The organism is Streptomyces sp. NPDC026062 (assembly GCF_055568375.1).
The window spans coordinates 1-57,671 of record NZ_JBVHOQ010000037.1; the positions used below are offsets into that span (position 1 = coordinate 1).

Genomic DNA, 57,671 nt, shown 5'->3' on the forward strand with positions numbered 1-57,671 from the left:
CCACCCCCACCCACCGGACAGAACGCACCCCGCGGAGCACCCGCACCGAGCCCGTCCGGCGATTGAGGACAAAGACCCCCGCCCCGGACCGGGGCAACAGACGGGGCCCCCGAGGCCAAGGAACACCGCTGCCGCCCGCCCAAGGGCCCCGCACCCCCCGTCCGGCGGATCAGCCGTTGCGCGGTCCCGGGAAGACGCCCGGGCGCAGCTCCTCGCCCAGCGGCGGGCGGTCCGCGGACGGTTGCGGCGGCATCGATCGTGCGGCCGGGACGGTGGGCAGAGCGCCCGAGGGGGACCCGGGAACCGCCGGCACCGGTGGCTGGGCCACGCCCTCGGCCGGCACGGGCTGGGGGACGGCGCGTCGTGCGCCGTAGCGGCGGTGGACCGCCTGTTTGGTGACTCCGAGCGCGGAGCCCACCGCGTCCCAGGAGAAGCCCAGTGAACGGTCGAAGTCCACTGCCGCCGTGACCAGGGTCTCGACGCTGTCCCGCAGTTCCTGGGCCAGCCTGACGGTGGGGGCCGGAGCCCTGCCGTAGACGACGAAGCCCGCGGAGGGGCCGGAGCGGCGCGGGCGGTAGACGTTGCCCAGCTGGGCGGTGAGTGTGCGCAGCGCGTCCACCTGCCGCCGGACCCGCTCGATGTCCCGCACCAGAAGATGCAGGCTGGCCCGCGCTTGGGCGTCGTGGGTTGCGTGGTCGGCCATGAAGAAGCCTCTCGAACCGGCGTTGAAAGGGATCGGGCCGCACAGGGCGGCTCGCTTCGGTCAATCTCTCTTGACCAACGCCTCACCGGGGGTCTGGTCACGCACCGGGGGCGCATACGCGCATGAAAGGGGCGTGCAGGTATGCGTACGCCCCCCAACGCTCTCCCGGCGTTCCGGCCCATAGACTTATGCGTTGCTCGTCACCGTAACGTTTCGGCCTGAGAGGCAGTCAGCCACCCATGAAGCTCGTCTTCGCAGGCACCCCCGAGGTAGCCGTACCCGCACTGGACGCCCTGATCGCCTCCGGTCGCCATGAGGTGGCCGCCGTCGTGACCAGGCCCGACGCACCCGCGGGGCGTGGCCGCCGACTGGTGGCCAGTCCCGTCGCCGAGCGGGCGGAGGAGGCCGGTATCGAGGTGCTCAAGCCTGCCAGGCCGAGGGACGAGGACTTCCTGGCGCGGCTCCGGGAGATCGCGCCGGACTGCTGCCCCGTCGTCGCCTACGGGGCGCTGCTGCCCAGGACCGCGCTCGACATCCCGGCCCGTGGGTGGGTCAACCTCCACTTCTCGCTGCTGCCCGCCTGGCGCGGCGCCGCGCCCGTCCAGCACGCCGTGATGGCCGGCGACGAGGTGACGGGGGCCTCCACCTTCCTCATCGAGGAAGGGCTCGACTCGGGACCGGTCTACGGCGTCCTCACCGAGGAGGTGCGGCCGACCGACACCAGCGGCGACCTGCTGACCCGGCTGGCCTTCGCCGGCGCCGGGCTGCTCGCCGCGACGATGGACGGCATCGAGGACGGCACGCTGCACGCCGTGCCGCAGCCTGCCGAGGGGATCACCCTGGCACCGAAGATCACCGTCGAGGACGCCCAGGTCGAGTGGTCGGCGCCCGCCCTGCGCGTCGACCGGGTGGTCCGCGGCTGCACCCCGGCCCCCGGAGCCTGGACCCTCTTCCGCGGGGAGCGGCTCAAGCTGATCCAGGCCGTGCCCGTCGTCGACCGGGCCGATCTGGCGCCGGGCGAGCTGTCGGCGGCCAAGAACAACGTCTACGTGGGCACCGGATCGCACGCCATCGAGCTGCTCTGGGTCCAGCCGCAGGGCAAGAAGCCGATGCGCGCCGCGGACTGGGCGCGCGGGGTGCGCATCGTCCCGGGCGAGCTCGTCGGCATCTGACGGCGGACCGGCGGGCCGGGGCGGGGACGTAGGCTGGGAGGGTTCGCCCTCTCACCATCAGCGGAGCACCTTTCACGTGAACGACCAGCCGCGTCGCCGTCCCGCCAAGCCGCACCGCCGTCCGCAGAAGGATCCGGTCCGGTTCCTCGCCTTCGAGGCCCTCAGGGCCGTCGACGAGCGGGACGCGTACGCCAACCTCGTGCTTCCCCCGCTGCTGAAGAAGGCCCGGGCCAAGGGCGACTTCGACAACCGGGACGCGGCCCTGGCCACCGAGCTGGTCTACGGGACACTGCGCCGTCAGGGGACGTACGACGCGATCGTCGCAGCCTGTATCGACCGGCCCCTGCGCGAGGTCGACCCGCCGGTCCTGGACGTACTGAACATGGGCGTGCACCAGCTCCTCGGCACCCGCATCCCGACCCACGCCGCCGTCTCCGCGAGCGTGGAGCTGGCCCGTGTGGTGCTCGGCGAGGGGCGCGCCAAATTCGTCAACGCCGTGCTCCGCAAGGTGTCCGCGGACGACCTCGACGGCTGGGTGGCGAAGGTCGCCCCCTCGTACGAGGACGACGCGGAGGACCACCTGGCGGTCGTGCACTCGCATCCCCGGTGGGTCGTCTCGGCTCTCTGGGACGCGCTCGGCGGCGGCCGTGCGGGGATCGAGGACCTCCTCGAAGCCGACAACGAGCGGCCCGAGGTCACCCTGGTCGCCCGCCCCGGCCGCTCCACCACCGATGAGCTGCTCGACGCCCTCGGTGAGGAGAACGGCCTGCCGGGCCGCTGGTCCCCGTATGCGGTACGGATGGCCGAAGGCGGCGAACCCGGCGCCCTGACCGTCGTGCAGGAAGGCCGGGCCGGTGTCCAGGACGAGGGCAGCCAGCTCGTCGCCGCCGCGCTCGCCAACGCCCCGCTGGAGGGCAGCGACATCCGCTGGCTCGACGGCTGCGCCGGCCCCGGCGGCAAGGCCGCCCTGCTCGCCGCCCTCGCCGCCGGACGGGGTGCCGCGCTGCTGGCCGCCGAGAAGCAGCCCCACCGGGCCCGGCTCGTCGAGCGCTCGCTGGCCGGGAACCCCGGCCCGTACCAGGTGATCACCGCCGACGGCACCCGCCCGCCGTGGCTGCCCGGCACCTTCGACCGGATCCTGATGGACGTCCCGTGCTCGGGCCTCGGCGCGCTGCGCCGTCGGCCCGAGGCGCGCTGGCGCCGTCGCAAGGAGGACCTGGAGGGCTTCGCGCCCCTCCAGCGCGGACTGCTGCGCGAGGCGCTGAAGGCCGTACGGGTCGGTGGCGTCGTCGGATACGCGACGTGCTCGCCGCACCTCGCGGAGACCCGGGTGGTCGTCGAGGACGTCCTGAAGGGCCGCGGCGGTGCACCGGTCGAGGCCGAGTGGGTCGACGCCCGTCCGCTGATGCCAGGAGTGCCCGCCCTGGGCGACGGGCCGGACGTCCAGCTCTGGCCGCATCTGCACGGCACGGACGCGATGTACCTCGCTCTGCTGCGGCGAACCGCCTGACCGCCCCCGGAGGGCCGGACCGAGGGCGAAAAGGGCCGGAATGCGCGAACTGTAATGATCCCGTGAGGCTTTGGGGCGCACCGAAGCGGGGAAGTGCCGCAGAACATGGCAGGCTTGGCCCATGGCCCAGATCAACCCCAGCATTCTCTCCGCCGACTTCGCACGTCTCGCCGAGGAGGCGCAGGCCGTCGAAGGTGCCGACTGGCTCCATGTCGATGTCATGGACAACCACTTCGTGCCCAATCTGACGCTCGGCGTCCCGATCGTGGAATCGCTCAGCAGGGCCACCAGCACCCCGCTGGACTGCCATCTGATGATCGAGGACGCCGACCGCTGGGCCCCGCAGTACGTCGAGGCGGGGGCGGGCTCCGTCACCTTCCACGTGGAGGCCGCCGCGGCTCCCGTCCGGCTCGCGCGGGAGATCCGGGCCAAGGGCGCCCGTGCCTCCATGGCGCTCAAGCCGGCGACGCCCATCGAGCCGTACGAGGACCTGCTGCCCGAGCTCGACATGCTGCTGATCATGACGGTGGAGCCGGGGTTCGGTGGCCAGTCGTTCCTGGACATCATGCTGCCGAAGATCCGCCGCACCCGTGAGCTGATCTCCAGGCACGGACTCGAACTGTGGCTCCAGGTCGACGGCGGGGTCTCGGAGTCCACGATCGAGCGTTGCGCCGAGGCGGGGGCCGACGTCTTCGTCGCCGGTTCCGCCGTGTACGGCGCCAAGGACCCGGCCGAAGCCGTCCGGGCCCTGCGCGCCAAGGCCGAGGGAGCGACCGCCTCGGCGGGGTGGGCGTGCGGCCACTGACGCCGCGGACAACCGGTCCGGCCCCCGATTACGGGTCGGCCGGACCAAGCGCAGATGAACGCGGTCCGACGGGACCGGTCAAGGATCGCCGTATCTGACAGGATGAACGGCGTATCAAGAGCGTGAACAGCAGTGAGGAGAACGCGGTGTCTGCAATGTCGGCGGGCCGGTCCGCCCTGCGGATGGGGCCCGCGGAGCTGGTGCAGGCGGCGGCCATGGCCCGCCGCTTCTACCTCGAGGGCAAATCCAAGATCCAGATCGCCGAGGAGTTCGGCGTCAGCCGCTTCAAGGTGGCCAGGGTCCTGGAGACGGCCCTGGAGCGTGACCTCGTACGGATCGAGATCCGGGTCCCCGCGGAGCTGGACGCCGAGCGCTCCGACGCGCTTCGCGCCCGCTACGGGCTGCGCCACGCCGTCGTGGTCGAATCCCCGGCGGAGGAGCAGGACGACGCCGCGGACCCGGAGAACCTGGGTGAGGTCGCGGCCGACCTGCTCGGCGAACTGGTGACCGAGGGCGATGTGCTCGGTCTCGCCTGGGGCCGCTCCACCATTCACATGGCGGCGGCCCTCGACCGGCTGCCACCGTGCACGGTCGTGCAGCTGACCGGGGTGTACGACGCGGGAACGGCTGAGCGCGGCTCGGTCGAGGCGGTGCGGCGGGCCGCCCAGGTGTCCGGCGGCGAGGCCCACCCGATCTACGCGCCGATGCTGCTCCCCGACCCGGCCACGGCCGCTGCCCTGCGCCACCAGACGGGCATCGCGCGTGCCTTCGAGTACTTCGACAAGGTGACCGTCGCGGCCGTCTCCATCGGCTCCTGGGAGCCCGGTATCTCCACGGTCCACGACATGCTCTCCGACGCGGAGCGCGAGCACTACGCCTCGCTCGGCGTCGCCGCCGAGATGTCGGCGCACCTCTTCGACGCGGACGGCCGCCGGGTCGGCCGCGATCTCGGCGAGCGCTGCATCACGGTCGAGGCGGACCGGCTGCGCCGGATCCCCGAGGTGGTGGCGATCGCCGGCGGTCAGCGCAAGGCGGCGGCGATCGGGGCGGTGCTGCGCTCCGGTCTCGTCACCAGCCTGGTGACGGACACCGCGGCGGCCGACTACCTGCTGACCGAATCGGCCGCTCCGCGCCGGCCCGCACTGGAGCGGGCCGACCCGGATGGGGAGTGAGAGCCGGAACGGCGGACGGAAGGGGGCGGCGGTGTCATCACCGCCGCCCCCTTCCGTCCGCCGTTCGGCCGGTGCACCGGTCAGTCCAGCCGGACGCCCAGGACCGTTGCCTCCAGATACTGCTCAGGCGCCTTGTACTGGCTGACGTCGGCCGGGTTGTAGCGCGGTGTCTGCCGGGACCAGTCGAGATTCCCGCGCATCCAGCTCCGCATCCCGTCCAGGTACGGTTCCAGCATCGGGGCGAGCTGGGGATGGGCGGTCAGCAGCTCTGCCTCCGCGGTCAGGAATCGCTCGGTTTCCCGGGCGATCTCCGCGCAGACGTGTTCCAGCGCCTGCCGCTTGCCGAGACCGCGGTGGTGGCGGACGAGGTGGACGAGGTTGTGGATCTCGCCGAGGACCTGTTCCTTCTCGTACGAGTAGACGTCGTTGGCCCAGCACACGACATTGCACGAGGTTTCGAGTGCGGTGATGAAGCGCGAGTCGTTGTGGATGGACTCGGGCGCCTCGATGCCGGCCACGATCTCTATCAGGTCCATGCAGACATGTATCGCGCCCGTGTGACGGCGGTTGCTGATGTACGCCGCCTCGGACGGGACCACGTCGTACGCGCGGTTCCCGGCCTCCCAGGTGGTGGCCGTCGTGAGGTAGGCGATCAGGTGCTGGGTGAAGCGCCGCCGCCAGTGCGCCGCGGCGGCCGGCGTCGTGCGTTCCCACAGGTCCGCGAGGGCGACGACCGCGGCGGGCAGTCGCTCGCCCGCCGGGGTGCGGCTTTCTGTGCCCTCGACCACGGAACGCATCAGTGTGACGACACCCTGTACGTGCTCCGGGCTGCGGCCCAGGTGCCCGTCGTCCAACTGGTCGTCGACGAGAAACAGCCAGACGAACCAGTCGGCGACGAGCTCCAGATTCTTGCCGTCGGCGGTCGGGTAGACCATGCCGACGAAGGCTCCGAAGTCTGCCTGCTCGAAGCGGTCCCTGGCTGAATCCCGGTGCACCAGGCCGGTGTCGCGGGTCCAGATGTCGAGATGCTCCCTTACGTGCCCGACGTACGGGTTCGTCCGCTGGGGGAAAGGGCAGTAGATGTCGGGCAGTTCGCTGTCCACGAGTCGGTCGTAATCCTCTCCGGTCGTACATATTGCGGGAGTTGTGACCGCTCCGCCTGATGCTCCGGGGTATTGGGTGGCCTGCGGGACCTGCGCGTTTGAAGCTACCTGAGCCCCAGTCACCAGGTCCAGGGGAGATGATCGCGAATGATTTGCGGGTCCCTCGGGTAGGGTCTGTGGGCAAGGCAGGTTCCACTTGCCCGGGACTCCCGATCTTGTTCCTTGGAGGAACATACGAAGGCGGGAGTCATTTGCTGTGTCTTCGTGGAAGCGACCTGCGTCATTTCGTATGAAAAAATGAGTGTTATGCGTTTTCTTGAGCCCGGCACCGGTCGATACACAGAGTCCCCCTCAGTTCCGTACGACCTCACGTACGACGATGTCTTCATGGTTCCGGGCAGGTCAGCGGTCGGATCCCGGCAGGGCGTCGACCTTTCCTCGCCCGATGGCACCGGCACCACCATTCCGCTGGTCGTCGCGAACATGACGGCTATCGCGGGCCGCCGGATGGCCGAAACCATCGCCCGGCGCGGTGGGCTCGTCGTCATCCCGCAGGACATCCCGATCGAGGTCGTCACCGAGGTCATCAGCTGGGTGAAAACGCGCCACCTCGTGCTCGACACCCCCATCGTGCTGGCCCCCGGCCAGACGGTCGCCGACGCGCTGTCGCTGCTGCCCAAGCGTGCCCATGGAGCCGGGGTCGTCGTCGACGGCGACCGGCGTCCCGTCGGCGTGGTCACCGATCACGACCTGACCGGCGTCGACCGCTTCACCCAGCTCTCCGAGGTCATGTCCAAGGACCTGGTGCTGCTGGACGCGGACATCGACCCCCGCGACGCCTTCAACAAGCTCGACGGCGCCAACCGCAAGCTCGCCCCCGCGGTGGACGCGGACGGCCGGCTCGTCGGCATCCTCACCCGTAAGGCCGCACTGCGCGCCACTCTCTACACGCCCGCCACCGACGCGGCGGGCAAGCTGCGCATCGCGGCCGCTGTCGGGATCAACGGCGACGTGGCCGGCAAGGCCAAGCAGCTCCTCGACGCCGGCGCCGACACCCTCGTCGTCGACACCGCGCACGGTCACCAGGAGTCCATGATCAGTGCGGTGCGCGCCGTCCGGGCGCTGGATCCGCAGGTGCCGATCGTGGCCGGCAACATCGTCGCGGCCGAGGGGGTGCGCGACCTCATCGAGGCCGGTGCCGACATCATCAAGGTCGGTGTCGGACCCGGCGCCATGTGCACCACCCGGATGATGACGGGTGTCGGCCGGCCGCAGTTCTCTGCCGTGCTGGAGTGCGCCGCCGAGGCCAGGAAGTACGGCAAGTACGTCTGGGCCGACGGCGGTGTCCGTCACCCGCGCGATGTGGCCATGGCGCTCGCCGCCGGTGCCTCCAATGTGATGATCGGCTCCTGGTTCGCCGGGACGCACGAGTCGCCCGGTGACCTCCAGCAGTCCGCCGACGGACGGTTCTACAAGGAGTCCTTCGGTATGGCGTCCGCCCGTGCCGTGCGGAACCGTACGTCCGACGAGTCGGCGTACGACCGGGCCCGCAAGGCGCTCTTCGAGGAGGGCATCTCCACCTCGCGGATGTTCCTGGACCCGACCCGTCCCGGTGTCGAGGATCTGGTCGACTCGATCATCGCGGGCGTCCGTTCCTCCTGCACCTACGCGGGTGCGGGTTCGCTCGCCGAGTTCGCCGAGAAGGCGGTCGTCGGTGTGCAGAGCGCCGCCGGTTACGCGGAGGGCAAGCCGCTGCACGCCAGCTGGGGCTGATCCCGCCCCCTCATTTCGACCGTGCCCCTTCCGGCTGTTCGCGCCGGGAGGGGCACCGGTGTTTTCCGGGCATCCGGGGGTGAGGCGGTGGCTGGAAATGATGTCTGGGGCGGGGCCTGATTCATATCAACTCTGTTGAAAAATAAGTAATATGAATCCCATTCAGCTGTCCGCCCCTCTGCGGTAAGGGATCTCATGTCCTTCTTCACTGACCTGGCCCATCAGTACATCGACGGAGAGTGGAGGCCGGGCAAGGGGTCCTGGGACATCATCGACTTCAACCCGTTCGACGGGAAGCAGCTCGCCTCCATCACGGTCGCCACGGCCGACGAGGTGGACCAGGCCTACCATGCGGCCGAGAACGCGCAGCAGGCGTGGGCGGACACCAGTCCGTACGCCCGGCGAGCGGTGCTGGAGAAGGCGCTTCGGATCGTCGAGGAGCGCGAGGACGAGATCGGTGACGCCATAGTCGCCGAACTCGGCGGCACCCGGCTGAAGGCGGCCTTCGAACTGCACCTGGCCAAGGAGTTCCTGCGCGAGGCGGGCCGCCTCGCGCTCCGGTCCACCGGACAGATCCTGCCCTCGCCGACCCCGGGCAAGGAGAACCGTGTCTACCGGGTGCCTGCCGGTGTGGTCGGGGTGATCAGCCCCTTCAACTTCCCGTTCCTGCTGTCCCTGAAGTCCGTCGCCCCGGCCCTGGCGCTGGGCAACGCCGTGGTGCTCAAGCCGCACCAGAACACCCCGGTCTGCGGTGGCACCCTGGTGGCCAAGGTGTTCGAGGACGCCGGGCTGCCGGCCGGTCTGCTGAACGTCGTCGTCACCGACATCGCGGAGATCGGTGACGCGCTGCTGGAGCACCCCGTACCGCAGATCATCTCCTTCACCGGCTCCGACCGGGTCGGTCGGCACGTCGCGACGGTGTGCGCCGCGAACCTCAAGCGCTCGGTGCTCGAACTCGGCGGCAACAGCGCGCTGATCGTGCTCGACGACGCCGATGTGGACTACGCGGTCGACGCGGCGGTGTTCAGCCGGTACGTACACCAGGGGCAGGTCTGCATGGCCGCCAACCGGATCCTCGTGGACCGTGCGGTGGAGGAGGAGTTCACCGAGAAGTTCGTCGCGAAGGTCGCCTCGCTGCGCGTCGGTGACCCGGCCGACCCGGCGACCCAGATAGGCCCGCTGATCAACTCGACCCAGGCCGAGGCCATCACCGCGCTCGTCGACCAGACCGTCGAGGCGGGCGCGACAGCGCTGCTGCACGGACGGGCCGAGGGGAACGTCGTCAGCCCCTCCGTCCTCACCGGGCTGGCGCCCGATTCCCCCGTGCTCTCCCAGGAGATCTTCGGCCCGGTCGCGCTCCTCGTGCCGTTCGACGGCGAGGACGAGGCGGTCCGGATCGCCAACGACACCCCGTACGGCCTGAGCGGCGCCGTGCACACCGGCAGCATCGAGCGCGGCGTGCGCATCGGGCAGCGGATCCGCACCGGCATGATCCACATCAACGACGGCACGGTCCACGACGAGCCGATCGTCCCCTTCGGCGGCGAGAAGAACTCCGGGCTCGGGCGGCTCAACGGCGACTCGATGCTGGAGGCCTTCACCACCCAGAAGTGGATCTCCGTGCAGCACGGGCGCTCGCGGTTCCCGTTCTGACTCCCCTCGGATCCCTCGTCCGCCGTCCCTTCCGGCCCGGCGCCACCTGCGCTGAGCGCGCCCCGCGGGGCGGGCCCATGGTCTACTGCCGGGGGCGGCACGGCCGCCCCCGGCAGCAGCCGTGCCCCGCCCCGACCAGGGCTCTCGCCATCGCAGAGAAGTGACCCGTACGACGTGCGACTGAACGACCTCGACGAACGCATCGTCCACGCCCTCGCCGAAGATGCCCGCCGCTCCTACGCCGACATCGGCTCGATCATCGGGCTCTCCGCCCCCGCCGTGAAACGCCGGGTGGACCGGCTCCGCGCCGAAGGGGCGATCACCGGCTTCACCGTCCGCGTGGATCCGGCCGCGCTCGGCTGGGAGACCGAGGGGTACATCGAGATCTACTGCAGCCGCAACACCTCACCGGACTCGATCAAGCAAGGGCTCGCCAGATATCCGGAGGTCGCGTCGGCATCCACCGTGACCGGCGACGCCGACGCGCTCGTCCAGGTGTTCGCGGCGGACATGCGCCACTTCGAGCAGGTGCTGGAGCGGATCGCGGGCGAGCCGTATGTCGAGCGTACGAAGTCCGTGCTGGTGCTTTCGCCGCTGCTGCGGCGGTACTCCTCGGGATCGCCGGGATAGGCCCCACGCCGTCGCGCAACGAATCGCCGCACCCCGCCGATCCCGCGCAACGGATCGACGGTCGGTGCGCAACACTCGCGCCTTGTCCGGGGGGAAGGGCGGAACGTACCGTCAATACGTCTCCGCCCACCCCATCGTCCGAGGTCAGCCATGCCGCTGTTGCGCACTGCCCTGCTCCAGAGCTCCGGAACTCCGGGCTCGGTGGCCGCCAACCTCGACGTCCTCGACGACGCCGCGCGGCGGGCCGCCGACGGTGGCGCACGGCTGCTGGTCTGCCCCGAGATGTTCCTGACCGGGTACGCGATCGGCGACGACGTGCCCCGGCTGGCCGAAGCCGCCGACGGACCCGCCGGCCGGGCCGTCACCGAGATCGCCGTACGCCACGGTATCGCCGTCCACTACGGCTACCCGGAGCGCGACGGCGACACCCTGTACAACGCCGCGCGGCTCATCGGGCCCGACGGAACGGCGCTCGCCGACTACCGCAAGACCCACCTCTTCGGCGACTTCGAGGAGCGGTGGTTCACCCCCGGCGACCGGCCGGTCGTCCAGGCCGAACTCGACGGCGTCCGCATCGGCTTCCTGATCTGCTACGACGTCGAGTTCCCGGAGAACGTACGCGCGCACGCCCTCGCCGGAACCGATCTGCTGCTGGTGCCGACCGCGCTCATGCACCCCTTCCCGTTCGTCGCGGAGTCCGTCGTCCCCGTCCGCGCCTTCGAGAACCAGCTGTACGTGGCCTACGCCAACCGGACCGGCACCGAAGGCCCCTTCGAATTCGTCGGGCTGAGCGCTCTCGCAGGCCCCGACGGCACGGTCCGCGCCCGCGCCGGACGCGGCGACGAACTCCTCATCGGCGACGTCGACCCCGGCCTTCTGGCCGCGTCCCGGGCCGGCAACCCCTACCTCCGCGACCGCCGCCCCGGTCTGTACGGCTCCCTCGTCTGAGTACGCCGCCCCGGTCCGTACGGCCACCCCCTCCCAGTACGCCGCCCCGGTCACCCCACCCCGCCCCGCAAGGAGTCCGTACCCCATGACGTCCACGGTGCCCCCTGCCGTCCCGCACACCGACGCGGCCCCGCCGATCACCATGTTCGGGCCGGACTTCCCCTACGCGTACGACGACTTCCTCGCCCACCCCGCCGGCATCGGGCAGATACCGGCGACCGAGCACGGCACCGAGGTGGCCGTCATCGGCGGCGGGCTCTCCGGCATCGTCACCGCCTACGAGCTGATGAAGATGGGACTGAAGCCCGTTGTCTACGAGGCGGACCGCATCGGCGGACGGCTGCGCACCGTCGAGTTCGACGGCTGCGACACCGACGGCGAACCGCTCACCGCCGAGATGGGCGCGATGCGCTTCCCGCCGTCGTCCACCGCCCTCCAGCACTACATCGACCTGGTGGGTCTTGAGACGAAGCCCTTCCCCAACCCGCTCTCCCCGGCCACCCCCTCGACCGTCGTCGACCTGAAGGGCGAGTCGCACTACGCCAGGACCGTCGACGACCTTCCGCAGGTCTACCGCGAGGTGATGGACGCCTGGAACGCCTGCCTGGAGGAGGGCGCCGACTTCTCCGGCATGAACCGGGCGATGCGCGAGCGCGACATACCGAGGATCCGGGAGATCTGGGCCCGGCTCGTGGAGAAGCTCGACAACCAGACCTTCTACGGCTTCCTCTGCGACTCCGACGCCTTCAAGTCCTTCCGCCACCGCGAGATCTTCGGACAGGTCGGCTTCGGCACCGGCGGCTGGGACACCGACTTCCCCAACTCCATCCTGGAGATCCTGCGGGTCGTCTACACCGAGGCGGACGACCACCACCGCTCCATCGTCGGCGGCAGCCAGCAGCTCCCGCTGCGCCTGTGGGAACGCGAACCGCACAAGATCGTCCACTGGCCGCTCGGCACCTCGCTGGCCTCGCTGCACGACGGCGAACCGCGCGGCGCGGTGACCCGGCTGAACCGCACCGCGGGCAACCGGATCACCGTCACCGACGCCACGGGCGACATCCGCACCTTCCGCGCCGCCGTCTTCACCGGACAGTCCTGGCTGCTGCTCTCCAAGATCGACTGCGACGACGCGCTCTTCCCGATCGACCACTGGACGGCGATGGAGCGCACCCACTACATGGAGTCGTCCAAGCTGTTCGTCCCCGTCGACCGGCCGTTCTGGCTGGACAAGGACGAGACGACCGGGCGCGACACCATGTCGATGACGCTCACGGACCGGATGACCCGGGGCACGTACCTGCTCGACGAGGGGCCGGACCGGCCCGCCAGCATCTGCCTCTCGTACACCTGGTGCGACGACAGCCTGAAGTGGCTGCCGCTCTCCGCGACCGAGCGCATGGACGTCATGCTGAAGTCGCTCGGCGAGATCTATCCGAACGTGGACATCCGCAAGCACATCACCGGCAACCCCGTGACCGTCTCCTGGGAGAACGAGCCCTGGTTCATGGGCGCGTTCAAGGCCAATCTGCCCGGCCACTACCGCTACCAGCGGCGGCTGTTCACCCACTTCATGCAGGACGGGCTGCCCGCCGACAAGCGGGGCCTGTTCCTGGCCGGCGACGACATCTCCTGGACGGCCGGCTGGGCCGAGGGGGCCGTACAGACCGCGCTGAACGCCGTCTGGGGTGTGATGAACCAGTTCGGCGGCGCGACCGACCCCACGAACCCGGGCCCCGGCGATGTCTTCGACGAGATCGCCCCGGTCGAACTCCCCGAGGACTGAGGGCTGTCCCGCGGGGAGTGCTTCGGCATTTCGGCCCTCCGGAGGGAATCCCGGAGGGCCGAGCCCTCTACGGCTCCGGCTACGCGGGCCGGCAGACGCTGCGCTGCCGGCCCAGGCCCGAGATCTCGACCTCCATCACATCGTCCGGACCCAGATACGGGAAGCGGCCGGACAGGGCCACGCCCTGCGGCGTACCGGTGTTGATGATGTCGCCGGGCTCCAGCACCAGGTACTGCGACAGATGGTGCACCAGATGCGCCACGCTGAAGATCATGTCCGCGGTGGACGAGTCCTGCCGGGGCTCACCGTTGACGAAGCTGCGCAGCCGCAGCTGCTGCGGGTCGCCCACCTCGTCAGCGGTCACGAGCACGGGTCCCAGCGGGTTGAAGGTGGCGCAGCTCTTGCCCTTGGACCACTGGCCGCCCGACTCCTCCAGCTGGAAGGCGCGCTCGGAGACGTCGTTGCTGACCGTGTAGCCCGCGATGTGGGCCGCCGCGTCGGCGGGGGAGTCCAGATAGGAGGCGCGGCGGCCGATCACGACGGCCAGCTCCACCTCCCAGTCGGTCTTCTCGGAGCCGCGCGGAATGAGGACGTCGTCGTACGGACCGACCACCGTGTTCGGCGACTTGTAGAAGAGGATCGGCTGCTTCGGCGGTTCGGCGCCGGACTCGGCGGCGTGGGCCGCGTAGTTCTGCCCGATGCACAGGAGCGCGGAGGGCCGGGCCACCGGGGCGCCGACGCGCTGTCCGGTGATGTCGGTCTCCGGGAGCTTGGGCTCGGCGGGGATCAGGTGCGGCTTGTCGGCCAGCGCGGCGAGAAACGCGCCGTCGATGTCGTCGGTGATGCCGGACAGGTCGTAGTGGCGGCCCTCGGGGCAGACGGCGACCGGGCGTTCCTGGCCCGGCTCGCCGATGCGCATCAGTCGCATGGTGGTGGATCTCCTGACGGGTACGGGGTGGGGCTTCGGTGTCAGTGCAGACGGGTGAGGGCGTCGGCGGTCACGGCGTGCACCGGCGGACGCCCGGCGAGCAGCCGCAGCACCTCGTTGACGGCGCTGGTGCCCAGCCGCTGCCGGCACTCGACGCTGCCGGCCGCCTGATGCGGGGTGAGCAGCACGTTGGGCAGCGCGCGCAGGGGGTGGTCCACGGGCAGCGGCTCGGCGTCGAAGACGTCGATCGCCGCGTCCAGCCGGCCCGTGGCCAGCTCGGCGACGAGCGCGTCCTCGTCGACCAGCCACGACCTTGCGGTGTTCACCAGACTCGCGCCGTCCGGCATCAGCGCCAGCTGCGCGGCGCCGATCATGTGGTGGGTCTCCTCGGTGACCGGGGCGTGCACGGCCACGATCCGGCTGCCCGGGAGCAGCGTCTCCAGCGGTACGGATTTCACGCCGAGCGCCTCGGCCTCCGCCTCGGACAGGAACGGGTCGGTGACACTGACCCGCGCTCCCATCGCCTGCACTAGCCGGATGTAGGCACGCCCGGTGCGGGAGGCACCGATCACTCCGATCTCGCTGCCGTGGATCTCGTGGCGCGGCGGCGCCTCGCTCGCCTCCGCCCATTCCAGCCCGCCGCGCAGGGCGTGGTCGAAGCGCTGGACGCGGTGGAGCAGCGAGAGCGTGAAGGCGAGCGCCACCTCGGCGACCGGACGGGCCATCTCGTCGCCGGCCTGGGTGACCAGGATGGAGCGCCGGAACACGTCCTCGGTGACATAGGGGGCGACCGCCGAGCCCGTGTGCGCCACCAGCTCCAGCCGGTCCGCGTGCGCCAGCAGCGCGGCGTCCACCTTCGGTGCCCGCCACGAGGTGATCAGCGCACGGGCGCCGGGAAGCGCGGCCGCGACCGCCGCCCGGTCGCTGTGGTCGTCGACGACGGTGACCTCGGCCGCCCGCTCCAGCTCCTGCCACACCTCGGCGGTGAAGAACTGGGCACGCAGCTCCGGCGGTACGGCCACGACGACCCGCGAGGAGGCGGCGACGGGTTCAGGAGAGCCAGGCATCGAGGTGCTCCGCAACGAAGGCGTCATCGGTCAGCCAAGGATAGGACTCGGCCACCCGGGTGATCTCCTCGGCCTGACCCGGGGAGAGCGTCTCGGCCGGGTCCAGGCAGCGGATGTTCGCCAGCAGGCCCTGGCGGCGCAGCACTTCGTGCACTCCGGCGATGCAGCCCCGGAAGGCGCCGCGGACATCGAAGACGGCGCTGTTGGCGTCGGTGAGTTCGGAGCGCCGGGCCAGGCAGCGGACCATCGCCTCATGGTCCCCCGCGCGGGCACGCCGGATGTCGTCGAGGAGGGTCACCGCGGAGCTCGTCCACACCGCCCACTGGCCGAGCAGTCCGCCCGCGAACCAGCGCGGGGTGCCTGAAGCGGTCTCGTACGGGGTGAGCAGATCGCCGATGATGTCGTCGTCGTTGCCCGTGTACAGGGCCACCTCGCCGGCCCGGTCCGCGGCGGCCACGGCCCGTACGACATCCGCGGTGCGGTAGCGGTCGAACGGGGCGATCTTCACGGCGACGGTGTGGGGCAGGTCGGTGAAGGCCGACCAGAAGCCGGGCGACAAGTAGCGTCCGCCGACAGCCTCCTGGAGGTAGAAGCCGATCACCGGCAGCACCTCGCCGACCGCCCGCGCCCGCTCCAGCAGCCCCTTCTCGTCGGCCCCGGGGACGGCTGGGCTGAGCAGGACCGCGTCGTAGCCGAGCGCTGCGGCGGTCTCGGCCTCCTCGACGGCCTGGGCGGTGTAGCCGCAGGCGCCGGCGACCTTCACGAACGGCCGGCCGGCCTCGGCGTCGATCGTCTCGGCGGCGAGCTCCAGCACGGGCCGGAACAGGCCCACCTCACGCTCGCGGATCTCGAACTGGGTGGTGTGCACGGCGACGGCGGCGCCGCCCGCACCCGAGGCGAGGTAGTACCGGGTCAGGGCGCGCTGCCGGCGCTCGTCGAACGTGCCGTCCGCGTGCAGCGCGAGCGGATGGGCGGGGATGGCCGCGCCCTGGGCGAGCAGGTGCAGCGCGGGGGTGGACAGGGGGGAGGGAGTGGACATGGAGTGGATCAGAACCTTCCGTCACGTACCTGGAACTTGGTCGGCTTGCCGGACAGCGGCAGCCCGCGGCGCAGCCAGTCGGCCTGCCACTCCACGAGGGTGCGCAGCGCGACATCCGGGTAGCCGAACAGGGCGTGACAGCGGCTCGCGTCGGAGAGCAGCGCGGTGGGCGCCTCGGTGCCCGCGAGCACCGGCTCACGGTCGAACTCCTCGCCGAACCACTGCGCGATGCGGCGCACCGAGGCGGTCTCGGGGCCGGTGAGGTTGAGGGTGAAGGCGTCGCCGTCGGTGGCGTGCAGGAGGGCGCGCAGGGCGACCTCGTTGGCGTACCCCTGCCACACCACGTTGGCATGACCGGTCGTCACGTCCACCGGCTCGCCCGCCCGCACGCGGTACGCGATGTCGGCGAGGACGCCGTAGCGCAGGTCGACCGCGTAGTTGAGGCGGATGTTGGCGACCCTGGTACCCCGGGTCAGGGCCGCGTGGGCGAAGATCCGCTCGCGGCCGAGGCACGACATGGCGTACTCGCCGACCGGGCCGACCGGGTCGGTCTCGGCACAGCCGCCGGTGGAGACCGGCACCAGCGGGTAGACGTTGCCGGTGGAGAAGGCCGAGATCCGCGCGCCCGGCCAGCGCCCCGCCACCCGGTCGGGCATCGCGGCGTTCACCGCCCAGGCGTGCGAAGGCGCCCCGGCGGAGCCGAACTTGGCGCCGACCATGAAGACGACGTTGCCGGCGTCGGGCAGTGCGGCCAGATCGGCGGCCGGGTCCATCAGGTCGAAGGCGACGGTACGGACACCGGCGGCCTCCAGTTCCCCGGCCGCCGCCTTGTCCGACCAGCGGGAGACCGCGTACACGGTCACGTCCGTACGGCCCGCGGCGTCCAGCGCCCGGCGGGCCAGCCGGCACAGGCTGGGGCCCATCTTGCCGCCGGCGCCGAGCACCAGCAGATCGCCTTCGAGGCGGCCGAGATCGGCGACGAGCGCGGGGGAGGGGGTGGCGAGCCGCTCTTCGAGTGCGGCCTCATCGGTGAACATGTGTGGCTATCCCTTGATTCCGGACGCGGTGACGCCCTCGGTGAAGTAGCGCTGGCCCACCATGTACGCGGCGAAGATGGGCACGAACGCGATGACGGAGCCGGAGAGCACCACATTGAGCGGCACGTTCTGCTGCTGGAGCGAGGCGATACCGACGGTCAGGGTGCGCATGTCGGTGGACTGGCCGATGACCAGCGGCCACAGGAAGTCGTTCCAGTGCCACAGGAAGACGAAGACGCCGAGCGTGGCGAGGATCGGCTTCAGCAGCGGCAGCACGATCCGGTAGAAGATCTGCCACTCGTTGCAGCCGTCGAGCCGGGCCGCCTCGAAGAGCTCGTCCGGCAGCCCCTGGATGAACTGCCGCATCAGGAACACCGCCTGGGCGTTGGCCAGGGTCGGCACGATCAGGCCCCAGTAGGTGTCCACGCCGCCGAGCTTCGCGATCATCGCGAAGGTCGGGATCATGGTGACGTGGTAGGGGACCATCACCATCGACAGGAACGACCAGAACATCGTCTCCCGGCCGGGGAAGCGCTTCTTGGCGAAGGCGTATCCGGCGAGCGAGGCGAGCAGCAGCACGCCGACGACCGAGACCACCGAGTAGATCAGGGTGTTCAGCAGCCAGCGCGGCACGTCCTGCGCGCCCATGACGGTGTCGTACGCCTCGCCGGTCAGCGGCCACGGCAGCAGGCTGCCGGGGAAGTCGACCGCCGCGGAGGGCTTCAGGGAGAGGACGACCATCGCGTAGAACGGGAAGACCGTCACCAGCGCGGCCACCGTCAGCAGCACGGCGCGCGCGACACGGCCGGTACGGGTGGGGCGCATGCCGTACGGGACGGTGTCCTGCTCGGAGAGCTTGCGCAGCTTCCGTTCGGCCCGGCGCGCGGACCGGTCCGTGGGTGCGGGGGCCGGGCCGGCGGGCGGCGCCTTCGTCTCTGCGGGTGCTGCGGTCATGGTCACTGGTCCTTCCCGATCACGAGGCGCTGGATCACCGCGACCACCACGGTCAGCACGAAGAGCGCGACCCCGATGGCGGAGGCGTAACCCAGGTCGAAGTACTTGAAGCCCGCGTCGTAGAGCTGGAAGACGAGCGTGTAACTGGCGTTGGCGGGGCCGCCGCCCGTCATGGTGTAGACGGCGTCGAAGACTTGGAACGACGCCGTCGTCTCGATCACCGCGAGGAAGAAGAGGGCGGGCTTGAGCTGCGGCAGCACGATGTACCGGAACCGTTGCCAGGGGCCGGCCCCGTCGGTGAGGGCGGCCTCCTCCAGCTCCCTCGGAATGTCCTGCATCCGGGCGAGCAGGATCAGCATCCCGTACCCGAAGCGGGACCAGACGCCGACGATCGCGAGCGCGGGCAGCACCAGCACGTCGTCGGAGAGCCAGGAGCCCTCGGACATCCCGAACCAGCCCATCAGGGTGGACCACGGGCCGCCGGTCGAGAAGATCCACACGAAGACGGTCGCGGCCAGCACCAGCGAGGTGACGACCGGCAGGAAGAACACCGAACGGAAGAACTTGGCGCCGCGGAACGCGCGCCGGGTGATCAGCGCCAGGGACACCGAAGCGATGAGCGTGCCGGGCACGGCGAGCACGGTGTACAGGACCGTGACCTTGAGCGCCTGCCAGAACAGCGGGTCGTCCCAGAGGCGGGTGAAGTTGTCGAGCCCGATGAAGCTGCCGCCGCCGGTGAGGGAGTAGTCGGTGAAGCTCATCAGCACACCGGCGACGCCCGGACCGAACCGGAAGGCGAGGAACAGCAGGAAACACGGGAGGACGAAGAGCAGGCCGATCCGGGCCTCGCGGCGCGCCTGCGGCCCGCTGCGACGGCCCCGGCGGGTGGGTTCCGCGACGACTGCCACGGGGATCTCCTTGCGGTACGGGGAAATTGCGGGGGGGTTGGGGGCGGTGCCCCCGAGGGGTCGCGGGGCCGGGGCCCGGGTGCGGCCGGGAGACCCGGCCCCGCGACGGCCGGTCAGCGGCCGAGCATCGCCTGCGCGGCCTTCTGCGCGGCGTCCAGCGCGTCCTGCGGGCTCTTCCTGCCGAGCAGCGCGGCCTGGATCTCCGGCGCGAGCATGCCCTGGACCTCACGCGCCTTGTCCTGGAGCGGGCCCACGTCCATGCTCGGCAGCGTGGCGCCGACGGCGGTCTGGAGCGCGTCGTCCGGGTACAGGTCACCGCCGGACTTACGGGCCGGGAAGTAGCCCGCGGCCTTCTGCAGACCGGCCGTGTTCTTCGACTCGGCGACGAAGTTCAGCCAGTCGCCGGTGTTCTTCTTGTCGGCGCCCTTGAGCATCGAGAGCGCGCCCACGGTGCCGTAGCCGACCGACGCGGTTTCCTTCAGCGGCGGCTGGACGACGATGTTCTCCTTGCCCCAGAACGGCTCCACGTCGGCCGGGGTGTTCTGCCAGGTGCAGGCGACCTTGCCCTTGGCGGTCGGGGTCTGCTCCAGCTTGGGCGTGGTCGTGACCAGGTCCTTGTCGGTGTAGCCGCCGTCCACCAGCTTCTTCAGGTACGTCAGCGCCTTGACGCCGGCCGCGTCGTTGAAGGTGACGTTCTTGCCGTCCTCGGAGAAGACGTCCCCGCCGGCCTGCCACAGCAGCGGGTAGAACGTCATGTTCAGCGTCTGCTGGGTGTCGCCGCTGTAGCTGGTGGCGTAGTAGCCCTTCTTCTTGAGCTTCGGGGCCAGCGCCTCCAGGTCCGCCCAGCTCGACGGGTAGCTCTTCTCGCCGATGGCGTCGAACACGCGCTTGTCGCAGATCAGCGGGTTGGCGCTGGTCAGGACCGGGGTGGCGAGCGCCTTGCCGTCGACCGTGACCGACTTCAGCGCGAAGTCGGTGTAGTCGGACTTGGCGTCGGCCGGCATGTAGTCGTCGGCCGGGATGATGCTCTTGGCGTACTTGGGGAGCTGGTCCGGGATCAGATAGACCGCGTCCGGGCCCTTGCCGGAAGCGATGGCGGTGGCCAGGGCGGTGTCACGGTTGGCCCACGGGAAGGTCTCGACCTTCACCTTGACGCCCGCGTGCTCCTTCTCGAAGGCCTTGACCAGGCCGTCCCAGTACGCCTTGTTCTTGGCCTCGTCGAAGATGACCGGGTAGGTCCACATGGTGACGGTGCTGCCGTCGTCGCCGCCGCTGGAACAGCCGGCCAGCACCCCGGCGGCCAGCGCGGTCGCCACGACGGGGGCGGCGAGGGCGCGGACTCTGGAACGGCGGGTGAGAAGACGGGACATGAGGGGGTCCTCCGAGGACGTGAGGGTGGGAAGAAGGGGAGTCACTGCGCCGGGACCGTCTGGACGGTTCCGGTGTGGCGGGCACGCTCGGCGGCGAACGCCGCGAGGTGACTGCCGAGCGAGGTCGCGGGACCGGAGCGGACCGCCCCGGCGTCACCGGTGGCGACGGCGGTGACGAACGCCTCGACGAGCGCGGCGTCCCCGCCGCCGTGCCCGTCCGCCGCGTTCGACCCGGACGTGCCGAGTTCATGAACGGTGGACTCACCGGTCCGGAAGTCCTGTACGGTCACCCGCTCGCCGTCACCGATGAGCCAGCCGTGCGAACCGAAGATCCGGGTCTGCCGGTGCGTCTGCTCGGTGAACGCCACCATCTGGAAGGTCGCGGTCACCTGGCCCGTCAGCTGCATGGCCAGCACCTGGTGGTCGACCACGTCGTTGTCGCTCCGGTACACACAGACCCCGTACGGGCCCTCGCGGAGCGCCTTCAGCAGGCCGGCCTCGTCCGTCGCCTCGGTGACATGGGTGACCGGCCAGACGGCACCCTTCTCACGCAGCGTCGGCATGTACAGCTTCGGGGCGCTGTACGGGCAGCCGGGCTCGACCGCACAGTCGAGGCACCGCTCGGCGGAACCGGCCGGGGCGTTCTCCGGCCGGAAGTGCTTCAGCCCGCCGAAACCCGTGACCTGCTCGATCCGGCCGCCCATGACGTACGTGATCCAGTCCAGGTCGTGGCAGGACTTGGCGAGCAGCATCGGGGAGGAGTCCTTCTCGCTGCTCCACGGCCCGCGCACGTAACTGTGGGCGTAGTGCCACCAGCCGACCGGCTCCAGATGGTCGACCGACACCAGCTGCCCGAGCACACCGGAGTCCACGACCTCCTTCACCAGGTCGGTGTACGGGGTGTACCGCATGACGTGGCACACCGCGAACAGGACCCCGGCCCGCTCGACCCCCTCGACGATCCGGCGGGTCTCCTCCTCGGTCGGGGCGAGCGGCTTCTCGGCGAGGATCGCGTAGCCGGCCTCGGCCAGGGCCAGCACCGGTTCCACATGGAAGCGGTCCTGGGTGGCGACGATCACGGCGTCCGCGATGCGGTTCTCGACGAGCGGGCGCCAGTCGTCGAACTCGACGGGCGCGCCGGCGGCGGCCCGCGCCGCGGGGCGCGGATCGGCGACGGCGACGAGTTCGGCGCGCTCGGGGTGCGCCTTGATCCACTCGGCGTACGTCAGTCCGCGGTTGCCGGCGCCGACGAGTGCGACACGTACGGGCCGGCCGGTGATCGGGGTATGCGTGGACACGGGGAATCCCTGGTGATCGATGGGCGCGAGGGCCCAGATGGTCAGAAGCGCAGCGTGGCCGCGGTGTGGGCGACGCGGTCGCCCTCGTCCGGCAGCGCGGTGCGCTCGGTGCCGTTCTCGACGCAGCCGGTGTGCAGCAGATGGCTGGAGCCGCCGAACGCCGCCGGCCGCAGTTCGAGCCGGCCGCCGGTGAACGTGGAGCCGGTGGCCCGGTAGCGGTTGGGGCCCTCGGTGACCAGCACATGGGCGGTGCCCTCGGGGGCCGTCGAGTCGAGGCCGCTGAGCTGCCAGTCGACGGTCCGGCCGGACCCGGTACGTGCGAGCAGGGCACCGTCCTTGTTGGTGCCGGACAGCCGCGTGCCGTCGACGCGCAGCCGCTGGTCCTTGGCCGAGGTCAGCTTGAGCCCGGTGTCGCGCAGTTCGCCGCCGAGGACGGTGAGGTCGGTGTGGGCGAGCGAGACCGGGGCGGTGTCCTTGGAGCCGGTCAGGGTGCACTGGTCGAGGACGAGCGGCCCGGTGCCGTTGAACACCGCGCCGTCGACACCCTTCAGCGTGGTGCGCTGGAGGGTGAGCGGGACGGTGACGTTCGCCTGGGTGACCTCCGCGCCCGCCGCGAAGGCGAAGGAGGAGTCGGCGATCACGTTGGGGCGGGCGGAGAGGTCCGAGGCCCGCGAGACGATCAGCGGGCCGGTCGCCGTGCATCCCCGCATCTGCACACCGTCCGCGTTGACCCAGAGCATCCCGGAGCCGGCAAGGGACTTCTTGCCGATGACCAGGACGTCCTCCAGCGTCAGATCCGTGATCTTGACGCGGGCGACGAACCAGGAGCAGGCGTGCCGCCGTACGGTGATCCGCTTGGCCCTGCCGCCCCAGGCCGCGCCCGAGTTGGCGAACGTCATCAGTCCGGAGTTGCCGGTGTAGACGAGGTCGTGCTCGAACTGGCCGTGCGTGACGAACGGGCCCTCGTCGTCACCGTCGCCGTGGCAGTTGGTGACGTAGCAGTAGGCGGAGGCCGTGAAGTCGTTGAGGTGGCGGGCGTTGGAGGTGTGACAGTCCTCCACGTGCCCGTACAGGCAGTAGATCTGCTGGGTGAGGTAGCCCGCGCCGCCGTAGGTGACGGACTTCGGGTTGGTGAGCGAGCACTGCTCGGTGCGGTAGTACGTGCACCAGCGGCGCATCACGACCGGCCAGAAGGTGCCGACGGCCTCGATGCCGGAGACGTCGCAGCGCACCGCGTACTCGTAGGAGACCGGGTGCGAGCCGGTCATCTCGTCCTCGCCCCAGCCCTCGAAGACCATGTTGCGCACATGGGCGCGCTCGACGGGTTCGACCTTGGTCCAGGTCAGGGTGCGGCCGGCGGCCAGGTCCCAGCCGATCTGGTAGTTGACCCGGATGTGCTCCGGGTCGACGACGTCGGTGACCTGGACGAGACGCTGGATTTCCTTCTCGTACTTCCCCGCCAGCGCGTTGATCTCCACGGCCCACCACTGGCCGACGGCGAACCCCGAGGAGTCACCGACCTCGAAGAGGTCCGAAAGGTCCGGCATCGCCGCACTCAGGGTGTGTTCGACGGTGGTGTCGGTGGGGGTGCCCCGGAAGGAGAGGACGGCGCCGAAGGGGTTGTCGTGGGTGTTCTTCTCGATGCCTTCGGTGCTGATGCGGTGGCCGCCGAAGTCGAGTTCGATGTTCGAGCGGTTCCAGAGGTGGCGTCGGGTGAACAGGAGGTCGGTGTGTGCCTCGATGCGGTGGACCGTGGGGTCGTTGATCATCGCGTCGAGTGCGGCGTCGGCGGGGGTGGTGGCGTCGAGGTGGCCGAAGGTGCGGAAGTCGAGGGTGCCGGTGTGGAGCTGGTGCCAGCGTCCGGTGGCGGCCGTGGTGCCGGGGGCGATGACGGTGCCGCCGTTGTGCGCGGTGGTGGACTTCTTGTTCCAGCGCAGGGCCATGGTGCCGCCGTCGCCCGGGGTGCGGTAGCCGGCGACGACGGCCCGGGTGCCGTCGGGCAGGGGCTTGGTGTTCAGGGCGCGCAGGGCGGTGACGGTGTCCAGGTGCAGGACCTCACCGGTGTGGGCGGGTGCGGCCTGCGCGGGGCCGGCGGCCACGGCCGTACCGGCCATGACCAGGCCGGCCAGACCCGAAGCCCGCAGCAGATTCCGGCGGGACGACGAGGAGTTGGGGTGGTGCGGAACGCTCATGCGGACTTCGCCTTCCGAGAAGTGCGACGAGTGAGGGAGCGTTCCTGCGGTGGACTGCCGTAAGGCGGATGGCTTAAAAGTGTCCGATCGGTGGGTGTTCACGACGCGATGGGCAGGCGCCGAAAACGGACCGGAAGGGGGTAAACCGCTGATGACGGCTGAATGCCACCTTGGTTGGCAGGGAACCTACGGCGGGTGATGCCGATCGGTCAAGACCCGAATTCGTCGGAAAGCGAGGCGCCGGCCTCCGGGGTCTCGGGATCCGGGTCCTCGACCCAGCCCAGCGAGACACTGATCCGGCGGGCCGCGTCCCGCACCTGCCCGCCCAGTTCCTGGTAGCGCCAGGCCGGCAGCCCGAGCTTGAGACCGGTGATGGACACGGCTCCCGCGCACACCGACCGGTCGTCGAAGACCGGCGCGCCGATGCAGATGATGCCCTCGGCGTCCTCCTCGTCGTCCAGGGCGTAGCCGGCCCGGGCGATGTCGCGCAGATGGGACAGGAACGTCGCCGGGTCGGTGATGGTGCGGGAGGTTCGCCGGGGCAGCCCGAACCTTTCGACGACCGAGGCGGCCTCGCTCTGCGGCACGGCGGAGAGCAGCGCCTTGCCCAGACCCGTGCAGTGCGGCAGCTCGCGCTGCCCCATCCGGAGATCGAGCCTGACGCGCTGGTCGAGCTCGATCTGGTCCACCACGACCGCATGGCCGTCCTCGGGCACGGCGAGCCGGGACGCCATGCCGGTGGCCCCGGTGAGGTCGCGCAGCACGGGGTGGGCGACGCCGCGCAGGGAGACCTGCGACCGGGCGCGGTCGCCGAGCCGGGCCAGGCTCATGCCCAGCCGGTAGCGGCGGTTCATTCCCTCGCCGTCGTCCGAGACGAGGCCGTAGGCCCGCAGGGTCTGGAGCATGCCGAAGGCGGCGCTCTTGGAGATGGAGCACGCCTGGCCGACCTCGGTGACGCTCAGGCCGTTTCCCTGCGAGGGGGCGGCGAGCACTTCGAGGATGTCGGCTGCCCTGGCCACGCTCTTGACCCAGTACTTCGGTTCTTCTGGGGCAGCACTGTTCGTCATAGCAGAACAGCGTAGTGCCTCCGAAGGTGCGGAGAGCGCCTCCGAATCAACAAATCCCCCGGATCCGGGCCTTGTCGGGGCAGGTGGGGGGTTGACCGGCTTTGGGGGCGGACGTAATATCCAGGCACTGTTCTGCTCTACAGAACAGCGTTCTGAAAAAGCGAGACGTATCACCGAGCACCACGGATCACCTCCTTCCTGCGGCGACTGCCGGGCGGATGGCGCCAGGGACTCACGGGCCGGGCAGGGCCCGCGAAAACCGACGACTCTCGACGCAAGGAGCAAGCACCATGAGTTCAGGCCCGGTAGCCAACGAATCCGGAGCCCGACTCGCCGAGCGCGCCCGCCAGGTCGTACCCGGCGGCGTGAACAGCGGTCAGCGCAGCGTTCCCGGACTGACGGACCTGGTGGTCACCGGCACCCACGGCGCACGGTTCCGTACCGCCGACGGCCGCGAGTACACCGACTTCCACTCGGCGTTCGGCCCGCCGCTGCTCGGCCACAACGACCCCGACGTGGCCCGCGCCACCGCCGAGGCCGGCGCGACGCTGGGACACATGGGCGTCGGCGTCACCGAGGGCGAGGTCCTCCTCGCCGAACAGCTCACCGAGCTGATCCCCTCCATCGAGAAGGTTCTGCTCACCAGCACCGGCAGCGAGGCGACGTTCCACGCGCTGCGCGTCTCCCGCGCCGCCACCGGCCGCCGCCTGGTCGTCAAGTTCCAGGGCTGCTACCACGGCTGGCACGACGCGGTCAGCCTCAACGTCATCTCCGAGCCCTCCAAGGTCGGCGGCCACGACCCGATCTCGACCGGCATCCTGCCCGAGGTCCTCGACGCCACCCTCGTCCTGCCGTTCAACGACAGCGAGGCCGTCCGCCGCACCTTCGCCGAGCACGGCTCCGACATCGCCGCCGTCATCGTCGAACCCGTCCCGCACAACGTCGGCGCCCTCCTGCCGTACCAGGAGTTCCTCACCACCCTGCGCGAGGAGACCACGAAGGCCGGCAGCGTCCTGATCTTCGACGAGGTCATCACCGGTTTCCGCCACGACATCGGCGGCTGGCAGAAGATCTCCGGAGTCACCCCCGACCTCACCACCCTCGGCAAGGCCATCGCCAACGGCGCCCCCGTCGGCGCGATCGGCGGCCGTGCCGACCTGATGGACCTCTTCTCCACGCGGCCCGGCGCCCCCGCCTTCTTCGCCGGTACGTACAACGGCCACCCGTCCGTCGTCGCCGCCGCCCTCGCCACCCTGCGCAAGCTCCGCGAGGAGCCGGTCCACGACCACGTCTTCCGGCTCGGCGGCCGCGTACGCACCGAACTGACCGCACTGTACGAGCGCCTCGGCGTCCCCGCGGTCGTCACCGGCTACGGCTCCGTCTTCGTCAGCTACTTCATGCCGGGCGAGGCCCCCCGCACCTACGCGGACCTGCTGAACAACGACGCCTCACTCTTCGTCGGCTACCGCCGCAAACTCCTGGACCACGGTCTGTTCGAGCTCCCGCTCAACCTCAAGCGCAGCCACATCAGCTACGCGCACACCGACGCCGACGTGGACCGTCTGATCGAGGGCACCGAAGCCGCGGTCAGGGCCGTCCTCGCCGACGGCGGCGCCCGTGACCTGGAGAACACCTCGACCATGGGTGGAGCGACCCGCTGATGCTGACCGTCAACCGCACCCGCCCCGCCGGCCCCGCCGGACGGATCACCCGCGTCGAGACCCTGATGCTCGGCACCTCCTGGCGCGACTTCGGCTATGTCCGGGTCCACACTGACGAGGGCCTGACCGGAATCGGCGAGATCACCCACCCGTACCGGGTGAGCGAGGTCTGCGCCCTCACCGAGGCCATCGCCGGGCGCCATCTGATCGGCGCCGACCCCTTCGACATCGAGGAGCTCTGGCTCCGCGTCTACCAGGGCGACTTCCTGCGCGGCGGCGACATGGGCGGCGTCGCCCTGTCCGGCCTCGACCAGGCGATGTACGACCTGATGGGCAAGGCGCTCGGCGTCCCCGCCTACCGGCTGACCGGCGGCGCCTGCCGCGATGACGTACGCGTCTACGCCAACGGCTGGTACACCGGCGAACGCGAGCCCGAGACCTTCGCCGCCAAGGCGAAGGAGACCGTGGCCAAGGGCTACACCGCCCTCAAGTTCGACCCCTTCGGCCCCGGCCTGCACGAGCTGGAGCGCGCCGAACTCCGCCGCTCCGTCGACCTCGTGGCCGCCGTCCGCGAGGCCATCGGACCCGACATCGACCTCTTCATCGAGGGACACGCCCGGTTCGCCATGCCGACCGCGGCCCGTCTCGTGCGGGAGCTGGAGCCCTTCGACATCGGCTGGTTCGAGGAGCCGATGCCCTGGACCCACATCGAGCGGTACGCGGAGCTGCGGCAGCGCGCCGCCTTCCCCATCTCGGGCGGCGAGCACTTCCACAACCGCTACGAGTACAAGCAGCTCTTCGCGACCAACGCCGTCGACATCATCCAGCCCGACCTCTCCATGGCCGGCGGCTTCACCGAGGTACGGAAGCTGGCGGCGATCGCCGACACCCACGGCATGCTGGTCGCCCCGCACAACTCCAACTCGCCGCTCTGCACCACCGTCTCGGTGCACGCGGCACTCGGAATCCCCAACTTCAAGATCCTCGAAACCTTCGACGGGCTCCTGGAGCCGTTCGTCTTCGACGCCCTCCAGGGCACCCTCCCGATGAAGGACGGGCGCATCGGCCTGCCGACCGCCCCCGGACTCGGCGTCGAACTCGTCGACGAGGTCTTCGAGGAGCACCCGCCCAGCCACCGTTTCTGGAACATGTTCGCGGACGGCTGGGAGAAGCGGAACCGCACATGATCGTCGACGTCCACTCCCATCTCTTCCGGCACAGCCACGACTTCACCGACCCGTTCAGCTCCGACTCCGCCCGCGCCCACGCGGGCGAGGTCGACCTCACGGTGAAGTGGGAGGAGTACGCGGCCACCGCGCCCGAGTCCACCCGCACGATCGTCGTCGGCGGCAAGGCACGCCGCAGCGGGCTCTGGGTCGACGACGCCGCCGTGGCCGCGTACGCCGGGCAGCACCCCGACCGGCTCATCGGATACCTGGCCCTCGACCCCACCCAGCCCGGCTGGCAGGAGGAACTGCGGTACGGCCACCAGGAACTGGGCCTGCGCGGCATCAAGCTGATGCCGATGTACGCGGGCTTCGACCCGGCCGCCGAGGAGTACGACGAGCTGTACACGTACGCCGAACGGCACGGCCTGCCGCTGCTGGTGCACACCGGCACGACGTTCGTCTCCAGCGCACCGCTGGAGTGGGCGATGCCCCGGCACCTGGACGCCGTGGCCATCCGCCACCCGGAACTGCGGATGGTCCTCGCCCACCTCGGCCACCCCTTCGAGGGCGAGTGCATCGCGGTCATCCGCAAGCACCCGCACGTGTACGCCGATCTCAGCGCCCTGCACTACCGGCCCTTCCAGCTCTGGCACAGCCTCCGGCTCGTCCAGGACTACGGGGTCTTCCACAAGGTGCTGTTCGGCAGCGACTACCCGTTCACGACGGTCGACGACTCGGTCAAGGGGCTCCGGGAGATCGCCCGCATCCCCGGCATTCCCGGGCTGCCGCCGCTCGACGCGGACGCGGTCGAGGAGATCATCCACCGGCCCTCCCTCGATCTGCTGGGCCTGAACGGCTGAACCCGGCCGTTCCCCACAGCCTGCGGGCCGGCATCCGGGGCACCCCCCGTACCCGGTGCCGGTCCGCAGCCGGGCCGCCGCGCTCCCACCCGTTGTGTCCCGGCGCGGCGGCCCACCTCTCGTCCCTCCCCGTCCGAAGGAACCCCGTCATGACCGCAGCCGTCCCGCCCCGCGGCACCGATCGCTTCGACCTGACCGGCCGCACCGCCCTCGTCACCGGGGCAGCCCGGGGCCTCGGCCGCTCCTTCGCCGTCGGCCTCGCCGAGGCGGGCGCCGATCTGGTCCTCGTCGACCTGCCCGGAGCCGAGGGCATCGCCGAGACCGCGGCGGCCATCGAGGCACTCGGCCGGCGCTGCCGTGTCTACGGGCAGGACCTCGCGGACATCGAGGCGCTGGCCGGCCTCGTCGACACCGTGCGCGCCGAGTCAGGACCGCTGCACATCCTGGTCAACAACGCGGGCACGGCAGCCCTGGAACGCTTCAACGAGATCACCCCGGCCGGCTGGTCGCACATCATGCGGGTCAACGTCGACGCCGTGTTCTTCCTCAGCCAGCGCGTCGCCGAACACATGACGGCCGACTCCGTCGCCGGGCGCATCATCACCATCACCTCGAAGAACGCCCTGGTGGCCGAGGCCGGACTGGCCCACTACAACGCCTCCAAGGCCGCCGCCCAACTGCTCACCGAGACCCTGGCGGTCGAACTCGCCCCGCACGGCATCACCGCCAACACCCTGGCCCCCGGCATGGTCGAGACGCCGATCGACGGCGAGTTCCCCTTCGACCGGGAGGCGTTCGAGTCCGCCTACCGCGAACGCATCCCGCTCGGCAGGTACGCACAGCCCGACGAGTGCGTGGGCGCGCTGCTGCTCCTCGCCTCGGACGCCGGGGCGTACCTCACGGGGGCGCGTCTCGTCGTCGACGGCGGAGTGCTGGCCGACCAGATGCCCCGGATGCGCTTCATGCCGCCGTACCGCAACACGATCTGACCGGGTCCGGTCCCCGGCCCGGTCCTCCTGACCCCCATCGAGCACGCACCGACAACGCGAGGAGCACCTCCGCCATGTCCGCCCCTGCTTCGTCCCGCCGGAATCTGCTGCGGGCTTCGGGTCTGGCCGGCCTGGTCATGGCCGGTACGGCCGTGGCCGCCGGCCCCGCGCAGGCCGCACCCGCCCACACCGGTGAGGTCCTGCACCTGGACACCGTCACCGCCCTGCGCGCCCTGAACACCAAGCCCCTGCCCGACGGCACCCGGGCCGTCGTCGCCGGCTACCGCACCCCGGGCGACGGCGGCACCATGGCCCTGCGCTGGAACAAGAAGTCCACCACTGCGCACAACGGCGGCACCGTCATCGCCCCCGGCACCACGGCCGCCACCGGACGCTGGCACCAGCTCCACACCGGCACCCTCGACTTCCGCACCTTCGGCCACCTCGACGCCACCACCCCCGCCGACGCCGCACTCGACGCGATGATCAACGACCCCACGGTCCACCGCATCGAGGCACACACCGACCTCCTGTTCACCCGACGCCACCTCTGGAACCGCTCGAACATCGAACTCGACTTCGGCGGCCACCGCATCAGCACCGAAGGCATCGAGAAGAACACCCACGACAACCCCTTCGGCGCCGTCCTCTCCTTCCGGGGCACCCCCACCGACACCACCGTCAGGCACCCGCTGGCCGCCGAGGTCATCGAACTCACCGACACCTTCCCGGTCCCCGACGCGAAGACGTTCGCCGTCGGCCAGTGGTGGGCCGTGCAGGTCGATCCGGTGGCGGGCGGCGGCGGTGACGAGCGCGAGCTCCAGAAACTGGTCGAGATCACCGAGATCATCGACGCGGGCCACATCCGGATCGGCTACCTCAACGGCTGGGAACTTGCCGAGGGCCGCATCCTCACCTGGACCCGGATCGAGCCGGTGCGCAACACCCACATCCGCAACATGGTCTTCGAGGGTGCGGGACCCGACGAGTACACCGGGTCCCACCCCGTCAGCTTCGAGTACGCCGTCGGCTGCGACGTCTCCGGCATCCACGCCACCGGCACCTTCTGGCCGGTCATCATGCGGCGCTGGTGCACCCGATTCCGTACCGAGGACTGCTCCCTGAAGAACCCGCCCACGGTCGAGTACGGCGGGGCGGGCTACCTCACCCAGCAGATCTACTGCCTGTACGGGCGGGTCGCCGACTGTACGACGAGCAATGTGCGCCACCTCAACGACCTGACCGCCTCCGCCTACTGCACCGTCGTGAACTGCCACGGCGACGGCGACGACGCGGGCGGCAACCCCTTCACCACCCACGGCCAGTACGAGCACGACCTGCTCTTCGACGGCAACTCCGGGCTGATGGACATCGCCAACTCCGGTTCGCAGTGGGGCATCTCCGCCAAGCGGATCACCGTACGCAGACACGTCTGCTCCTGGTTCACCGCCAATACGAAGATCACCGATCTGACCCTGGAGGACATCACGGTGATCGCGCGCCCGACCTTCGACCAGGCCGGCACCCTCACCGTGAACGCCGACGGGGCGCAGGTGCGCGGCTGCACCGCGAAGACCTTCGCCGTCGCCCAGCGCTCCGCCCGCTCCACCCGGCCGACCACCATCAGCGACTGCTCCTTCGAACCGCCCGCCGGAGCCGTCCTCGTCCAGACACCGGTCACCGCGTCCGTCCACTTCGTACGCTGCACGTTCCAGGGCGTCGACGGCGCGATCCTGCGAGGCGCGGGCCCCGTGCGCTTCACCGACTGCACGGTCACCGGCGCCGGGAACGCGGCCCCGCTCTCGGTGGGTTCGGCCGACCTGCGGATCGACGGCGGTACGTACGACAACACCGGCATCGAACTCAGCGGCGTGCGCGACCAGCGCCTCACCGTGACCGGCGGGGCCCGGTTCACCGGCGGCAACAAGGCCGGCGCGCTGCTCGGCCGCGCGGCCGGCCCGGGGAGGACGACCTGGGACATCACCGGGATCAGCAGCGCGGCGGACGGGCCGGACACCGCCCACGTCCGGATCGCCGACGGCACCAACCACTACGCGGCCACCGGCAGCCGCTTCACCGGCGGCACGCTCCAGCTGGCCCCGGCGGCCCTCGCGTCGGTCCTGCACACCTCGTGCGTCGAGGACGGGACCCGGCGCACCGCGATGCCCCCGGCCGGCGACACGGTGCGCACGGACGGGAACCTCGTCCTGTGAGCGCCGTCGTCCGCACGGCGACCGCCGCCGACGACGCCGCCCTGGCCGCCTTGTGGCGCCGGTGCTTCGACGCCCCGCACATCGCCGCCCTGCATGCCCTCGACCCGGAACGGGGCCGCCACACCTTCCTCGCCGAGAACGCCGGAGGCGGGATCGACGCGGTCGTCGTCTACGTGCCCAGACTGATCCGCGACGCGGCGGGCACTCCCCGGCGCGTCGGCGGCATCGGGAGCGTCGCCACCCGCCCCGAGGCCCGGGGCCAGGGGCTGATCCGGCGCCTGCTGGCAGCGGCGGAACGCACCATGACGGCCGAACAGTGCGCCTGGTCACTGCTGTTCACCGGCACGCCCGGCGTCTACCGGAGCTCGGGGTGGCAGGAGTTCGGCAGTACGTACACGGAGGGGACGCTTCTTCCCACGGCCGTCCCCGACACCGTCCCGGTCCGCGAGGCCACCCCCCAGGACGCCGTGGAAGTGGCCGCCCTGCACCACGCGTACAACGCGACCCGGCCGCTCAGCTCGCTGCGGGCACCCGAGGACTGGGCGGTGCGCGTGCCGGCCTGGTACAGCGCGGCCGAGCGGCCGCTCGTGGCGGTGGATTCCGCCTCGGGGGCGCTCACCGGGTGGATCGTGGCGCAGCACGTGGGGGACCGGGTGGAGGTGCGCGAGTTCGCGGGCGCGGACGGGAGCCTGGGCCCGCTGCTCGCCGCCGTCGGCGCACGCGGCCGGGCGGCGGGGCTGACCGGGGCCCGGGTCGGGATCCCCGTCTCTCCCGCGGTGACGGCCGCACTTCCCCGCCTGCTGACGGATGCCCGGCAGGTGACGGAACAGGTGGGGATGGCACGGCCGCTGCATGCCACGGCCGCATCCGTGCGGGCCACGGTCACGGCGCCCGGTGCCGTCCACTGGTACGGCGACTGCTTCTGAGTCCGGCGTTCGGCCTCGGCCGTCACTCGCCCTGCTGATCTGCGGTTTTTGCCGGGAAGGCGGAGGCGCCGGCTCCCCGGCGCGGCGTCCATGGCGTTGCCTCCGCCCGGGGACCGTGCAGCGTGACGTGTGAGATAGTGCCCGGCCGGTCCGGATCGAGACGGTGGTGGTGTCCGATGCCGGCCGCCAGGTGAGCGACTCGATGCCTTCCCGCAGCCGAGAGAGTTCGGCGACGCCACCCTTCTCCGGGTCGGGGAAGAAGACCGCACCGTACGGGAGGGCCGGACAGCTGTCCGGCCCTCCCGTACGGTGCGGCTGAACAGACGCGGGCATGGCGGAGACGGCCTCGTCCCTGCCCCCGAGGGGCAGCTGCCAGGCATTTGCCAGGGGCGGGGAGGTTGCCAGCTTGTTGGAGCGGCTGGCCGAGGTGCCCGACCCGCGCGATCCGCGCGGGGTGCGTCACCGGCTGACCGTCGTTCTCGCCCTCGCCGCCTGCGCCGTTCTGTTCGGGGCGACATCGCTGTTGGCGGTGGGTGAGTGGATCGCCGACGCCCCGCCGTTCGTACTGGAACAGGTCGGTGCCCCGCGCGATCCGGTGCTGCCCGGCAGGGCCCTGCCGGCCGAAGCCACGGTGCGCCGGCTGCTGACCCGCGTCGACGGTGACGCGCTGGACCGCGCGGTCGGAGGATGGCTCGCCGACCGCCGCACCAGGCCGGAGGGGCTGCGCGGCCTCGCGGTGGACGGCAAGGCGCTTCGCGGAGCGGCCAGGGCCAAGGGCCGCAAGATCCACCTGCTGGTCGCGCTGGATCACGCCACCGGTCTGGTCATGGCCCAGCTGGACGTCGGCGGCACCCGTACCGTCCTGGAGCTCGCCGGCCACCACGTCATCAAACCCGTCCACTACGTCTCCACCATGGCGGTGATCGCCGGCGTCGGCCGCGTCGAGGAGGACACCCCGCTCGATCACGCAGAACGCATCTCCATGGGCTACCCCGAGACCAAATGGGTCGCCGAGAAGCTGGTTCTCGAGGCAGGGCGACGCGGCCTGCCGGTCGCCGTCCACCGGCCCTACGAGGTGACCGGGACCGCTGACCGCGGTGTGTGGAACACCGACACCATGATGTGCGCCCTGTTCCGCACCATCGCCGAAACCGGCCTCGCCCCCGACGTGAGCCTGCCCCTGGACTTCGTCCCCGTGGACTACACCGCCGACGCCATCGTGCACATCGTCACCCACCAGGAACCCGACGGGCGTGTCTACCACCTCACCAACCCGCGCGACGCCCGGCTGCCCGCCCTGGTCGAGCGTCTTGTCGCCATGGGCTACCCGGTGCGTACCGTCTCCTACGACGAGTGGACCGCCATGCTCGCCGAGCTGACGATGAAGCGTCCCGACCACCCCATGGCGCCTTATGTGCAGATGTTCGAGGAACCGGCTCACGGCAGCGACATCTCCGTCAAGCAGATGTACCTCGACGGCACCTTCCCCGCCTTCGGCCGGGAGAACACCGAGGCCGCGCTCGCCGGCAGCGGGCTCTCCTGCCCGCCGACGGACGCAGCGCTGCTCGACCTCTATCTGCGCGAGTTCCGACGCACCGGCTACCTCGCCCCTCCCGCCGCACCGGGCCACTGACGCAGTCCGCCGTCCTGCCCGGCGGTTCCACGCTCCCGCATGATCCGAGCGACACGCACAACGGTCACCACGTGCCCCGGTTCCGGAGATCCCGGCCGGCCCTGCGGGGCCGCGTGGGCGGAGTTCTTCGGCGGCCGCCCCCGGGACCATCGCCGCGACGCGTCATGAGGACGGCGCCCCGCTCGTTCTCCATTCGACGGTGGCCCGCAACGTCCGGTATCCCTGGACCAGGTTCGAGCGGAGCCAGGTGGGCTCTTCCCGGAGGCCGACAGCCGCGACGGTCTCGGTCAGGACCCGCAGCAGGATCGTCAGCTCGACGCGGGCCAGGGCCGCGCCGAGGCAGTGATGTGTCCCGACGCCGAAGCCGAGGTGCCGATTGGGGCGACGCGCGAAATCGAATGTCCCGGGGGAGTCGAACATACGGGGATCGCGGTTGGCCGCGGAAAGCCAGGCGGCGACAGCGGAACCCTTGGCGATGGCCTGACCGCTGACCGTGACGTCGTCCGTGGCGATCCTCAGCACGTGCATCGCCGGTGAGGTCCATCGGATGAGCTCGTCGACGGCCGCCCCGGTGCTCTCGGGATCGGCGGCCAGGGCCGGGAGGAAGCCAGGGTTCTCCGCGGCGGCGTGGAAGCATCCTGTGACGGCGTGCCGGGTGGTTTCGTTGCCCCCGATCAGTACGTTGTCACAGTTCATCAGGACATCGTCCGGATCAAGGCTCTCCTCCTCCAGGAGAGCGCTGATGAGGTCCTCGCGCGGGTGCTTCCGGCGTTCGGTGATGAGCTCGTCGAAGTAGAGAAGGATCTCGGCGTGGGCTTCCGGAGGAGTCATTTCGCCGAAAGTGGCGTCGGCGCCCGCGAACGCGTGGTTGGTCAGATTCACCAGGAGTTCGCGGTCGGACGCCGGGACGCCGAGGATCTCGCACACGGCCGCCGCCGGAATGCGGGGGCCGATCGTGGCCGCCACGTCCATGGACGGCCGGTCACGCATGAGCTCGACCAGCGCCCGTGTCTCGGACTCGATGAACCGGTTCAGCGAGGCGGCCTTCGAGCGGGACAGGAACGGCCCGATGGCACGGCGCAGTTGGCTGTGCCGGGCGCCGTCCGTGACCACGAGCATGCGGCCGCCGGCGCTGTCGGAGTTCTCCGCGTCGAAACCGATCATCATGCCGTGCTCGGAGGTGAACGGCGCCTGGGGCGCGAGCACCTGGCTGCACGCCTGGTGGGAGAAGACCGACCAGAAACCGCTCGGCGAGGAACCGGGCTCTGTCCAGGCGACCCGGTCGGCGGCCGACAGCGATGCCCACATGGCGTACCGGTCCGTGGTCGTGTACATGTGCGGATCGCCGAAGTCGGTTGCGGAGGCGGCCACTTCGCCGTTCCTCTCCGAGGGCGGGGAATCCTTCCGGTGTCCCGGTTCGAAAGTCGTGTGCGTCACGCGAATCATCCCCCTGTGCGGTCAGGTGAAGGCCTTGCCCAGTCGTTTCATGCCCTGCTGGATGTCTTCGGGACTGTGTCCGGCGAAGGACAGCCGCAGGGTCGACCGGTCCGGTGGGCCTGCGAAGAACGGTGCTCCCGGTACGTAGGCGACTCCCTGGGAGACCGCCTCCGGCAGGAGGTCGACGGCGTTCAGGTGCTCGGGCAGACGCACCCACACGAACATGCCGCCGTCGGGGCGGCTCCAGGTGCTGCCCTCCGGCAGTGCGCCGGGCAGGGCCGCGAGCATGGCGTCGCACCGTTCCCGGTACAGCGCGGCGGCACGCCCCAGGCGGACGTCGATGTCGTGCGTCGCCAGATAGTGGGCGGCGGCCGCCTGGTCCACGGTCGAACTGTGCAGGTCCATCGCCTGCTTGGCCACCACACACGCGCGGCGGAAGGCCGGCGGGGCGTGCAGCCAGCCGAGACGCAGCCCCGGGGCGAGGATCTTGGAGAGGCTGCCGATCAGGACACTCCTGTCCTGGGCCCCTTCCTGAGCAGTGACCCAGGGCAGCCGCTGTCCCCGGAACCTCAGCTCGCCGTACGGGTCGTCCTCCGCGATCCAGAACCCCTTCCCGGCGGCCAGCCGCGCCACCGCCCGCCGGCGTTCGAGCGAGAGGGTACGGCCTGTGGGGTTCTGGAAGTTCGGCACCAGGTAGACGAGACGGACCCGGTCGCGGGCCACGACATGCGCGAGTGCGTCGACGTCGATGCCCTCGTCGTCCGTGGGGACGGGGATCACACGGGCACCCGTCCGGGCGAAGCACTGGAGGGCCGCGAGATAGGTGGGTTCCTCCACGGCGACGGTGTCGCCCGGCCGCAGCAGTACGGCCGCCACCAGGGCCAGCGCCTGCTGGGCACCCGTGGTGACGAGGAGCCGGTCCGGGCCGGCCGGCAGGCCACGACGGGTCAGCCGCTCGGCGATGACGTCCCGGAGGAGGGGGTCCCCGTCCGTGACGGAGTACTGGAGAACGGTGTGCGGGGATTCGGCCAGTACATGGCCGTAGGCGGCGCGCAGGCCTTCGGCGTCGATGGATTCGGAAGCCGGAAGTCCGCCGGCGAACGAGAGGATGTCGGGGCGGCCGCTCAGGGCGAGGGCGTCGCGGATGACGGAGCCGCCTCCGGTGGCGGGATGGTGCACCAACCCGGGCGGAGGTACGCGATCAGGCATGGGGACCACCCCCGTGAACGGCGGCGGCACCGGCGGCCGGGTCCTTCTCCAGCAGGCGCGTGACCTCCGTCATGAACGATTCGGTGGTGCCGTGACCGCCCATGTCCGGGGTGGCGGCGTCGCTCCGTACCGCTTCCGCCAGAGCCCGGCGCAACGCCGCCGACGCCGCGGGGTGACCGAGGTGATCGAGCATCAGGGCCAGGCTGACGGCCGTCGCGTACGGGTTGGCCGTGCCGAGCCCCGCGATGTCGGGCGCGCTGCCGTGGACCGGCTCGAACAGGCCGAATCCGGTCTCGGGGCAGATGCTGGCACTGGCGGCCAGCCCCAGCCCGCCCATCAGCGCCGCGCCGATGTCGCTGGCGATGTCCCCGAAGAGGTTCGGGGCGACGACGCCCTCGTACGGGGACGGGTCGCGGACCAGGTGGTAGCAGAAGGCGTCGACGTACTCCTCGGAGCCCCGCAGGTCCGGGAAGCGGGCGAGTTCGGCCCGGAAGACGTCCTGCCAGAGGCGGCCCGTGTGCGGAACGGCGTTGCTCTTGTGGATCAGTGTGACCCGTTCGCGGCCCTGGGCGCTGAGGGTGCGCAGACTGTGGCGGAGGAACTTCTGGACCGTCTCGCGGGTGTAGACGCACTCGTCGATGGCCACAGCGGTGCGGCGTTCCTGGGTGATCGTTCCGCCGACGCCGCTGTACAGGCCCTGGGTGTTCTCCCGGAACAGGTCGATGTTCCGGCCGGTGGCCCGGGGCGTGAACGGCCGGTGGTTGACGTACAGGTCGAGGCCCCGGCGCAGCCCCAGCAGGATCTCCCGGCCGTGCGCCATGTCGGGGATGCGGGGGTCGCCCAGGGCGCCGAGGAGGACGGCGCCGTATTCGGCGGTGAGCAGGTCGAGGGCGCCGGGCGGCAGGCCGACGCCCTCCGCGAGCCAGCGCTCGGCGCCCCAGTCGAAGGTCTCGTGGCTGATGCCCAGGCCGAACAGGTCGTTGAGGAGGTCCAGGGCCGGGAGGACGGCCGGCACCACTTCGGCGCCTATTCCGTCTCCGGGTACGACGGCGATTCTCATGCCCGCACCCCGTCCGCCGGGAGGGCGTCCTCCACGGAGCTGAGGCGCCCCGCGATGGCGCTCGCGGCGACCACGTAGGGGGAGACCAGATACACCTGGCCGGGGCCCGAGCGGCCGGGGAAGTTCCGGTTCTGCGCGCTGACGGTGATCTCGTCGGGGCGCTCCGACACGCCCGGCCCCGCGTTGATGCAGGCGCCGCAGGACGGGGGCAGCACGGTGACACCGACCTGTGCGAACAGGTCGAGGTAGCCGCGCTCGGTGGCGTGCGCCAGCACCGCCTCGCTGCCGACCTGAATGTAGGCCCGGACACCGTCCGGCACCCTGCGTCCCTGGTCGCGGGCGAGCGCGAAGACGCTGGCGTACATGTCCATGTCCTCGGCCTTGCCGCCGGTGCAGGAACCGCCGTACGCCTTGTCGATGCGGACCTCCTCCCGCACGGACGCCAGCGGAACGGAGTTGCGGGGGTCTCCGGGCAGGGCGACCATCGGCTCCACCTCGCCCAGGCCGACGCGTACCGAGGAGGCGTACCGCGCGCCCGGGTCGGACACCACGACGTCCCCGACCGGGGCGGCTCCCGGGCGGCGTCGCACATGGTCACGGGTGGTGTCGTCGGCCTCGAACAGAGCAGTCATCGCGCCTGCCTCGACGGCCATGTTGCAGAGCGTGGCGCGCTCGTCGATACTCAGGGCCGCGCCGGTGAACAGCAGGACCTTGCCCAGGGTCCGGTGGCCGGCGATCTCCGGATGGGGCAGCAGGTGGAGCATCACGTCCTTGGCGCAGACGCCGGGCCGCAGAGCGCCTTCGAGCTCGACCCGGACGACCGGGGGGACCTTGACGAGGATCTCGCGGTTGTACCAGGAGTTGGCGATGTCGGTGGCGCCCACACCGAACGCCAGGGCGCCGGTCGCTCCGGCCGTGCAGGTGTGACTGTCGGTGCCGATGACCACGTCGCCCGGGCGGGCGACCGACTCCAGGATGTGGTTGTGGCAGATCGCGCGGCTGCCACCGTTCGCGCCGGGGCCGATGAAGTGGCCCTTGGCGGCTGTCGCGAACTCCCTCTGCCGGGTGCCGAGATCCTCCACCCTGGCGATCAGTTCGGCGCCGTTGGCCCGGCGTTCGAGCACGGGCCCCGCCAGAGACAGGTGGTCCTGGAAGAAGTAGCAGCTGTCAGGGTCGGCGAGCTCAGCCTCCGGCCCGAACTGCTGGGCGAACATGCCCGCGGCCATCGGTGTGACGTACTCGTGGGAGAACCGGACGTCCGCCTCGACGAAGTACGACTCGCCGACCCGGACGGAGGAGCCCTCCGGCAGCCGGTTGCGGGAGGACAGGGCGCGCTGGAGGATCTTCTCCACGACGTTGAGCGGACGGGCGGCGTCGAAGCCCGGCGTGATGCGGGAGCCGTGCTGATTGAAGCGGAACAGCCCGCCCAGATCGATGATGGCGCGCTCGACGTCGTTGGCCTGCCGGGTGAACGCCGCGAGCGGCAGCTCCGCCCCGGCGAGCAGCTCCTCCAGGAGGCCGAAGTCGGTGCAGGTGATGATGCCGACGTTGCGGCAGTTCTGCTCGTAGATCCGCTCGAAGGAACGGGCGAAGACGAGCTCGACGCCCGCGTACTTCTCGGCGTAGACGGCGTGTTCGCGCGACGAGCCGCATCCCTTGGCCTCGCCGCTGACGATGATCTGCGGGGCGGACTTCCTCAGCGCGCCCTCGGTGATCTTCTTGTCGCGCAGGCCGAGGTAGGCGTAGTCGCCGAGCTTCTCGTCGTACCAGTAGCAGCACCAGCCGGGGATGATCTCGTCGGTGGAGATGTTGTTCATCAGCGGGGTGCGGAGCAGCTCGCCGGGTGCCGGTCCCGGGGCCCCCGACAACTGGGCCGCCACGGCGTCGGTGTCCTCGGTGAGGACCAGTACGTTGCCGCGCAGCGCGATCCGCCGCCCCCGGCCCCCCTCGTCCGGGGTGTTACTCGGCTGTCGCAATGATCCGCCCAATCTGCTCGTCGGTGAGGGGGCCGCGGTTCGACTTGGCGCCGGCCAGGATCTTCTTGAGGAACGTCGCGTCGTTGCTGTCGTAGCCGTGCACGGTCAGCCAGTAGCGGACGTTGTTGGTGCCGGACGTCTCGTCGATGAGCACTTCCTGCTCGCGGCCCAGGTAGCTGGCGGGAACGCTGGAGTACACGCTGTCCTTGACCAGCGTGTTCCCTTTCTGGTGCGCCTTGAGGATCGCGGAGGCATGGACGCCCGCGCTGGTCTTGAAGACGTCCCGGCCCAGGGCCGGGTAGTTCTGGGGGACTTCGACGTTCAGCATGGCCGAGGCACAGTCGCTGTACTCGCGCAGCGCCAGCAGGTCGTAGCTGTGATGGGCGTCGAGATGGCTGTTGACCATCAGCTGGTCCAGGGAGGCGTTTCCGGCGCGCTCACCGATGCCCAGTATGGTGCCGTGCACCCGGGCGCAGCCCAGGGCCAGCGCGGTCAGGGAGTTGGCAAGGGCCAGGCCCCGGTCGTTGTGGCCGTGCCACTCCAGGGCGACGGTCCGCTGCCGTTGTGCGAAGTACTGCCGGGTCCAGTGGATCAGGGCGGCCGTCCCGTGGGGGAGGGCGGCGCCGACGGTGTCGCACAGCGTCAGCCGGGTCACGCCGGAGTCGACCGCCGCGTCGTAGACCTGGCCGAGGACGTCCGGGGTGCAGCGCACCGCGTCCTCCAGCACCAGGACGAAGTCGACGTTCGCGTGCCGGCAGGTGGCGGCCGACGACACGATGTTGCGCTGGATGGTGGCGATGTCCCAGTCCTCGACGTACTGGCGGATGGGACTGACACCGATGAAGGCGTACGCGTCCACGGTGGTCTCCGCGCGTTCCGCGATGGCGCAGATCGCGCTGATGTCCGCCGGGTGGGTGCGTCCGGCGTAGCCCGGGGCGAGGTCGAGGCCCCGGTCGGCGACATGGCGCGCGAGCTGCACGCACTCGTCCAGCGCGGCCGGGTCGGAGCCGGGGAAGCCGAGATCGGCGGCGGGTACGCCGGTGGCCGCCATGTGGTCGACGAGAACGAGTTTCTCCGGCAGCGACGGGTTCCTGATGTGCGGTGCCTGGAGGCCGTCACGCAGGGTCTCGTCGAAGAAGGTGCCGGAGTACGCCGGGGGCTGGGCGACCGCGTCGACCTCCGCGCTGTTCCAGTTGAACCAGATGTCCGGTGCCGTGGCCGCGCCGGGACGTCTGCCGGTTGTTCCGTTCACTGGGACCTCCGCGTTCGGTGGATGGTGCTCCTGTGTGGACACGGGGCGTGTCGGATGCGAGGCGATCCGGTGACGACGGCGCGTGTCGGTGCTGACGTGCCGGGTCGGTGGCCGGGCAGGTCGCGAGAGGTGGGGGCCGGTTCGGGCGGGCGGTGCGTGCGGGAGCGGCGGCCGCCCGTGCCCGCCGGGCGGCGGACACGGGCCGGGCTCACGCCGCGGACGTCACGGCGTCGGCGAGGCGCTTGGGGCGCATGTCGGTCCAGTGCTCCTCGACGTAGTCGAGGCAGGCCTGCCGGTCGGCGGCGCCGTAGACGGCCTGCCAGCCCTCGGGCACGGCGGCCGTCTCGGGCCACAGGGAGTGCTGGCCCTGGTCGTTGACCAGGACGCTGTACCGGGCGTCGTCCTTCTCGAACGGATTGCTCATGGGGATCCCTCTCGGTGGTCGCCGAAACGGCAGAAGTGCGGGAAGACGCGTACGCGTACGACGTCGGACGGGTCGCCGGGGGGTGCTTCGGGCCGGACAGGCACAGCACCCGAAAACGGGCGGGGTACGGATATCCGCGCAGTGGTGTGCGGGTACCCGTACCTCTCAATCGTTGATCGTTCGCCCTTCCCGCGGCAAGCTCTTTCCCCTGATGGAAAACTGCCAGTTCACATGGGCCGAGAGGGAGTTGGCCGGAAAACCGGCCCATGGTCAGAGCTTCGGAGCGGTTCCCGTCCCGGGGGTGAGGAGGCGGGTGAGGTGTTGGGCGGAGGCGTCCCAGGTCCAGTTGTCCTCGACCCATCGCCTGCCCTGTTCACCCATCGCGGGCCCGTCGCAGGTGTGCAGGAGCCGCACGATCGCGCTGGCCACCGCCCGGACGTCCCGGCCGTCGACGACCGTGCCGGTGCAGCCGTCCAGCACGGCGTCCGGGGCGCCGCCCGAGTCGCCCACGACGACCGGCAGACCGCTCGCGGAGGCCTCCAGATAGACGATCCCGAGCCCTTCGGCCTCCAGGCCGGCCCGGCGCGTGCGGCAGGGCATGGCGAAGACGTCGGCGGCCGCGTAGTAGCCCGGGGTGTCCGCGTGGCGGACCCCGCCGCCGAAGACGACGGACCCCTTCGGGCAGCCGCGCGCCAGCCGCCGCAGCCGCTGCTCGTCCGGCCCGTTGCCGACCAGGAGCAACGTCGCCTCCGGTATGGTCCGCCGGATCTGCGGGAGGGCACGGATCAGCATGTCCTGGCCCTTGCGCGGGACCAGCCGGGAGACGCTCAGGATGACCTTGCGCCCCTGGAGTCCGTGCCGCTCCCGGATGGCCCGCCCCTGGCCGGCGGCGGATTCGCGCCGGAACTCCGCCGGGTCGACGCCGGGCACCAGGCGGCTCAGCCGTGCCCGGGGACCGAGCGCGGGGGCGATGCGGGCGCGGGTGTAGTCGCCGAGGTACGTGACGACGTCCACGTGGTCCCCCACGCGGCGCAGCAGGCGGCGTGCGCCGGGGACCCGGGCCCACCAGATCTCGTGGCCGTGCGTGGTCGCGACGATCCGCCGCACGCCGCCGCGGCGGAGGGCGAGGGCCATGGCCGCGAGCGGAGCGGCCGCTCCGAACCACACCCGGTCGCAGCCGTAGGCACGCGCGAGCCGCAGGGCTTGCCCGGTGACCCGCGGCGTGGGCAGCAGCATGCGGGTCGGGTCGCGCACCACGGGGAACGGAAGGGTGGCGTCGAACGCGGCGGCGCCGGGCTCGGACGAGGTGTAGACGACGACGTTGTCGCCGGGCACCCGGGTGGCCATGGCGTGGACGAAGGTCTCTATGCCGCCCTGTCGTGGGGGGAAGTCGTTGGTGACGATGAGTGTGGTGTTCAAGGGGCTGCTTCCTCAAGGTTGCCCGGGCCCGGGGGCGCCTGTGAGCGCCTTGGCTGTCCGGGGCTGCCGGTGGTGTCACGCCGTGAACAGGTAGTTGCGGCAGTCGTCGCTGACCCCGCCGACCTCCGTCCACCGGCCGTCCGTCCAGCGGCTGGGCCGGTAGCCGTAGTCGCCGAGAAGGGCCACGACCTCGTCGGCCCGGGCGCCGTACTTGGCGAGATGCCGGTTCTCGATCTCCAGGAGGAACACCGGGCGGTGCTGCCGCAGGGTCCGACGGGCGCCGAGGAGGACGGCGTGTTCGGCGCCCTCCACATCGGCCTTCACGAAGGCGACCTTCTTCAGCCCGGCGCGCTCGACGAGTTGGTCGAGGGTGCGCATCCGGGCCGGCACCAGCTGGGCGGAGGCGAACTCCGCATTGGGACCCGGCCCTTGGGCGCCCTCGGTGAGGAAGGCCCGCCCATGGACGGGTAACCCCTTGCGCCGGGGCAGGCTGAGGGTGCCGTGGCCCGCCCGCGATCCCAGGGCGGTGCGGTGCACGACGACGTTGGAGCTCCCCAGCGTCCGGGCGGCCAGCCGCAGCCAGCGGGCGGGTCCGGGCAGCGGCTCCACACTGTGCACCTGGCCCCTGGGGCCGACCCGGGCCGACAGCGCCCAGGTGTACAGGCCGTACTCGGCACCTATGTCCAGGCAGTTGTCGCCGTCCCGGACCAAAGCGCCGAGGCCCGCCACCTCGTCCTCGACGAAGCTCAGACGTCCCGCCGCCCGGCGCAGGGCATCGGCCACGATGGCCGTACGACGGTTCACAGGCGCTCCTTGAGGGCCACCGGCAGCCGGACGGGCCGGAGGGCCGATACGGGCTCGGCACCGGGGTCGGCACCGGGTCCGGTACCGGGGCGAGGGCCCGTGGCAGCGGCGCGGCCCGGGGGAGCGGCCGCCCCCGACGGTTCCGCGGCGATACGGGCCCACACCACCAGCACCAGGGGCAGGGCGAAGTAGCCGAAGCGTGCGGCGGGCGCGAACGAGAAGGCGACGCACAGTCCGAGCGCGAGCCGTCCGGCCGATTCCCTGACGCCGGCCGGCGGACGCAGGACGAGGGAGAGCGCGACCGCGACGCCGCCGCACACCAGCAGGGCGACGGCCGCGTACCAGCCCGGCGGGCCCAGGTCCGCGAGGAGCCGCCCGGGCAGCGGGCTGTCGGCCGGGGTCGCGACCTCGGCGCGCCCGGTGGGGAAGGCGAACACCTGGTCCACGAGCGGCCCGGGTGTCAGGACGGCGGAAGGCAGCACCAGGGCGGTGGTCCCGGCCGCCCAGACCGCGATGTACCGGGCGATCGCCCAGCCGCCGGCCCGGTACGCGAGCAGGCCGCCGACCACGGCGACGGCGGGCAGCGCGGTCCACTTGAGGGCACAGGCGCCGGCCAGCGCAAGGGCCGCGCCGCCGGCCCGTCCCCGGGCCGCTAGAGCGATCCCCAGACAGCACAGCCCGGCAAGTGGCAGGTCCACCCCGCTCACGGCCAGCGGAAGCGCCACCGGCGGCGACGAGATCAGGACGGTCAGGGAGAGCCAGGGCGCGGAACCACCGTGGGTGACACGCGCCTTGGCACGGTCCCGGCCGCCGCGGCGGACCGCCGTGTATCCGGCGGCCAGGCAGGCCACCAGCGCCAGGGCGCACCACAGCCGGGCATCACCGAGGAGACGGGCCAGGGCGTTTCCGTCCCCGAACAGCTCCCGGGGGAGACCGAACAGGGCCATCCCCGGGAGGTAGGGGTTGTAGTCCGTGACGGTCTCGGGCGTGGCCAGGTAGGGCGATCCGGTGCCCACCAGGAGCGCGGCGGAGTGTTCGACCACCCGGACCTCGCTCTGTGCCCGCCCGGTGAGCGTCAGGCTCAGGAAGGGGATCACGACGGCACCGGTCAGCGCGGAGGCGACCGAGAGCGCACGGGCCTGGGGCCTCGGCAGCGCGCGGGCGAAGAGCGCCGCGCCCAGATAGCCGATGGCGGCGCTCTGTCCCCAGACACGGTGGGGCGGGGGCGCGGCGAGCAGGGCCAGGGCGGCCGCGCAGACGGCGGCGGCCAGCCAGCCGACGGTCCACAGCCCGCGCCTCCCGGCCGGTGCCCGGAGCGCGAGGGTGCGGACGGACCGGAGACGGGGCATGGTCATGAAGGTTCCGACCTGTGGATGAGGCACGTCTCCATTGCAGCCGGGGACGGGCACGAGGTCATGACAGGTAGGTCGAGAGCCGGTGGTCGGGTTTCCCCGACCACCGGCGCGTCCGGCGGCCCTCGGCAGGTCAGCGGAGGTCCGGGTTCACGCACAGGTCGGACATGGCGACGAGGATGCGACGGTCGCCTCGGAAGGGCTCCCGGGCGTGTGTGGCAAGGAAGTTGTCCACCACGAGCACGTCGCCCCGCTGCCAGGGCACGGTGACCGCCTCGTCCCGGTAGAGCTGCCCGACGAGCTCCACCGCGTCCTCCTCGATGGGGCTGCCGTCCCCGTAGAAGGCGTTGCGGGGCACGCCCTCGGGGCCGTACTCGCCGAGCAGGTAGTCGGACACCTCGCCGGGCAGGGCGCTGATGTGCCACAGATGCGCGTGGTTGAACCAGACCGTCTCCCCGGTCCGGGGGTGGCGGGTGACCGCCTGGCGGACCGCGCGGGTGCGCAGCCCGTCCTCGCCCACCCAGGTGAACTCGGTGTGCGAGGCCCGGCAGTACGCCTCCACCTCCGCCCGGTCGGTGGTCTGGAAGACCACCTGCCAGGGGATGTCCAGGACCGGGCTGTAGTTGCGCACGTAGCTGACGCCGTGGCGCTCGAAGCGCTTGCGCAGCTCGGCGGGGATTCTCGGCAGTACGGCGCGCTCACTGGCGAGCGGGGTCGCCCCGCCGGTGCGGGAGGGCCGGTCCCCGTAGAAGTACAGCACTCCGGGCCAGTTGTGGGAGTACGACATCTCGTGGTGGAAGGCGATCCACTGGTCCTCGCTGAGCTCGGTCGAGGTGAAGACCCGGTCGGCGATCTCGGTGCGGGGCGCGGCCCGCTCCAGATAGTCCAGCAGCTCGGGCGAGAAGGCGCGGGTGGCGGTGCCGAACGCCTCGGGGCTGTCGACGGCGAAGCCGCGGAACAACAGGGCGCCATGGCGGTCGAGTTCGGCGGCCAGCCGGTCCCGGTTGGCGGCGATCCAGTGGTCCAGCCGCAGTCCGGGCCCGGCAGCCTCGATACGCAGCAGAAAGGGTTCGGGACGCTCGGGCGCACAGCGCACCGGGCCGCCGGCGAAGGGCGCCGCGGCAGTGGCGGGCGCGGTCATGCGGCGCTCCCCTCACGGGCGTCCGGCAGCGAGCCGACGGGGTCGCACATCGCGGCCAGGATGCGGCGGGGGCCCTCGAACGGCTCCCGGGCATGGGCGGTGATCATGTTCTCGACGAGCAGGACATCGCCTTGTTCCCAGTCGAAGCCGATGGTCGCGGCGGCGTAGGCGGCGCGGAGTTCGGCGGTCGTGGCGTCGTCGACGGGGCTTCCGTCGCCGTAGTACGTGTTGTAGGGCAGGTCCTCGTCCTCGAACGCGGCACGCAGCCCGACGCTGACCTCCTCGGGCAGCGAGGTGACGTGGAAGAAGAGCGCGTGGTTGAACCAGGTGCGCTCACCGGTCACCGGATGCCGGTGGACGGCGGGCCGGGTCTGCCGGGTCCGCAGCTGGTCCCCGTCGAGCCACTCGGCCGTGATGCCCGCGGCCGCGCAGTAGGCGGCCACCTCGGTGCGGTTGTCCGTCTGGAAGGTCTCCTGCCAGGACAGGCTGATGCCGGGGATGTAGTTGCGCACGTACTGCACACCGAGCCGCTCGAACTTCTCGACGGTCTCCGGGCGCAGCCGCGCCAGGATCTGCCGGGAGTCGGCCAGCGGGGTGCGGCCGCCCCGGTCGGCGGGCCGCTCGCAGCAGAACACGATCCGCAGGGGCCAGTTGTCCGTGTACGACTGCTCGTTGTGCAGCAGGATGTGCTGGTCGGAGGGGTGCTCGGTGGACGTGTAGATGTTGTCCTCGACGTGGGTGCGCGGCGATGACCGCTCCCCGTACGAGAGCACGTCGTCCGAGAGTGCTCCCATCACCTCGCGGAACGACGCCGCGTCGGTGACGTCGAAGCCTCGGAAGAGGACCGCACCCGCCCGGTGGGCCAGGTCGTCGACGACCTGGCGGTGGGCGGCGACCCACGCGGTCAGACCGGCGCCGGGGGCGTCCGCCCGGACCAGGGCCGGCAGTGTGCGCCCGGCCCACTGCGGTGACACGGTCGCGGTGGGTGGAACCATGCGTACGTCGTTCAGGTGTGTCATGAAGGGACTCCGCATCGATGGCGACGAGAGGTGTCGAAGGCAGCGAGAGGTCGGGGCGGCGTCCTCGATCGCTGCGGCTGCCCACGCACCTCGCGCGGGCAGCCGTTTCCTTCATCCTTGATCCCTCACCACGGTGCGGGCAACACATTTCCCTGCAACGAAACCGCGCTGGTCACCACCGGTTTCATGGCGATTCCGACGCCGGATCAGATCCGTCCGGTGCCGCGCAGGTAGTCGAGCACCGCGAGCACCCGCCGATTGCTGGTGGGCGACCCGGGGATGCGCAGCTTGCTGAGGATGGACGTGACGTGCTTCTCCACGCCTCGTTCCGAGATGCCCAGCCGCTGGCTGATGCCCCCGTTGGACAGTCCCACGGCGACCAGTTCGAGGACCACCTGCTCCCGCTCCGTCAGCGGCTCGGAACCGGGGTGCCGCGCCGGGCTGTCGAGGATCTCCCGGTACAGCTCGGTGTCCAGGACGACCTCGCCGGCCGCGACCCGCTCCAGGGCGTCGACGAACTCGCTCACGTCGCCGACGCGTTCCTTGAGAAGGTAGGCGACACCGCTCCGTGCGCCGTGCAGCAGCCTGCGGGCGTAGGACGCGTCCAGGTACTGCGTGAGGACGAGGACCCCCGTGCCCGGATGGAGCGTGAGGACCTGCTGCGCCGCCCGAATCCCCTCGTCGGTGAACGTGGGCGGCATCCGTACGTCGGTGATGACGACGTCCGGCGAGAACTCCCCCACCACGTCCGGGAGCCGGGCCGCGTCGCACAGTTCCGCCACGACCTCGACGCCGTGGTGTTCCAGCAGTTGTGCCATGCCCTGGCGCAGGAGTGCCGAGTCCTCCGCGATGACGACCTTCACAGCGTTGTGCCCTCCCCTATTCACGCGTGGCGAGCGCGGCGATCTCGCCCCGCCGCAGCAGCCGGCCGGTGGCCGCGAGACCCACGGCCGTGCCCACGGCCAGGCAGCCGAGAACGAGCAGGGTCAGCGTTCCCCACGACACACTGAGGTCGGCCATCGCATAGCGCGCGGTCAGCGAGGCGCGGTACACCCCGAGGCCCAGACCGACCACGACGGCGGCCACCAGTGTGGCCAGACCGGTGGTGATCAGCGCCTCCCACACGGCGACCCGGCGTACCTGTTCGTCGGCCACGCCGACCAGGCGCAGGCCGGCGATCTCCCGGCCACGCCTGCTGTACGACATCACGAGCGTGCTCGCGACGGAGACCAGGGCGTACAGGGACGCGGGGCCCGCCAGGATCAGCAGGACCAGGGTGTTCAGCTGCTCCTGTTCGTTCGACACGGTCGCGAACCACTGGCCGGTCGGGGTCACCGTCACCCGGTCCGGGCCCAATCGCTCCGTCAGGTCCCGCGCGAGGTCATCGGCCCTGCCCGCGGAGCCGGGGTCCAGGAGCAGCGTCGCTCGCTCGGGCCGAGGCGCGCCGGGCGTACCGGCCGGCAGCAGCACCTGGGCCATGTCCGAGCCGGCTTCGAGGACCGCCGCCACCTTGCCGCCGGCAGGCTTCCGGTCGTACAGCCCGTACGTGACGCGGGAGCCGACGTGGTAGCCGTACCAGCCCGCGTACTCCCGGGAGACGGCGATCTCCCCGGGGCGCAGTGCTCTGACGCCGCCTTCGATCACGTCGATCCGGTGGGTGCGGGCGTACGACGGGAGGTCGACCACGGCGCCCCGGTCCAGGCGCACGGACGTGCGGTCGGCGACGGCCACGTCCAGGCGGGCCGGTGACGACACGGCCGCGACGCGCCGGTCCCTGCCGAGCGCGGACAGGGTTTCCCCGGTGAGGCCGCCCTCGCCCTTCGACTCGACGATCAGCTGGCCCGCCGTGCGGTGCCGGTCGTCGGCCTTGACCGTGGCGCCGGTGGTGGCGAGGACCGAGGTGAAGATCCCGACGACGGCGATGATGGCGAGGACCGGGCCGGTGAGGGAGGCGGTGCGCAGCTTCGCCGTGGTGACGGAGGCCAGGGCCAGCTGGGCGGGCACCGAACCGGTCCGGCGGACCGGCGAGGCCAGCAGCCGGGCGAGCGGCGTCAGGTAGAGCGGGCCCAGCAGCGAGGCGGCGAAGGTCAGGGCCAGGGTGCCGAACAGGGCCAGCGGGATCGCGGCCTCGGTGTCGGAACCCGGCGTGAGGCAGATCATCAGGCCACCGGCGACGAGCATCAGCAGGCCCCCGGTCCAGCGCCCGGCCGACATGGCGCGGCTGTCCAGCTCGGCCTCCCGGAGCGCCTCCGTCACATGGACCCGCGAGGCGCGGCGGGACGCACCGCGCGCCCCCAGCAGCGCCATGAGCAGACCGGCTCCGGAGGCGATGGCCAGCGGGCCGGCCAGGGGCGGGTCATGAAGGTCGACGGGCGAGAGCCCGGTGCCGTTCAGAGCGGCCAGGGTGAGGGGCGAGGCGACCACGACCAGCAGACAGCCCACCGCAGCCGCGGGGACGGCGACGGCCAGGCACTCGCTGATCACCATGCGCCGGACCTGCCGGACACCGGCACCCACCAGCCGAAGCAGGCCCAGCTCCCGGCGGCGCAGCGCGATGCTGAGGGCGCAGGTCCCGGAGATGACGAAGATGGTCACGAACAGGCACACGACCCCGGTCATCACCAGGACGGTCTGGATGCCGCCGAGGTCGATGGCGCCCCCGGAGACCGTGTGGTCGTTCCCCTCACCGTCGGGCAGGGTGACCGAGGGGCGCCCGGACGGCTGGCCGATGCCGAACGTGGCGCCGAGAGCGGAACAGACGAGGCCGATGAGCGTCACGCCGAGCACAAGGGAGACGAACGTCCCGAGGAACAGCGGGGAGTGGTGCCGTACGGAGCGTACGGAAAGGCGCCACATTCAGCTCTCCCAGCGGGTGAGCCAGGAAGTGATCCGCTCGACCGTGGGGCCGGCCAGTGCGTCGGCGACCCGGCCGTCCACCAGGTAGTAGACCTGGTCCGCCGCCGCGGCGGCCACGGGGTCGTGGGTGACCATGACCACGGTCGCCCCGTCCTTGTCGACGAGGGCGCGCAGCAGGGCGATGATCTGGCGGCCGGTGGCGCGGTCCAGTGAACCGGTCGGCTCGTCGGCGAAGACGACCTCGGGCCTCGTCGCGATGGTCCGCGCGATGGCCACCCGCTGCTGCTGTCCACCGGAGAGCTGGGCGGGGCGGCGCCCGGCGACGTCGGCCAGGCCGACGCGGCTCAGGGCCTCCAGCACGGTGGCCCGCCGCGGGGGGTGGCCGCTCAGCCGCAGCGGGAGGGCGACGTTCTCGTAGGCGGTCAGCATCGGCAGCAGGTTGAACTGCTGGAAGACGAAGCCGACGCGGTGCCTGCGCAGGTCGGTGAGGGCCCGTTCGTCGCAGGAGGTCAGGTCCATGTCGCCGAGCAGGACCCGGCCGGAGTCCGGCCGGTCGAGTCCGGCCGCGCAGTGCATGAGCGTGGATTTGCCGGATCCGGACGGACCCATGACCGCCGTCATCGACCGTGCGGGGAAGGCCATGGACACATGGTGGAGGACGGGGGACGCGGCCCCCGGGTACGTCTTGGAGACATCGACCAACTGTGCGGCCGACACCGCTGTGCCGGTGAGGATTGACATGCCGTCCAGCAGACCAGCCGGACCGGGTGGTGCGCAGTGGATCTGACGGTAGTCCGCAAGGGTGGGTTTTCCCTACCGACAAACGTGAAAAACGGTGACTACTGTGGAAGCGATCACGTGTGCGGGCGGGTGAACGCCCTGGACGGGCCGCGCCCTGGAAGCATGGCGCGGCGGGAAAGGCGCGACATGTCCTCCGCGAAGGAACCGAGTGTGCCGGGAGGGCTCGACGGGTCCCCCGGCCCCGACGCGGCTCTGCGGGAAGCGCTCGGGCGGCGGCCGAGGGACTTCCTGCTCTCCCGGTGGCCCCTGCGCTGCTGGGCCCATCTGCTGACCGGCGCCCTGTTCGGTATCGGGGTCCTGCTGGGGCTCGCCCTGCTGATCTCCCTCGGGGTGGTGCTCTCGGTGGTCGGCGTCGGGCTGCTGCTGCTCGCGTGCACCGTGCTGGTGGGAGTGCCGGTGGCAGCGGTCGAGCGCCGCCGACTGAGGCTCGTCGCGCCGGTGCCGCTGTCCGACCCCCATGAGCCGACACCCGGTGCCACGGGCCTGCGGCGGCTCCGGCATCTGTTCACCGAGCGCGCCACCTGGCGTGAGCTCGGGTACGCGGCCCTGCTGGCGGTCGTCTTCGCCGGAGCCGGTCTCGGCCTGGTCGTGCTGCTGGCGTTCTCCGCCGTCCTCACCGCGATACCCGTGGTGGTCTGGGCGCTGGCTCCCGAGACGGTGATGGTCATCCCGGGACAGGCCATCCCCCACCCCCTGGCGGCCGTCCCGTTCGCCCTCGTGGGACTGGCCGGTGTGGTGCTGTCCGCCTACGGGGCCGGCTGGCTCACCGCGGCGCAGGTGCGGATCGCCTGGTTCCTGTTGTCGCCGCGCGAGGACGAGATGTCGAAGCGGGTCGTCGAGCTGACCCGCTCGCGCGTCCGGCTCGCGGACGCGTTCGAGGCGGAACGCCGTCGTATCGAGCGCGATCTGCATGACGGCGCCCAGCAGCAACTGGTCGCCCTGACCATGACGTTGGGCCTCGCGGAGCTGGAACTCGCCGAGGCCAGCCCGGAGGGTGCCGCACTGATCGCCCGGGGCCGGGGCGAGGCGCGGCGCGCCCTGGACCAGCTGCGCGACCTGGTCCGGGGAATCCATCCGCAAGTGCTCACCGACCACGGCCTGGCCGCCGCCGTGGCGGAAGTCGCCCTGCGGACGCCCCTTCGGGTCACCGTCGACATCGAACTGCCGCGCAGGCTGCCCGCGCTGGTGGAGACGACGGCGTACTTCACGGTGACGGAGGCGTTGACCAACGCGGCCAAGCACAGCGGCGCGACCGAGATCGGCATCATGGGCCGACTGGAGCAGGATCGGCTTATCCTTCTGGTCACCGACAACGGGAAGGGCGGGGCCGATCCCGCCCGGGGGACCGGCCTGTCCGGACTCGCGGACCGCCTGGCGATCCTGCGGGGCCGCCTGCTGGTGTCCAGCCCGGCCGGCGGTCCGACCCAGATCCGGGTGGAGGTCCCGTGCTCCGTGTAGTCCTGGCCGAGGACGCGGTCCTGCTCCGCGCAGGACTTGCCGAACTGCTCAGCCGCAGCGGCCATGAGGTGGTCGAGGCGGTGGGAGACGCCCCGGCCCTGGCCCGGGCGGTGGACGAACACGCCCCCGACGTCGTGATCACCGATGTCCGGATGCCTCCCGACTTCCGGGACGAGGGACTCAAGGCGGCCCTCGAACTCCGTGTCCGCCATGAGCACCTGCCCGTGCTGGTGCTCTCCCAGTACGTCGCCACGGCCTATGCCACCCAGCTGCTGAGCGGCAGCGGCCCGGGGGCCGGAGGTCTCGGCTATCTGCTGAAGGACCGGGTGGGCGAGGTCGCGGACTTCATGGACGCGCTGCGCAGGGTCGCCGACGGACAGACCGTGATCGACCCCGAGGTCGTCCGGCTGCTGCTGGCACAGCAGACCGCGGACCGGCCGCTGGGCAGGCTGACCCCGCGGGAGCGCGAGGTGCTCGCGCTGATGGCCGAGGGGCTCAACAACCAGTCCATCGCACACCGCTTGTGCGTCACGGAGGCGTCGGTGGTCAAACACTCCAGCAACATCTTCATGAAGCTCGACCTCGACCCGACGGAGGGCAACCGCCGGGTCCTGGCCGTCCTCGCGCATCTGCGGGGGGAGAGCGGCTGAGGACCGGCTCCGAGGCCCGGCGACACCGCCTACTCCCGCCCGCCCTGGATCCGGTTCAGCCAGTCGGCCGCGGCCGTGAACACGGGGTCGCCGCCCCCGTCGCGCTGCGCCGGGCCCCCGCCGGGATACGGGGCGTCCGCCCGCGGATAGGACCCCAGGAACCGCACCTGCGGCGCGATCCGCTTGAGCCCCATCAGGGCCTCGCCCACGTGCCGTTCCGCCACATGACCCGCGGCGTCGATCACGAAGCAGTAGTTGCCCATTCCGCCGCCCACCGGGCGTGACTGGATCAGCAGCAGGTCCACCCCGCGCACGGCGAGCTGCTGGAGCAGCCCCAGCAGGGCGCTGGGCCCGTCCGCGCTCAGCCAGACCACCACCGAGGTCCGGTCGTGCCCGGTGGGCGCCGCCGGCCGGGCCGGGCGGCCGACGAGCACGAACCGGGTCTCGGCGTTCTCGGCGTCATGGATCCCGGTGACCAGCGGCTCCAGCGCGTAGCGCGCGGCGGCGGCCTCGCCCGCGAACGCGGCGTCGTAGCGGCCTTCCTGGACCAGCCGTGCGCCGTCCGCGTTGGACGCGGCCGACTCCCACTGCGCGTACGGCAGATGGCGGCGCAGCCAGTGCCGGACCTGCGGCTGGGAGACCGGGTGCCCGGTGACCACCTTGATGTCGTCGAGTGCGGTACCCGGGCGGACGAGCAGGGCGAAGGCGATGGGCAGGCGCACCTCGCGGAAGATCATCAGAGGGGTGCCGTGGGTGAGTTCGTCGATGGTGCCGGTGACACCGCCCTCCACGGAGTTCTCGATCGGGACGAGTGCGGCCTCCACCTCCCGGGCCCGTACCGCGTCGAGTGCGGCGGACACGGACACCATGGGAACCAGTTCCCGGGTGGCCGCCTCCGGAAGGGTGTGCAGAGCTGATTCGGTGAACGTTCCTTCAGGGCCGAGATAAGCGAAACGGGATGCCGACATGACCGGAACCATAAGGTGCGTGTTACGGCCAACTGCCGCTATCCGCACCGGAATTGTTCCCTCACTTCGGCTTTGACCTGCTGCCTTTCTTTCCAGGGAAAGACCTTGCCGCTGGAAGTCGTCCCGATCAAGGATGAATGAGGTACGGAGATCCGCACCCCCTGACGGGGGGATGGCCGTACTCGCAGCAGCCGCCGGGAGCACCTCCGCCGGCGTATCCGAAGACGTTTCGCGTGCCGTGAGGCCGCGCTGGTCTACGCGATGGGGGACAACATGGACGCCGGACGCGCCGCCGAGTTACTTCGTGCGCTCACCGAGAAGCATGCCGTGCCGGGTGCACAGCTCGCCCTGCACACCGGATCGAAGGCCGTCTCCGTGGCCACCGGCGCCGTCCGGGCCGGCGAGGCCCGGCGCGTCGACACCGACACGATGTTCGCCTTCGGCTCGGTGACCAAGGCGTTCACCGCGACTCTGGCTCTTCAGCTCGTCGCGGACGGGGACATCGGCCTCGACGAGCCGATCGCCGGCCTCCTGCCCTCCTGGCGCCGGACACGCTCGACGGCCCTGGGCCGCATCACCCTGCGGCACCTGCTGTCGCACACCGCGGGCCTGGTGTCGGACCATCAGCCGGCCGACACCGCCGACCGGTCCCTCGCCCGGTACGCGGCGGGCGTCGCCGGTCTGCCGCTGCTGTGCGCACCCGGCAGCCGCTTCTCGTACGCCAACACCGGATACAACATCGTCGGGCATCTGGTCGAGGAACTCAGCGGAATGCCGTGGCACACGGCGCTGCGGGAATTCCTGCTGGAACCGCTCGGCGCCGCGCCGCGGCTGCTGAACGCCCGGGACGACTCCGGCCGCGCCACCGCGAGCGGCCATGTGGTGCGGCCGGGCGGGCATGCGGCCGTCCCCGTCAACCTGTACCTGCCCGCGACCTGGGCACCCGCCGGCGGGCTCGTCGGCAGCGCCGAGGATCTGCTGGCCCTCGCCCGGCTGCACATCGGCGCGCACCCGGGAGCCGACCGGCTGCTCGACACCGGGCACCGGTCGCAGATGCACCGCACCCAGGAAGGCGCCGACGCCTTCGGCATGGCCAACGGCTGGGCCCTGGGACTGGGCAGCTACGGTGACGGCGACGCCTGGCTGGGGCACGACGGAACCGTCGACGGCGCCACCTGCCATCTGCGCTTCCACCCTGCGACGGGAACCGCCGTGGCACTCACCACGAACGCCACCACGGGCACCCTGCTCTGGCCGGACCTGGTGGACCGGCTGCGGCGGGACGGGGTGCCCGTCGGGGACTACGAACCCGCCCTCGACGCCCCGCCGGCCGACGGCCCGGAGGTCCTGGACCCCGGCCACGTGGTGGGCGACTACGCCAACGGCGACACCGTCTTCTCGGTGCGCCCGCACGGCGACGGAGTCCGCCTGAGCGACCGCACCGGCCTCGTCGCGGATCTGACCCTGCACCACCGGCTGGCCTTCGAGGCGCGCCGCCTCGACTCCGGCCAGGCCCCCTGGATCGGCCGCTTCCTGATGGACGACGACGCACCCGGCGCGACCCTCATGCAACTGACCGGGCGGTCCGCCGCCAGGGTGCCCGTAGCAGCCTGATCCGCGCGCCGTCCGCCGCCGGCCCCCGACCTCTCCCGGCCCCGGCGACCACCCGATTCCCTTTGACGTACGACGTCTCGTGCGCCGGCTCCCCGGCGTGCCGATGCGTACCTGCGTCGTACCCCTTCATGGAGGCACCGTCTTGACTCGCGCCGGAGCTTCGGCAGCCGACCGGGCCCACCAGGACATCGTGTTCTGGCGGCAGCGGCTGGCCGGTATCGCCCCCCTCGACCTTCCCACCGACCGCCGACGGCCCGTCGTGCGTTCGACGGACACGTCCACGTACACCTCCGAAATCCCGGCCGCCACCGCCATGGCCCTGCGTGGCCTCGCGGACCGCCCGGGCGGCAGCCTCCTCGCGGTCATCGCGGCGGGGGCCCAGGCGCTGTTCACCCGCTACTCGGGCCAGTCCGACGTGGCCTTCGGCACTGTCTCGCCCCGCACCGGGCACACGGTGGTGCTGCGCACGGAGTCCGGGCCGGACGAGGCGTTCGAGGAACTGGCGGCCCGGACGGCCCGCACCGTGCGGGACGCCTTCGCCCACGACGGAGCGGATCTGGCGCGGCTGGTGGAGGAGCTCGCACCCGAGCAGGACACCAGTGTCCCGCCCTTCGTCCAGGCCATGGTCGTCGTGCACGAGGGACAGGGCACCCGGACCGCCTTCGACCCGCTGGACCTGGCGCTGGAGGTCACCGCCACCGACGAGGCGATGCCCCTCACCGTCCACTTCAGCACCGCCCTCTTCGACAAGGAGACCGTCGCCCGGTTCTGCGAGCACCTGACCGTGCTGCTGGCGGGAGCCGCACAGCCGGGACAGTCCGTCACGGCCCTGCCCACCCTGCCCCGCGGCGAGTACGAGCAGGTGGTGCACGGCTGGAACGCCACCGGCCGGCCCGTCCCCACCGCTGCCTTCCCCGAACTCTTCGCCGTCCAGGCGCGGATGCGGCCCGAGGCCGTCGCGGCCGTGGACGAGCGAGGCGCGCTCACCTACCGGGAGCTCGACGAGGACTCCAGCCGGCTCGCCCACCGGCTGCTGGAACTCGGCGTCACCCGCGGCGAGATGGTGGGGCTGTGCGTGGAGCGCGGCACCGCGCTCGTCACCGGTCTGCTCGGGGTGATGAAGGCCGGCGCCGCCTACGTGCCGCTGGACCCCGACTATCCCGAGGAGCGGCTGGCCTACATGCTGCGCGACTCCGGAGTCGGATTCGTCGTCACGCAGGAGGCCGTGGCGGCGGCGCTGCCGACCGGCGACGCGGTGCCCGTACTGCTGGACGGCGACCGCGAGGCCATCGCGCGCTGCCCGGCCGAGGCGCCCGGCATCGAACTCACCGCCGACGACCTCGCCTACGTCATCTACACCTCGGGATCCACCGGCCGGCCCAAGGGCGTCCTGGTCACGCACCAGGGCATCGGGAACCTGGTGGCCGCGCAGACCGAGACGCTCGGCGTCACACCGGACAGCAAGGTGCTTCAGTTCGCCTCGTCCAGCTTCGACGCCGCGTTCTGGGAGATCTGCATGGGCATCCTCACCGGTGCCTCGCTGATCATGGGATCCAAGGAGTCGCTGCGGGCGGGCGAGCCGCTGGCCGCCTACGCCGCACGTCACGGTGTCACGCACGCCACGCTGACACCCACCACGGTCGCGGTGCTGCCCGAGCGCCACGG

47 protein-coding genes (1 of these 47 running past the window's edge) are annotated in these 57,671 nt (G+C 71.3%); 20 read left to right on the forward strand and 27 right to left on the reverse strand.

The annotated features are described in order from the left end of the window. Positions 1-169 precede the first annotated feature (169 nt). The gene (locus ACZ4LX_RS28510; RefSeq protein WP_467651305.1) at positions 170-703 is read right to left on the reverse strand and encodes a hypothetical protein; all 534 of its coding nucleotides are present in this window, start codon (positions 701-703) and stop codon (positions 170-172) included. A 239-nt stretch (positions 704-942) separates the two neighbouring features. Between ACZ4LX_RS28510 and fmt the strand changes: the two genes are divergently transcribed. From fmt to ACZ4LX_RS28530, 4 genes are all read left to right on the forward strand, one after another. Continuing rightward, a complete protein-coding gene (gene fmt / locus ACZ4LX_RS28515; RefSeq protein WP_467651306.1) occupies positions 943-1,875 on the forward strand; it encodes a methionyl-tRNA formyltransferase in 933 nt (310 codons plus the stop codon). A 76-nt stretch (positions 1,876-1,951) separates the two neighbouring features. Next, positions 1,952-3,385: an RsmB/NOP family class I SAM-dependent RNA methyltransferase gene (locus ACZ4LX_RS28520; RefSeq protein WP_467651307.1), complete on the forward strand. Its 1,434-nt coding sequence runs from the start codon at positions 1,952-1,954 to the stop codon at positions 3,383-3,385. A gap of 121 nt (positions 3,386-3,506) precedes the next feature. Continuing rightward, positions 3,507-4,190, forward strand: a complete 684-nt coding sequence (rpe, locus tag ACZ4LX_RS28525; RefSeq protein ID WP_467651308.1) for a ribulose-phosphate 3-epimerase — start codon at positions 3,507-3,509, stop codon at positions 4,188-4,190. Positions 4,191-4,345: 155 nt separating this feature from the next. After that, positions 4,346-5,362, forward strand: coding sequence for a sugar-binding transcriptional regulator (locus ACZ4LX_RS28530; protein ID WP_467651322.1), 1,017 nt, complete (start codon positions 4,346-4,348; stop codon positions 5,360-5,362). An 80-nt stretch (positions 5,363-5,442) separates the two neighbouring features. On the opposite strand, the gene ACZ4LX_RS28535 is transcribed toward ACZ4LX_RS28530, so the two are convergent. Next, on the reverse strand, positions 5,443-6,465 hold the full coding sequence (locus tag ACZ4LX_RS28535; protein WP_467651309.1) for a terpene synthase family protein: 1,023 nt from the start codon (positions 6,463-6,465) through the stop codon (positions 5,443-5,445). A 306-nt stretch (positions 6,466-6,771) separates the two neighbouring features. Between ACZ4LX_RS28535 and ACZ4LX_RS28540 the strand changes: the two genes are divergently transcribed. The 5 genes from ACZ4LX_RS28540 (at position 6,772) to ACZ4LX_RS28560 (ending at position 13,255) form a co-directional block, all read left to right on the forward strand. Continuing rightward, positions 6,772-8,238, forward strand: coding sequence for a GuaB1 family IMP dehydrogenase-related protein (locus ACZ4LX_RS28540; protein ID WP_467651310.1), 1,467 nt, complete (start codon positions 6,772-6,774; stop codon positions 8,236-8,238). A gap of 195 nt (positions 8,239-8,433) precedes the next feature. Continuing rightward, entirely contained in the window at positions 8,434-9,891 is a 1,458-nt protein-coding gene (locus ACZ4LX_RS28545; protein ID WP_467651311.1) for an aldehyde dehydrogenase family protein, read from the forward strand. 174 nt (positions 9,892-10,065) lie between these two features. Beyond that, on the forward strand, positions 10,066-10,521 hold the full coding sequence (locus tag ACZ4LX_RS28550; protein WP_093709736.1) for an Lrp/AsnC family transcriptional regulator: 456 nt from the start codon (positions 10,066-10,068) through the stop codon (positions 10,519-10,521). 150 nt (positions 10,522-10,671) lie between these two features. Then, a complete protein-coding gene (locus ACZ4LX_RS28555; RefSeq protein ID WP_467651312.1) occupies positions 10,672-11,469 on the forward strand; it encodes a carbon-nitrogen hydrolase family protein in 798 nt (265 codons plus the stop codon). 85 nt (positions 11,470-11,554) lie between these two features. Further along, a complete protein-coding gene (locus ACZ4LX_RS28560; protein WP_467651313.1) occupies positions 11,555-13,255 on the forward strand; it encodes a flavin monoamine oxidase family protein in 1,701 nt (566 codons plus the stop codon). A gap of 79 nt (positions 13,256-13,334) precedes the next feature. On the opposite strand, the gene ACZ4LX_RS28565 is transcribed toward ACZ4LX_RS28560, so the two are convergent. From ACZ4LX_RS28565 to ACZ4LX_RS28610, 10 genes are all read right to left on the reverse strand, one after another. Then, positions 13,335-14,183 carry a fumarylacetoacetate hydrolase family protein gene (locus tag ACZ4LX_RS28565; RefSeq protein WP_467651314.1) on the reverse strand — a complete coding sequence of 283 codons (849 nt, stop codon included), beginning with the start codon at positions 14,181-14,183 and terminating at the stop codon, positions 13,335-13,337. 41 nt (positions 14,184-14,224) lie between these two features. After that, a complete protein-coding gene (locus tag ACZ4LX_RS28570) occupies positions 14,225-15,250 on the reverse strand; it encodes a hydroxyacid dehydrogenase (RefSeq protein ID WP_467651315.1) in 1,026 nt (341 codons plus the stop codon). Further along, complete coding sequence (locus ACZ4LX_RS28575) at positions 15,234-16,289, reverse strand: dihydrodipicolinate synthase family protein (RefSeq protein ID WP_467651316.1); 1,056 nt, start codon at positions 16,287-16,289, stop codon at positions 15,234-15,236. The genes ACZ4LX_RS28570 and ACZ4LX_RS28575 overlap by 17 nt, the downstream gene beginning before the upstream one ends. 8 nt (positions 16,290-16,297) lie before the next feature. Next, entirely contained in the window at positions 16,298-17,326 is a 1,029-nt protein-coding gene (locus ACZ4LX_RS28580; RefSeq protein ID WP_467651317.1) for an NAD-dependent epimerase/dehydratase family protein, read from the reverse strand. Positions 17,327-17,332: 6 nt separating this feature from the next. Next, positions 17,333-18,280, reverse strand: a complete 948-nt coding sequence (locus ACZ4LX_RS28585; protein ID WP_467651318.1) for a carbohydrate ABC transporter permease — start codon at positions 18,278-18,280, stop codon at positions 17,333-17,335. 2 nt (positions 18,281-18,282) lie between these two features. Further along, positions 18,283-19,188: a carbohydrate ABC transporter permease gene (locus ACZ4LX_RS28590; protein ID WP_326668918.1), complete on the reverse strand. Its 906-nt coding sequence runs from the start codon at positions 19,186-19,188 to the stop codon at positions 18,283-18,285. A gap of 113 nt (positions 19,189-19,301) precedes the next feature. Beyond that, positions 19,302-20,558 carry an ABC transporter substrate-binding protein gene (locus ACZ4LX_RS28595; protein ID WP_467651319.1) on the reverse strand — a complete coding sequence of 419 codons (1,257 nt, stop codon included), beginning with the start codon at positions 20,556-20,558 and terminating at the stop codon, positions 19,302-19,304. Between the two features lie 41 nt (positions 20,559-20,599). Continuing rightward, the gene (locus ACZ4LX_RS28600) at positions 20,600-21,856 is read right to left on the reverse strand and encodes a Gfo/Idh/MocA family protein (protein WP_467651320.1); all 1,257 of its coding nucleotides are present in this window, start codon (positions 21,854-21,856) and stop codon (positions 20,600-20,602) included. 41 nt (positions 21,857-21,897) lie between these two features. After that, on the reverse strand, positions 21,898-24,048 hold the full coding sequence (locus ACZ4LX_RS28605; RefSeq protein ID WP_467721310.1) for a peptidase C14: 2,151 nt from the start codon (positions 24,046-24,048) through the stop codon (positions 21,898-21,900). Between the two features lie 209 nt (positions 24,049-24,257). Next, the gene (locus ACZ4LX_RS28610) at positions 24,258-25,115 is read right to left on the reverse strand and encodes an IclR family transcriptional regulator (RefSeq protein WP_467651872.1); all 858 of its coding nucleotides are present in this window, start codon (positions 25,113-25,115) and stop codon (positions 24,258-24,260) included. Positions 25,116-25,405: 290 nt separating this feature from the next. Between ACZ4LX_RS28610 and ACZ4LX_RS28615 the strand changes: the two genes are divergently transcribed. From ACZ4LX_RS28615 to ACZ4LX_RS28645, 7 genes are all read left to right on the forward strand, one after another. Beyond that, positions 25,406-26,776, forward strand: a complete 1,371-nt coding sequence (locus ACZ4LX_RS28615) for an aspartate aminotransferase family protein (protein ID WP_467651874.1) — start codon at positions 25,406-25,408, stop codon at positions 26,774-26,776. Continuing rightward, positions 26,776-27,963, forward strand: a complete 1,188-nt coding sequence (locus tag ACZ4LX_RS28620) for a mandelate racemase/muconate lactonizing enzyme family protein (protein ID WP_467651876.1) — start codon at positions 26,776-26,778, stop codon at positions 27,961-27,963. The genes ACZ4LX_RS28615 and ACZ4LX_RS28620 overlap by 1 nt, the downstream gene beginning before the upstream one ends. Then, positions 27,960-28,805 carry an amidohydrolase family protein gene (locus ACZ4LX_RS28625; protein WP_467651878.1) on the forward strand — a complete coding sequence of 282 codons (846 nt, stop codon included), beginning with the start codon at positions 27,960-27,962 and terminating at the stop codon, positions 28,803-28,805. Before ACZ4LX_RS28620 ends, ACZ4LX_RS28625 begins: the two co-directional genes overlap by 4 nt. A 149-nt stretch (positions 28,806-28,954) precedes the next feature. Then, positions 28,955-29,794, forward strand: a complete 840-nt coding sequence (locus ACZ4LX_RS28630) for an SDR family NAD(P)-dependent oxidoreductase (protein WP_467651880.1) — start codon at positions 28,955-28,957, stop codon at positions 29,792-29,794. 74 nt (positions 29,795-29,868) lie between these two features. Then, complete coding sequence (locus ACZ4LX_RS28635; protein WP_467721312.1) at positions 29,869-32,007, forward strand: peptidase C14; 2,139 nt, start codon at positions 29,869-29,871, stop codon at positions 32,005-32,007. Continuing rightward, positions 32,004-32,933: a GNAT family N-acetyltransferase gene (locus ACZ4LX_RS28640; RefSeq protein ID WP_467643512.1), complete on the forward strand. Its 930-nt coding sequence runs from the start codon at positions 32,004-32,006 to the stop codon at positions 32,931-32,933. The genes ACZ4LX_RS28635 and ACZ4LX_RS28640 overlap by 4 nt, the downstream gene beginning before the upstream one ends. Positions 32,934-33,339: 406 nt before the next feature. Then, positions 33,340-34,566, forward strand: coding sequence for an SDR family oxidoreductase (locus tag ACZ4LX_RS28645; RefSeq protein ID WP_467643514.1), 1,227 nt, complete (start codon positions 33,340-33,342; stop codon positions 34,564-34,566). Positions 34,567-34,728: 162 nt separating this feature from the next. Here the strand turns inward: ACZ4LX_RS28645 and ACZ4LX_RS28650 are convergent, their stop codons facing one another. The 14 genes from ACZ4LX_RS28650 to ACZ4LX_RS28715 all read right to left on the reverse strand — a co-directional run bounded on the left by ACZ4LX_RS28650 (position 34,729) and on the right by ACZ4LX_RS28715 (position 51,256). Next, complete coding sequence (locus ACZ4LX_RS28650; RefSeq protein WP_467643516.1) at positions 34,729-35,937, reverse strand: cytochrome P450; 1,209 nt, start codon at positions 35,935-35,937, stop codon at positions 34,729-34,731. A gap of 87 nt (positions 35,938-36,024) precedes the next feature. Further along, positions 36,025-37,212 carry an aminotransferase-like domain-containing protein gene (locus ACZ4LX_RS28655; RefSeq protein ID WP_467643519.1) on the reverse strand — a complete coding sequence of 396 codons (1,188 nt, stop codon included), beginning with the start codon at positions 37,210-37,212 and terminating at the stop codon, positions 36,025-36,027. After that, positions 37,205-38,272, reverse strand: coding sequence for an isocitrate/isopropylmalate family dehydrogenase (locus ACZ4LX_RS28660; protein ID WP_467643521.1), 1,068 nt, complete (start codon positions 38,270-38,272; stop codon positions 37,205-37,207). The genes ACZ4LX_RS28655 and ACZ4LX_RS28660 overlap by 8 nt, the downstream gene beginning before the upstream one ends. Then, a complete protein-coding gene (locus tag ACZ4LX_RS28665) occupies positions 38,269-40,248 on the reverse strand; it encodes an aconitase family protein (protein ID WP_467643524.1) in 1,980 nt (659 codons plus the stop codon). Before ACZ4LX_RS28665 ends, ACZ4LX_RS28660 begins: the two co-directional genes overlap by 4 nt. After that, positions 40,232-41,500, reverse strand: coding sequence for a LeuA family protein (locus ACZ4LX_RS28670; RefSeq protein WP_467643527.1), 1,269 nt, complete (start codon positions 41,498-41,500; stop codon positions 40,232-40,234). The genes ACZ4LX_RS28665 and ACZ4LX_RS28670 overlap by 17 nt, the downstream gene beginning before the upstream one ends. Positions 41,501-41,708: 208 nt before the next feature. Next, positions 41,709-41,924: an MbtH family protein gene (locus ACZ4LX_RS28675; protein ID WP_467643530.1), complete on the reverse strand. Its 216-nt coding sequence runs from the start codon at positions 41,922-41,924 to the stop codon at positions 41,709-41,711. A gap of 270 nt (positions 41,925-42,194) precedes the next feature. Further along, positions 42,195-43,343: a glycosyltransferase family 4 protein gene (locus ACZ4LX_RS28680; RefSeq protein ID WP_467643532.1), complete on the reverse strand. Its 1,149-nt coding sequence runs from the start codon at positions 43,341-43,343 to the stop codon at positions 42,195-42,197. Positions 43,344-43,418: 75 nt separating this feature from the next. Then, positions 43,419-44,147 carry an FkbM family methyltransferase gene (locus ACZ4LX_RS28685; protein ID WP_467643534.1) on the reverse strand — a complete coding sequence of 243 codons (729 nt, stop codon included), beginning with the start codon at positions 44,145-44,147 and terminating at the stop codon, positions 43,419-43,421. Then, a complete protein-coding gene (locus ACZ4LX_RS28690) occupies positions 44,144-45,502 on the reverse strand; it encodes a glycosyltransferase 87 family protein (RefSeq protein ID WP_467643536.1) in 1,359 nt (452 codons plus the stop codon). Before ACZ4LX_RS28690 ends, ACZ4LX_RS28685 begins: the two co-directional genes overlap by 4 nt. 130 nt (positions 45,503-45,632) lie before the next feature. Continuing rightward, the gene (locus ACZ4LX_RS28695) at positions 45,633-46,640 is read right to left on the reverse strand and encodes a TauD/TfdA family dioxygenase (RefSeq protein ID WP_467643538.1); all 1,008 of its coding nucleotides are present in this window, start codon (positions 46,638-46,640) and stop codon (positions 45,633-45,635) included. Next, positions 46,637-47,659, reverse strand: a complete 1,023-nt coding sequence (locus tag ACZ4LX_RS28700) for a TauD/TfdA family dioxygenase (protein ID WP_467643540.1) — start codon at positions 47,657-47,659, stop codon at positions 46,637-46,639. Before ACZ4LX_RS28700 ends, ACZ4LX_RS28695 begins: the two co-directional genes overlap by 4 nt. 206 nt (positions 47,660-47,865) lie before the next feature. Beyond that, positions 47,866-48,522, reverse strand: a complete 657-nt coding sequence (locus ACZ4LX_RS28705; protein WP_467643542.1) for a response regulator — start codon at positions 48,520-48,522, stop codon at positions 47,866-47,868. A gap of 16 nt (positions 48,523-48,538) precedes the next feature. Continuing rightward, positions 48,539-50,515, reverse strand: a complete 1,977-nt coding sequence (locus tag ACZ4LX_RS28710) for an FtsX-like permease family protein (RefSeq protein WP_467643544.1) — start codon at positions 50,513-50,515, stop codon at positions 48,539-48,541. Beyond that, positions 50,516-51,256: an ABC transporter ATP-binding protein gene (locus ACZ4LX_RS28715; protein WP_467643547.1), complete on the reverse strand. Its 741-nt coding sequence runs from the start codon at positions 51,254-51,256 to the stop codon at positions 50,516-50,518. A 186-nt stretch (positions 51,257-51,442) separates the two neighbouring features. On the opposite strand from ACZ4LX_RS28715, the gene ACZ4LX_RS28720 reads away from it, so the two are divergent. After that, on the forward strand, positions 51,443-52,774 hold the full coding sequence (locus tag ACZ4LX_RS28720) for a sensor histidine kinase (RefSeq protein ID WP_467643550.1): 1,332 nt from the start codon (positions 51,443-51,445) through the stop codon (positions 52,772-52,774). Beyond that, entirely contained in the window at positions 52,762-53,424 is a 663-nt protein-coding gene (locus ACZ4LX_RS28725) for a response regulator (RefSeq protein WP_467643553.1), read from the forward strand. Before ACZ4LX_RS28720 ends, ACZ4LX_RS28725 begins: the two co-directional genes overlap by 13 nt. 29 nt (positions 53,425-53,453) lie before the next feature. On the opposite strand, the gene pheA is transcribed toward ACZ4LX_RS28725, so the two are convergent. Next, a complete protein-coding gene (pheA, locus tag ACZ4LX_RS28730) occupies positions 53,454-54,392 on the reverse strand; it encodes a prephenate dehydratase (RefSeq protein WP_467643555.1) in 939 nt (312 codons plus the stop codon). A 273-nt stretch (positions 54,393-54,665) separates the two neighbouring features. Here pheA and ACZ4LX_RS28735 point away from each other — a divergent pair, with 273 nt between their 5' ends. Beyond that, positions 54,666-56,006: a serine hydrolase domain-containing protein gene (locus ACZ4LX_RS28735; protein WP_467643557.1), complete on the forward strand. Its 1,341-nt coding sequence runs from the start codon at positions 54,666-54,668 to the stop codon at positions 56,004-56,006. A 142-nt stretch (positions 56,007-56,148) separates the two neighbouring features. Further along, positions 56,149-57,671, forward strand: partial view of an amino acid adenylation domain-containing protein gene (locus tag ACZ4LX_RS28740; protein WP_467643560.1) — the beginning only. Its footprint extends 8,731 nt past the window's final position; 1,523 of the gene's 10,254 nt are visible here — the first part of the coding sequence; it begins with the start codon at positions 56,149-56,151; the stop codon falls past the right edge of the window.

What these genes read in the sequence shown, in the direction of transcription:
- ACZ4LX_RS28510 (WP_467651305.1), bottom strand. Translation starts at nt 703, where the DNA reads ATGGCCGACCACGCAACCCACGACGCCCAAGCGCGGGCCAGCCTGCAT.
- fmt (WP_467651306.1), top strand. Translation starts at nt 943, where the DNA reads ATGAAGCTCGTCTTCGCAGGCACCCCCGAGGTAGCCGTACCCGCACTG.
- rpe (WP_467651308.1), top strand. Translation starts at nt 3,507, where the DNA reads ATGGCCCAGATCAACCCCAGCATTCTCTCCGCCGACTTCGCACGTCTC.
- ACZ4LX_RS28530 (WP_467651322.1), top strand. Translation starts at nt 4,346, where the DNA reads ATGTCGGCGGGCCGGTCCGCCCTGCGGATGGGGCCCGCGGAGCTGGTG.
- ACZ4LX_RS28540 (WP_467651310.1), top strand. Translation starts at nt 6,772, where the DNA reads ATGCGTTTTCTTGAGCCCGGCACCGGTCGATACACAGAGTCCCCCTCA.
- ACZ4LX_RS28545 (WP_467651311.1), top strand. Translation starts at nt 8,434, where the DNA reads ATGTCCTTCTTCACTGACCTGGCCCATCAGTACATCGACGGAGAGTGG.
- ACZ4LX_RS28555 (WP_467651312.1), top strand. Translation starts at nt 10,672, where the DNA reads ATGCCGCTGTTGCGCACTGCCCTGCTCCAGAGCTCCGGAACTCCGGGC.
- ACZ4LX_RS28560 (WP_467651313.1), top strand. Translation starts at nt 11,555, where the DNA reads ATGACGTCCACGGTGCCCCCTGCCGTCCCGCACACCGACGCGGCCCCG.
- ACZ4LX_RS28565 (WP_467651314.1), bottom strand. Translation starts at nt 14,183, where the DNA reads ATGCGACTGATGCGCATCGGCGAGCCGGGCCAGGAACGCCCGGTCGCC.
- ACZ4LX_RS28570 (WP_467651315.1), bottom strand. Translation starts at nt 15,250, where the DNA reads ATGCCTGGCTCTCCTGAACCCGTCGCCGCCTCCTCGCGGGTCGTCGTG.
- ACZ4LX_RS28575 (WP_467651316.1), bottom strand. Translation starts at nt 16,289, where the DNA reads ATGTCCACTCCCTCCCCCCTGTCCACCCCCGCGCTGCACCTGCTCGCC.
- ACZ4LX_RS28580 (WP_467651317.1), bottom strand. Translation starts at nt 17,326, where the DNA reads ATGTTCACCGATGAGGCCGCACTCGAAGAGCGGCTCGCCACCCCCTCC.
- ACZ4LX_RS28585 (WP_467651318.1), bottom strand. Translation starts at nt 18,280, where the DNA reads ATGACCGCAGCACCCGCAGAGACGAAGGCGCCGCCCGCCGGCCCGGCC.
- ACZ4LX_RS28595 (WP_467651319.1), bottom strand. Translation starts at nt 20,558, where the DNA reads ATGTCCCGTCTTCTCACCCGCCGTTCCAGAGTCCGCGCCCTCGCCGCC.
- ACZ4LX_RS28605 (WP_467721310.1), bottom strand. Translation starts at nt 24,048, where the DNA reads ATGAGCGTTCCGCACCACCCCAACTCCTCGTCGTCCCGCCGGAATCTG.
- ACZ4LX_RS28610 (WP_467651872.1), bottom strand. Translation starts at nt 25,115, where the DNA reads ATGACGAACAGTGCTGCCCCAGAAGAACCGAAGTACTGGGTCAAGAGC.
- ACZ4LX_RS28615 (WP_467651874.1), top strand. Translation starts at nt 25,406, where the DNA reads ATGAGTTCAGGCCCGGTAGCCAACGAATCCGGAGCCCGACTCGCCGAG.
- ACZ4LX_RS28620 (WP_467651876.1), top strand. Translation starts at nt 26,776, where the DNA reads ATGCTGACCGTCAACCGCACCCGCCCCGCCGGCCCCGCCGGACGGATC.
- ACZ4LX_RS28625 (WP_467651878.1), top strand. Translation starts at nt 27,960, where the DNA reads ATGATCGTCGACGTCCACTCCCATCTCTTCCGGCACAGCCACGACTTC.
- ACZ4LX_RS28630 (WP_467651880.1), top strand. Translation starts at nt 28,955, where the DNA reads ATGACCGCAGCCGTCCCGCCCCGCGGCACCGATCGCTTCGACCTGACC.
- ACZ4LX_RS28635 (WP_467721312.1), top strand. Translation starts at nt 29,869, where the DNA reads ATGTCCGCCCCTGCTTCGTCCCGCCGGAATCTGCTGCGGGCTTCGGGT.
- ACZ4LX_RS28655 (WP_467643519.1), bottom strand. Translation starts at nt 37,212, where the DNA reads ATGCCTGATCGCGTACCTCCGCCCGGGTTGGTGCACCATCCCGCCACC.
- ACZ4LX_RS28660 (WP_467643521.1), bottom strand. Translation starts at nt 38,272, where the DNA reads ATGAGAATCGCCGTCGTACCCGGAGACGGAATAGGCGCCGAAGTGGTG.
- ACZ4LX_RS28675 (WP_467643530.1), bottom strand. Translation starts at nt 41,924, where the DNA reads ATGAGCAATCCGTTCGAGAAGGACGACGCCCGGTACAGCGTCCTGGTC.
- ACZ4LX_RS28690 (WP_467643536.1), bottom strand. Translation starts at nt 45,502, where the DNA reads ATGACCATGCCCCGTCTCCGGTCCGTCCGCACCCTCGCGCTCCGGGCA.
- ACZ4LX_RS28695 (WP_467643538.1), bottom strand. Translation starts at nt 46,640, where the DNA reads ATGACCGCGCCCGCCACTGCCGCGGCGCCCTTCGCCGGCGGCCCGGTG.
- ACZ4LX_RS28700 (WP_467643540.1), bottom strand. Translation starts at nt 47,659, where the DNA reads ATGACACACCTGAACGACGTACGCATGGTTCCACCCACCGCGACCGTG.
- ACZ4LX_RS28710 (WP_467643544.1), bottom strand. Translation starts at nt 50,515, where the DNA reads ATGTGGCGCCTTTCCGTACGCTCCGTACGGCACCACTCCCCGCTGTTC.
- ACZ4LX_RS28715 (WP_467643547.1), bottom strand. Translation starts at nt 51,256, where the DNA reads ATGTCAATCCTCACCGGCACAGCGGTGTCGGCCGCACAGTTGGTCGAT.
- ACZ4LX_RS28720 (WP_467643550.1), top strand. Translation starts at nt 51,443, where the DNA reads ATGTCCTCCGCGAAGGAACCGAGTGTGCCGGGAGGGCTCGACGGGTCC.
- pheA (WP_467643555.1), bottom strand. Translation starts at nt 54,392, where the DNA reads ATGTCGGCATCCCGTTTCGCTTATCTCGGCCCTGAAGGAACGTTCACC.
- ACZ4LX_RS28735 (WP_467643557.1), top strand. Translation starts at nt 54,666, where the DNA reads ATGGACGCCGGACGCGCCGCCGAGTTACTTCGTGCGCTCACCGAGAAG.